This window comes from Geobacillus lituanicus (assembly GCF_050994965.1).
GTDB classification, from domain to species: Bacteria; Bacillota; Bacilli; order Bacillales; family Anoxybacillaceae; genus Geobacillus; species Geobacillus stearothermophilus.
Window position 1 is genome coordinate 834,313 of sequence record NZ_CP194773.1, and the last position, 56,544, is coordinate 890,856.

The window sequence follows — 56,544 nt, forward strand, 5'->3', positions numbered from 1 at the left end:
CTAGGTGGTGTGAGGGGACGGGGGTTAGCCGCCCCCTCCTACTCGATGGATGTCTGCCTTTGATGATGTTGCCTATTCCCCAGTGCACAATCGAATCCTTTCTGTGCGGCATCGCGTCAGCGATTGGAAAGCAATGTTTTCAAACAGAAGCGTTTCATGCAACACCATTTAGGACGATGACGTATTTCAGCGCTATGCCATTGAAATGGTCATACGTTATCATTAAAATTTGGAGCATAAGAATTCAAAGTACAATGAGGTGAATGGTATGCCTTCTCTTCCGGAAGAGTTAAAAGATCTAGAATCCAAACTGCAACATACATTAAGAAAATTAGAGTCAATTCAAAAAGCGTTGGATGAATCGACGATTGTTGTGATTACCGACCAGACGGGAAAAATTACATATGTGAATGAGGCTTTCTGCCGCATCTCACAATATAGCCGTGAGGAACTGATTGGAAACACCCATCGCATTGTCAATTCAGGCTACCATAGCCGAGAATTTTTTAAACATATGTGGAAAACCATCGGGACAGGGAAGATATGGAGGGGAGAGATCAAAAATAAAGCGAAAGACGGGAGTTACTACTGGGTTCAGTCTACCATTGTCCCCTTTTTGGATGAACGAGGAAAGCCGTATCAATACGTGTCGATTCGAACGGATATTACCCGTTTGAAACAGTATGAAGAGCAAATCAAATATATGGCCAACCATGATGATTTGACGGGCCTTCCCAATCGCCGTTTTTTAAGAGAGCAGTTTTCTAAATTGCTGAAAGAGACGAAAGAGGAGGAACGACTGCTGGCCGTTTATTTTATTGATTTAGCGCGGTTTAAAAACATTAATGATTCATTGGGGCATTCGGTGGGAGACGAAGTGTTGAAACAAATGGCTGCTCGTTTTCGAACAGTATTAGATCAAAAGCTGTTTTTGACTCGCGTGGGCGGTGATGAGTTTGTCGCTGTGGCGCCGCGGGTGAATTATCAGTCTATCCTTGCGTATGTGCGGACAATCCAACAAATGTTGGCCCGACCATTGGAGATTGAAGGAAGAGAGTTTATTCTCTCCGCCAATATCGGAATCAGCGTTTTTCCTTTTGATGGAGAAGATTTAAACACGTTGCTCGGCAATGCGGACATGGCCCTGTATCATGCGAAAGAGGAAGGAAAATTTTATCAATTTTATCATCGAACGATCAATCAGCGCTTAATTAGGGAAACGATATTCGAAAGCCATTTGCATCGTGCTATCGAAAGAGATGAATTTATTCTGTATTATCAGCCGCAGTACGATTTGTTCACTGGGGAACTGATTCGCCTAGAAGCGCTGATTCGTTGGTATAATTCAGAGCTTGGATGGATCCGCCCGGATCAGTTTATTCCTTTAGCTGAAAAAATAGGATTGATGCCAAAACTCGATGAGTGGGTGCTGTCTACGGCATGCCGGCACAGGAAAATGTGGAAACAAAGAGGGGGGGGTCGAAGCGGATTTATCCATCAACCTGTCTGCTTCCCATTTCCAAATACCAGGCATGGCTAAACGGCTCCTTTCCATTATTGAAAGCAATGGAGATGATCCATGTCGATGGGAATTTGAAGTGACTGAACATATTATGATGCAAGATAGTGCGGTCGTGTACGAAAACATAAGCCAGTTAAAAGAGGCAGGCGTTAAACTGGCGATTGATGATTTTGGCGTAGGATATAGTTCATTAGGATATATAAAGAAGTTAAAAGTGGACCGTTTAAAAATCGATCGTTCGTTTATCAAAAACTTACCGCAATCCGCTGATGACCAAGCCATTGTGGCTGCTGTGATCACGATGGCTCATCAATTGTCGATCGATGTCGTTGCAGAAGGAATTGAAAATGAGAAGCAAATTCAAATATTAAAGGAAATGGGGTGCAACGGAGGGCAAGGGTATTTTTGGAGGCAACCTGTGTCGGAAACGGAGATTGGATCGTTGTTGCAATGCAATGAGTGAACAGTTCAAAATGGCAATATAGGTTGTCTTGCCATACTCGGGTATGTTGAGGAAACGAATGAAGAGGAAAAGGAGCTGGTTTCATGGAAACGCTCAGACAACGGCTGCGATCCATTGATCAAAAGGGATATAAAGCGTATAAAACGATCGAAGGGACGTATTCGTTTCCACTGTTTACGCTCGCGATTGACCACGTGCAAGGCGATCCGTTCGCTGAGCCGTCCAAGGTCCGCGTGATCATGCCGCGGGCGAAAACGGCGTTGGCAGCGGAGTGGACGAATACGAAACCGCGCCGCGTTCGCTGCGAAGACGTGCTCGCGCGCCGCGTCCATCGTGAATTGCGGCAATGGCCGCTGCGGGCGCGTGGATCGGGAAAAAGCGGACTCGTCTTGATCGATGCCCCGGAGCAGAAGGTGCTCGAGCGGACAGCAGTGCAAGTGACGGACGAGACGGTCACTGTCTGTTTGTCGGTCGGGTTGCCGGCGAACGGGCGTCGCATTTTGGCGAAAGAAGCCGAGGCCATCTTTTTCGAGCAAATTCCATCCGTCATCGAGCGGGCGGTGTACGGCCTTCGGGAGGAGGATATTCGTGCGGCAGTCGAGCTTGCCGATCAGCAGCACGCCATTCGCCGCTATTTGCGTGAACACGGATTGGTGGCGTTTGTCGCGAACGGTGCGGTTTTGCCGCGGGAGAGCGGAGTGAGCGACAAGCCGCTGCAACGTGGAGCGGTGCCGTTTCAAAGTCCGCCAGAGCTGGAGATTGCGATCCCCGTTCCGCATCGCGCTGAACCGATCAAAGGCATGGGCATCCGCAAAGGGATTACGCTGATTGTCGGCGGCGGCTACCACGGCAAATCGACGCTGCTGCAGGCGCTGGAGCACGGCGTGTATGATCATGTCGCCGGCGACGGGCGGGAGTTTGTCATCACGGACAGCGGGGCGGTGAAAATTCGCGCCGAAGACGGCCGGAGCGTCGCCAGTGTTGACATTTCCCCGCTCATTGGCACGCTGCCGTATGGAAAAGAGACGAAACAGTTTTCGACGGAAAACGCGAGCGGCAGCACCTCACAGGCCGCGAGCATGATCGAAATGATTGAAGCGGGGGCATCGGCGTTTTTGATTGATGAAGATACGAGCGCGACGAATTTGCTCGTCCGCGATGCACGCATGCAGGCGCTTGTGGCGAAAGATGCCGAACCAATCACGCCGTATATCGACAAGGCGCGTCAACTATTTCGCGATTACGGCATTTCGACCGTTCTTGTCGTCGGCGGATTGGGGGATTACTTGGATATCGCGGATTGCGTGATCAAAATGGAGCAGTACGTCCCGTTTGATGTGACGGCAGAGGCAAAACAAATCGCCTTGCAGATGCCGTCGGGACGGAAAGCGGAAGGCGGCGAGTCGTTCGGCTGCATTCATGAGCGCATTCCGCTGCCTGGGAGTTTAAACAGCCAAAAAGGAAAAAAAGAAAAAGCGGTCGCGCGCGGACGGCACGTCATTCAATACGGGCAAACCGATCTATTGCTTTATGCGCTTGAGCAGCTGGTCGATGACAGCCAAACGCGGGCGATTGCCGCGGCGCTGCTGTATATGGAACGAAAAGGATGGTTCGACGGAAAGAAAACCGTCCGCCAACTGCTCGATGCGATCGAAGAACAATGGGATCGCCAAGGCTTGGGCTCCGTTTCGTTCCGAAAAGGGCATCCGGGTGAACTTGCCCGCCCGCGCCGATTCGAGCTGGCGGCGGCGCTCAATCGGCTGCGGACGCTCCGTTGCCGCCAACGCTGAACCATTGCGGGCGGAAGCGGATTGAACCCGCTTTCGCTTTTCGTTTCCGTTGATTTTGTCTAGCGTCCCCTTTCGATTATCGTTATAATTATGTTTATCAGTGCAATGAAACGGCTGGCGGCGGGGAGGCCGCGGTTTGGCTGAAGGGGGATCGAGGCATGGGCAAATCAAAAGGTTCGATTGAATCGGAAATCAGCAAAGCATTGACAAAATGGGAAAAAGATTTTCTTGGCCGCGGTTCGGTATCGGTGAAAACCGATATTTTGCGCGATATGATCATCGTTTCGTTGCACGGCATCCTGACGCCCGCCGAGTACGCGCTTTGCGAATCAAAAGAAGGAATGTTATCGGTAAAGCGGTCGCGGACGAGTTTAGTGGAGTCTGGAGTCGATGACTTGAAAGAAATGATTTTTGAAATCACCGGCGAGAAGGTGAAGAGCTTCCATACGGATTTAAGCACCCGAACGGGCGAGCGGATTATCGTCTTCAAGCTGTTCAACGATTTAGAAAAGCAGCTTGCAAAATAAATTCATGGATGAAATGTTGACAAAGTTGTTGTATAATTAAAACAACTTTTGTATAGTGAATATAGAATCAAATGGAAACGATAAGGTCGGGAGTCCTTCAAAAAACCTACATAAACGTCGTTTAGGTTCGTTGAAGGGAAACCGACGGATGCCTGCCTCACTACGATAAGGAACGGGAGATCTTCAAACAATCGGTTGGCGATTGGTTGAAGGTAAACCGGCTATGGCAATCGATAGGCAATGGGACGGCCTTTTTGGTCGCGTTGCCTGATTGACATAGCCGGTTTTTTCTTTTTCTCCCGAACGAAGACAAAGGACGAGGGGAGGAGAATGTGATGGCAGCACACTGGTTCATATGGGGATGGCTCGCCGCAGTGGCCATCGTTTTCATCAGCGCAGCCGCATGGCTGCATCCGCGCATGCCGGAGCGGTATGTGCATGTGCACGTCTGGCTGTTGCTTCTTCCGGGAGCGGCGGCTGCCGCCGGATGGATCGGCGCCGGCAACGCAGAGGCCGGGCCGTGGCGGTTTGATGCGGTCAGTTGGTTGGTGGCCGTCTATATTTCACTTCTCAGTTGGGCGATTCAACGGTTTGCCGTTCGCTATTTGCATGGCGACCGCGCTTACCGGCGCTATTTTTCCTTGTTGACGTGGACGGTGTCGGCCGCTTCTCTGACATGGGCAAGCGGCGACATGCGCCTCGTTGCCGTCTGCTGGGGGCTTCCATTGATGGGCCTTGTGGCGTTAACGGCATTGAAAAAAGAATGGAGGCCGGCGCAGTTTGTCGCCCGGCAAATGGCGGTCGTGTTCAGCCTGAGTTGGCTGGCCGTCGTCATCGCTGCCGTCTGGCTCGGAACGGCGGCCGGCGAATGGCAGCTTGCTTCTGCGCTGTCGGCGGAGCGCCTTGCCCGCCTAGACGCCTGGGAGAAGGCGGTGATGAACGGACTGCTTATTTTGGCCGCCATTATCCCGGCTGGACAATGGCCGTTCCATCGTTGGCTGATGGAATCGGCGGTGACGCCGACGCCGGTGTCGGCGGTGATGCATGCGGGGCTCGTCAATGCCGGCGGGCTGTTGCTTTGGCGCTTTTCCCCGCTCTTTAGCGGGACGGGGGCGCATATCGCATTGTTTGTGATCTCCTTTTGCTCGATTTTGATTGGTATGGGCATTAGTTTGGTGCAGGCGGACTATAAACGCCAGCTGGTCGCGTCCACGATGGCGCAAATGGGTGTCATGCTTGTGCAATGCGCCCTCGGCGCTTACGGGGCGGCGGTCGTGCATTTGGTGCTGCACGGGCTGTTTAAAGCGACGCTTTTTCTGCAGTCCGGTTCGGTTGTTCCGAGGATCGGCCGGCCGGGATTCCAACGAGGAAGCGGGTCATGGCAGGGAGGTCTTCTCCTTGGCGTGCTGCTTGGGGTGTCTTTTTGGTTCGCTTCCCCGAATGAACAGGCCCGCCTGCTGAGCGCGCTTTTGCTTGGGGCCTCGGCGGCGGTCGCTTGGGGACGGCTGGCCGATTTCCGCGAAGGCCGCTGGATGGGCCTGGCGGCGGTGGCTGTGTTGGCGTTTGGTTCGGAAACGGTGCGCCATCAGTTTTTGACGCTGCTCGGCCAGGGGGAAGCGACGGTTTTTGTGCCGCCTGCCGCGTTTGAATGGACAGTAGGCGTCTTGTTTGCGATGGCGGCATTGACCGCTGCCTGGCTGGCAAACCGGCGCACATCGGCGCTTGCCGTTCGGGTGTATATGCATCTCGTTCATCTCGGGGAGCCGCGCCCAGCGGCTATGGAGGCGCATCCCCGTTATTTGGCATCCTATCTGAAGGAGGGAATGGCTCATGAGTAAAAGTGCAATGCCGCTTGAACGGCTAACGGGGGAATCGAAGCCCACCGGCGCAGAAGCCCGCCCGCTTGCTATGCTTGTCAGCGAAGCGGCAAAGGCGGTTGCGCCGCTTTGGCCGATTTCCGCCTTTATCGCCCGCCATCCGTGGATGGGGCTTGAAGAGCAGACGTTTGCCGACGCAGCCGACCGCCTGCAGCAGGCGCATGGAATTGATTTGTATCCGCCGATGGCGGTTTTCCATGCGGCGATGGCAAAAGGGGAGATTGACCTTGTATTCGTCGAGCGGCGGCTGCAGCGTTGGCTTGACAACAAGCCGCTCCCGGTGCGGCGCCAAGAAGCAGAGCGAATGTGCCGCGCCCTCCTTTGGAATGAGACGGTGCCCAACGAGGCGCTTCGTCTGCCGGAACTGGCGGAGCTGGCGCATGCGGCGGCATGGCGTCCGGCGGCTGTTCGGACGGCGGGCGCCGCGTTGCACGGCGTAAGCCAACGCCTTGACCAACAAACCGTCAAATGGTGCAAACTGTTTTATGGTTCGAACACGGCGCCATGGGCGCTTCCACATCGTGAGCTGGGGTTTTACGGAGCATGGCGCCGGCTCATCGCCGCCGACCCGGCGCTCTCGAAAGAGGAACGGAAGCGGCTTGCCGATTGGCCGCACGACGGGGAAGAGGCGCTGCGTCAAGCGTTGATGAAGCTTGGCGTACAGGAGGAAGAGACCGCCGCTTACTTGGAGGCGCATTTGTTGGCGTTGCCCGGCTGGGCTGGCATGGTTGTATGGCAGTCGCGCCGGACGGGCGACGAATTGCGGGGATTGATTGACTATTTGGCGGTCCGTCTGTCGCTTGAATGGACGCTTGTGGCGCCATATTTGCCGCTTGAACGGGAGGATCATGCGGACATCGGCGCTGCTCTTTCACTGTTGGCCGCTTGGCTGCATTGGGGAGGGATGACGCTGGAAGACTGGCGGAACCTGTCCGGCAAAGAGCAGCGCGCCCGGTTGGCGTTTATCGATCGGTTTTGGCGAATTGACCGGTGTCATCTTTGGCTTGAAGCGTGGGAAGATACGTATGAAGCGAAATTGAAAGAAGCGGTATTGGCGCATCAGCCGATGGATGAGACGAAGAAGGCGGCAGCGCAGCTATTGTTTTGCATCGATGTCCGTTCCGAGCCGTTCCGCCGCCATTTGGAAGCGGCCGGACCGTTTGAAACGTATGGCTGCGCCGGCTTTTTCGGCTTGCCGATTCAAACGCGCGCACTTGACAGCGATGACGCTCACCCGTCATGCCCGGCGATCGTCGCGCCGCAGCATGAAATCAACGAAACCGCCGCTTTGGAAGCGGCGCGTCCGTACCGTCGCCGGCGCGATGCATTCCGCTTTGTCGGCCAGACGTTTAAAAAGATCAAACAGCATATGTTGGCCGGCTTATTGCTTCCGGAAATGAGCGGACCATGGCTCGGCCTTCATACCTTCGCCCGCAGCGCCGCGCCGGCTTGGGCTGGCCGGGTCGTCCGCCAGGCGGAAGCGGCAGCCGAACATAAGCCGAAGACGGACTTGTCGCTCCACCGCCATGGAAAGGATGAATCGTCTGGACTGCCGATCGGCTTTACAACCGAGGAACAAGTGCAATACGTGAAGCAGCTGCTCGTCAACATTGGCTTGACGTCTTCGTTCGCTCCGCTTGTGGTTGTTTGCGGCCATGAAAGCGAGACGGCCAACAACCCGTACGCTTCGGCGCTCGATTGCGGGGCGTGCGGCGGTGCGGCCGGGGCGTTCAACGCCCGCGTATTCGCCGCGTTGGCCAACTTGCCGGAAGTGCGCGCTGGACTGGCGGCTGAAGGGATCAACATTCCGGATGAAACGGTGTTTGTCGCTGCGGAACATATTACGACCGTCGATGAAGTCCGCTGGCTTGATGTGCCGCCGTTGCCCGCAGTGGCTGAGGCGGCGTTTCGACAGCTGAAGCAGGCGCTTGGCGAAGCGAGCCGCCGTGCGAACGCTGAGCGGATGGCAAAGCTCCCCCATGTCGGACAGACGCCGCGCGATCCGGTGGCGGAAGCGCAACGGCGCGCCATTGATTGGAGCGAGATCCGTCCAGAATGGGGATTGGCCCGGAACGCTGCGTTCTTGATCGGCCGCCGCAAGTTGACAAAAGGAAAGGACTTAAACGGCCGGGTGTTTTTGCATAGCTACGATTGGCGCGAAGATCCGACCGGTGAGGCGCTCGCCGGCATTATCGCCGGGCCGGCGACCGTCGGACAATGGATTAACTTGCAATATTACGCTTCAACAGTCGCACCGCACTACTACGGGAGCGGCGATAAAACGACCCAGACGGTGACCGGCGGCATCGGCGTCATGCAAGGGAACGGGAGCGACTTGTTAGCCGGCTTGCCATGGCAGTCGGTCGCCGCGTCCGATCGCGAACTGTTTCATGCTCCGCTTCGGTTGCTTGTCATCATCGAAGCGCCGTCCTATTATATCGAGCAGCTGCTCGACAGAAATGAAGAGTTTCGTCGCAAAGTGCAAAACGGTTGGCTCCGTCTCGCCTCGATTGACCCAGACAGCGGGGCGTGGGTGAACTGGGAGGCAGGCCGTCTTGCATCAAGGCAGAAGCGCTAAAAAGCAACGATTTGCCGCTTGCCGAGTTTGCTTGGCGGGCGGCTTTTTTTTGCTGCCTGCCAAACGAGGCAGGGAAAATGGATGTACGCCGCGAAACAAGATAATAGTTGGTATAACAGCAACAAGAAAGACGAGGAAAGAGGGAAAGCGGATGAAAACGCAGTTTATCGCCGGCCATGCGCGGCTGCCGGCCGGAATGGCGGCCAAAAGCCTTTACGATACGCTGACGATTACGGCGGAAATTGATAAAAAGTACGGGGTGATCGTGGAGGCATCATGCACACTGGCTACTGAACACGGGCGCGATTATGTCGCCCGGCTGCTGCGCGGCCATTCACTGCGCGACGGCATTGACGAGCTGTTGGCGGAGCTTGACGAAGGGTATTTAGGGAAAGCCCATTCTGCTCTGTGCGCGGCGCTGAAAGATTTGTACAAACAATATTGCAAAATGGAGGAGAAAGAGCCATAAGCCGCTGCCCCCTCATCGGTTGATGGGGGGCAGCGGCGTTTTGGTGCGGGTCAGCGGTTTGGCCCCCCATGATTTCGTTCGTGATTCAGTTTTCAGCTGGCCGCCATGCCGGCAGCGTTTTGCGCAACGGTTTGTCTTGGCGGTAACCGAGCACATATTCGGCCTGCATGATCGTATGAATTTCCCGTGTTCCTTCGTAAATGACCGGCGCTTTCGAATTGCGCAAGTAGCGCTCGACCGGATATTCGTTCGAGTAGCCGTAGGCGCCGTGGATTTGGACCGCATCGTCAGCCGCTTTGTTGGCGTAATCGCAGGCGATCCATTTGGCGAGCGATGTTTCCCGCGTGCAGCGGCGGCCTTCGTTTTTCAAAAAGCCGACTTTGTACACGAGCAGGCGGCTGATTTGCAGGCCGGCTTCCATACGGGCGATCATTTGCTGGACGAGCTGATGGCGGCCGATTTCTTTGCCGAACGTTTTTCGTTCATGGCAGTATTTGACGCTGGCTTCCAAGCACGCCATAATGAGGCCGACGGCGCCGGCGGCGACGGTGAAACGGCCGTTGTCAAGCGCGGACATGGCGATTTTGAATCCTTCGCCTTCTTCCCCGAGCAAGTTTTCTTTCGGGACGCGGACGTTGTCGAAAAACAGCTCGCCAGTGTTTCCGGAACGAATGCCAAGCTTCCCTTTGATCGGGCGCGACGAAAAGCCGGGCATCGTCCGTTCGACGATAAAGGCGGAAATACCGCGATGTTTTTTCGATTTGTCCGTATAGGCGAACACAAGGAAGTGGTCAGCGATATCAGAGAGGGAAATCCACGTTTTTTGTCCGTTTAAAATATAGTCATCGCCATCGCGGACAGCGGTCGTCTGGATCGAAGCGACGTCCGAGCCGGCGTTTGGTTCAGTGAGGCCGAACGCGCCGATTTTTTCCCCGCGGGCTTGCGGGATAAGGTATTTTTGTTTTTGTTCCTCAGTTCCCCATTGCAAAAGAGTGAGGCTATTAAGCCCGGTGTGGACCGACACGGCGGTGCGAAACGCCGTATCGCCGCGCTCAAGCTCTTCGCAGACGATGGCGAGCGAGTTGTAGTCCATGCCCATGCCGCCGTATTCTTCCGGGATGCACACTCCCATTAAATTGAGCTCGGCGAGCCGTTTGAAAATGTTGCGGTCGAATTCGCCGCGTTCGTCCCATTCTTTGATATACGGCATGATCTCTTTGTCGACGAATTTGCGCACCGTTTGCCGGAGCATTTCTTGTTCCGGTGTAAAGTCGAAGTTCATCATCGTTTCCATCCCCCTATGCATCCGTTGTTGTGTAAAGGCGGTTGCCATTGCATGCCAGTGCACTGGCGGGCGTTCAGCCGGCCGTTTCCAGAAACTTTGTCTTCGCGTTGGTTATGGCGATTCGTTATCGTTGCCTTCGGCTTCTGGATCGTTTTGCCACCTGGTTTCGGCTTCGTTGTTATGTTCGCCGGCGAGCGGCGGCGGCAGCCGGTAGGAGACCGGTGTCCCAGACAGCTTGAGCGGGCTGGCGACAAGTTTCAGCGGACCGACGGTTGGGTGGTGCATGGTGACCGTCATATGACGCGCGTCGGTTTGCGGATGGCGAAACAGTTCGTCCATCGTTTGCACCGGGCCGCACGGGATCCCTTTTTCAGCGAGAAGGCGCTGCCATTCGGCGCGCGTCCGCCGCTTGATTTCTTCATTCAGCCGCCGGTTTAGTTCGTCCCGATGGGCGACGCGGCCTGGGTTTGTCTGAAAACGCGGGTCAGACCCGATCGAGCGGTCGGACAATAGCGAGCAAAGCGCCTGAAATTGCCGGTCATTGCCGACGGCGATGACGATCGGACCGTCGCTTGCCTCGTACGTTGAATACGGAACGATGTTCGGATGCTCATTGCCAAGCGGCTGCGGAATGTCACCTGACATTAAGTAGTTCGCCGCCACATTCACCAATGCACTGACAGCGCAGTCAAAGAGCGATAAATCAATTTTTTGTCCGCGCCCCGTTTTTTCACGAGCCAAAAGCGCCGCTTCGACGGCGATGGCCGCATACAACCCTGTAAACACGTCGGTGACGGCCACTCCCACTTTGAGCGGGCCGGTGTCCGCGGTGCCGTTGATGCTCATCCAGCCGCTCATCGCCTGAATGATGTAGTCGTAGCCGGGAAGCGAAGCGAGCGGACCGGTTTCGCCGAACCCGGTGATCGAGCAGTAGATGAGGCGCGGGTTGAGGCGGGACAGCGCTTCATAGTCAAGCCCCCATTTGTCCATCGTCCCGGTTTTGAAATTGTGGATGACGACATCGGCTGTCTCCGCCAGACGGCGAACGGTTTCCCGCCCTTGTTCTGTTTTTAGATCGACGGTTACACTTCGCTTGTTGCGGTTGACGGCCGTGTAGTAGGCGCTCATCCCATTTTGGAACGGCGGCCCCCAAAACCGGGTGTCGTCCGACCCGCCCGGCGCTTCGATTTTGATGACATCGGCCCCTAAATCGCCTAAAATCATCGTCGCATACGGGCCCGCCAATACGCGCGACAAGTCAAGGACGCGCACGCCATCAAGCGCTCCCGCCATTCGTTTCCCCCCTTTCCTGACATGCAAAAAGCCGGTTCCCAGGCAAGGTAAAGACAGGAACCGGCTTGAACGGACTGAGAAGGCATTCCGGCGCGGAAATGCCGTCAGGCCGCACAGTTCTTTTTCAATAATATGGAAGGCAAACATAGCGATGAATGCTGCCGTGACGGGTAGCGAAGTCAATGAACAGTGATGCCAGCCGTCTGATCTGCCGGGCGGTGAAGCGGGCAGGAGACGACTCGATACATTTATTATAAAATATTGTTTGATAATTGTAAATAATCTAACTTGTATAAAAAACATCCGCCAGCCTTAATCGGCTAGCGGAGGGAAGTAAAGATGCGCTTCGCTGCGTTGACGGCGTAGCGGCTGCCGCCGTCGTTTTCCACCCCTTCGATCAACAGGGCAAGCAACAGATCACGGCGGTCGGCCGGGTAGGCAACGAACAAACCATTTTCCTTTCCTTGTGTTCCTTTTTCCTGCTTCAGCTCGGCGGTCCCGGTTTTGCCGGCAAGCGGAATAGATTTGATGTAAGCATCATGAGCCGTTCCGTTCGGATCAGCGACAACACGGACTAAATCGCCGGCGACGATGGCGGCTGTCTGGCTGGAGATGACGCCTTGTTTCCAGACGGTTTTCGGTTGGCCTTTTTCGAGCACCGGTTGAAGCAAATCACCTCCCGTTACAAACGGGGTGTAGGCAGCGGCAAGGTGAAGAATGCTCATTTGCATTTCCCCTTGTCCATAGGCAGTATCGGCCAGTTGTGGTCCCGTTTTCAAGCTCCCGCTATTGGAAAAACGCGACGCCGGAATTGGGTACGGAAATGGTGGCTTTTCTCCAAACCCGAATGAGCGAAGGCCGGACTCCATCCGTTCCGGGCCGAGCTCGAGGCCGGCCATGGCAAAGTAGATATTATCAGAGTAAACAAGGGCTTTGGTCAGGTCGACGCGCTCCGGTCCATCGTGGACGCGGGTGATGAAATAGTTGCCCCATGAACGATCCGGCTGCCAACGTCGGCCGTGAATCGTTTTTGTTTCTTTTGGCGTGATGGCGCCTTGTTCAAGAGCGATGGCGGCAATAATTGGTTTGATGGCTGATCCCGGTGCATAGGTCGCAGCAAAGCGGTTAACGAGCGGGCGGAGCGGGTCATTTTGCCATTTTGCGTATTCCGATGATGAAAGGCCGAGCACGAACCGGTTTGGATCAAACGACGGGGAACTGACAAGTGCCAAAATTTCTCCCGTTTGCGGATGGATGGCCGCCGCTGTGCCGGCGCGACCTTTCATTTCGCGGTAAATGGCCTGCTGGACTTTGGCGTCAATCGTTACCGCAATCGTTTCGCCGTCTCTCGGCTTTGTTTCTGCGATGGTCACGGTCGATCCGTCCGCTTTTTCGATATAAAGGCGGGCTCCGTCATGGGCGCGCAGTCGCCCTTCCCAAAGCTCCTCAAGACCGCGTTTCCCAATCCGGGAGGTTGGCGAGTAGCCTTCATCTTTCTTTGCCTCCCATTCTTCTTTCGTGATCGTGCCCACATACCCGACTAAATGAGCGGCTGCTGCGCCAAGCGGATATTCCCGTTCGGGCGTTTCTTTAACGGCGACGGCTTGGATGCGGCGAGCTTCCTCAACCCGCTTATCAGTTTTCGACACCTTTTGAATCGGTACGAAATAATCGGGACGCACCCAAGGCGCGTTTAGCTTTTCTGTAATTATTTCGGGCGAAACGCCAAGCAGCGAGGCAAGCTTCTGTTTGATGGTTTCCGCATTGTCGCCCATTTGCCCTGGAATTACTCCGATCTCATATGCCGTACCGTTCATGGCAAGCGGCTGGCCGTTGCGGTCGATAATTTCTCCCCGTTTTCCCGGCGTGATGTTCAGCCGCACTTTGTCATTGGGGCCAAGCTGTGGGAAAATATAAGACGGATCCCACTTTATGCGCCATTGTTCTTTGTCATTGGATTGTTCTTTGACAAGCTTTGCCTCGTGGCGAAACTGCACGGGCCCGGCGACTGTGTCCATTTTTACGGAAAACGGCAAGGAGATTTCCGTTTTGTCACTGTCTTTTTTATCAGTTTGAACAGGGACTGGGGCAACGGATAAGTGAGACACCTGGATGTCGCCGTAAATTTTTTTATAGCGGTCAACAAATTGCTCTTTGCCGACTGTTTTTTTCGTTTCTTCTGAGAGCATGTCGTACATTTTCGCAAATTGCTGTTTCGTCCAGTAGGAGGTGTACGTTTTTAATGCATCGTGCGGCGATGGCGGTTTGCTGCAGGAGAAAAGTGTGATTGCTAAAAACGAAATGAGAGCCAACACCCAACGAACATTCCCCATATGTTTCCAATCCCCCTTTTTCTGTTCTCTTTCCACTATATCATGGACAGGAAATATGATCCAACGAAAAGGATGATAGGAAAACATTGCTGTCCAAAGCCAAAAGGGGGGCAACATTTGCCTGCGTTCAGATATAATTGTAGAGAAAGGGGAAACGATGACGCAAAGGAAGTGATGATGCATGTTCCGCATTTTAGTGACGGCAGACGCCAATTATCTTCCACCGCTGAAAGTGCTTATGCATTCGTTATTTTGCAATAACCGGCGCCCGTTTACATTTTATTTGCTTTATTCGCGCATTGCGGAGGAGGAGATCCGGGCGCTTAGTGATTTCGTTCGCAAGCAAGGGCATGAACTGGTGCCAATTTATGTCGACCCGCAGCTGTTTCATGACGCTCCGGTGTTTCGCCACTATACGGCCGAGATGTACTACCGGCTGGCGGCGCATTTGTTTCTTCCGCCCGATGTCGACCGGGTGCTGTACTTGGATCCGGACATTGTCGCCATCAATCCGATCGATGAGCTGTATGAGATGGACTTTGAGGGGAACTGGTTTATCGCCGCCGAGCATACGCATTCGACCAAAGTGGCCAATTTGTTCAACAAACTTCGCTTGAAAACGCCGAACGCGAAAGGCTATTTCAACACGGGCGTCATGATGATGAACATCGCGGCGATGCGCGAACACGTCCGGCTCGCGGACATTTACCAGTTTATCCGCGACAACCGGTTTAAGCTTGTCCTTCCTGACCAAGATGTGCTCAACGGGCTGTATTGGGACAAAATCAAACCGGTCGATGGCTACCGTTACAACTATGATGCCCGTTATTACGATTTTTTGCAGCTGTTGCCCAACCCAAAACATAATTTGGCGTGGATCGAGGAAAACACCGTCTTTATTCATTATTGCGGCAAAGAAAAACCGTGGAAAGACAATTACAAAGGGGAGCTCGGCCTCTTTTACAGGCGATACAGCCAAGTGCTCGAACCGGAGGGGGAGGCGGCGACATAACGGTGCGGTCTGCACAGGAAAGAGGTGTCCCATTGAAAGGACACCTCTTTCCGTTACCGTTTGCGCTCTTGCCGGCGGATGCCAGCAGCGGCCGCGCGCGCCTGCGCCTCGAGGTCTTCATGGTCGGCAAATTCCGCCGAATATTCGACGTCAATGCCGTCAGATTTCAATTGTTTGGGAACCTGCGGCAAAGTTGCCTTGTTTTTGTCGCGCGTCCGTTGTCCGCGAGATCGGCCCATCGTCCATGCCCCCTATAAAGAAGTGTGAATCGTACGATTCATTCATTAGCATGGCATGGACGGCGCCGCCATATAAATAGCAATCATTTCTAATGGCGCGCTTTTTTGGCAGTGTAACCGCCCGCTTGGTCCGCCATTTTAAAATCGCGGGCATAGCTTACTTCTTGGGCGCTTGTCAACGTATGCTTCACTTTTTCACGTTTTCGTTTTTCCGCCATCGCTCGTTCCCTCGCTTTGCATGATATGCCTTTAGTTCCATTTTGGACGAGGCCAGCCGTTTTTATGCATAAATAAAAGAGGATGTCCGAACGGACAGCCTCTTTTTCGATCGTCATGCGTCCTTCCGCGCTTACGCTTCTTTTCGTTGTTCCTTTTCCAGCGTAAAGGAGGGATGGCGCATCGTATAAAGCGTGTAGTTGTCTTTTGTAATTTCGTACAAATTGTATACATCCGCGCCGATTTGCTCGAGCAGCGCCCGCCGCGTTTCATTGGCCGGCGTGACGTACGGCAGTTTTTCCGCCGCTTTGATCGAGCGCACATTGACTTTGCGGATGCGCAAAAACACCGTTTCGATGGAAAGCTCATAAAACAGTTCGTGGAAAAACGCTTCCTTGGCGCGCTGATTGTAGCCGCGCCCGTGGTACGGTTTGCCAAGCCACGTTCCTAAAAAGCCGGCGCCGTCTTGAATGTCAAAGAGGCTGATCGTGCCGATCGGGTTCCCCCATTCGTCCAAAATCGTGCGCGAAATGAGCTCGCCTCGTTCTTCCGCCTCGATGAGCTGTTTCGTCATGAACAAAAACTCCTCATACGAGCCGGCTTTTTGGCGCACAAAAGGGAAGACATCCGGGTGCACCATCAGCTCGTACAGCGCATGACAGTCTTGCAGCTCGCGTTTTTTCAGCATGGCCAATCCCTCCTTTAGTCCCGAGGGCAGCCTCCTAGCGGGAAACCACCCTCGAAATTTTTTTATAAAAACATCGTTAAAAAAATTTCGGGGTGGGAATCGAACCCACTAGAACCAGCGCGAGCGCTGGTGGCGCACCATTTGCCTTCCCCTTATTCCTGTCCGTATGCGGTTATGAACAACAACTGCCCTGAAGTCTTCTTTATCATACACGATTAGATGAAAAAAGGGAATTGCTTTTTTGTTAATTTTTTTTGGATATTTTTTGTCAGCCTTGCGGCAAAAACAAATCCGTGAGACAATCTTCTAACGTTGGAAACGAAAAGCGGAACCCAGCTTGCAGCAGCTTTTCCGGAATGACGCGTTGCCCTTCGGCAACAAGCATGCTCATTTCGCCGAGGAGAAGGCGAAGTGCCCAGGCGGGAACCGGAAGCCAGTGCGGGCGGCGAAGCAGGCGGGAGACCGTACGACCGAACTCGTCCATTTGCACTGGATGGGGCGCGGTGAAATTGATCGGGCCGGACAATTCCTCGTGTTCGATGATGTACGAGACTGCGCGCACGACGTCTTCAAGATGAATCCACGATAGCCATTGCCGTCCGCTGCCGACCCGGCCGCCGACAAACAGCCGGTACGGCTTGATCATCATCGGCAAGGCGCCGCCATGTCGGGCAAACACGACGCCAAAGCGAGCGTAGACGGTGCGAATGCCAAGCTGCTCAATCGGACGGGCCGATGCTTCCCATGCTTGGACGGTCTGGGCTAGAAAGTCGCCGCCGTAATCGGTCGTTTGCTCGGTAAATGTTGCGGAGTCCGAAGTGCCGTAAATGCCGATGGCGCTGGCGTTGATAAACAACGACGGGGGGCGGGACAGTGAATCGATGTAGCGGCCCATCGCTTCGGTGGATCGAAGGCGGCTGTCAAGGATGATCTCTTTTTGCTTCGCCGTCCAACGTTTTCGGTTGAGCGGCTCTCCAGCCAAATTCACGGCCACGTCGATGGCGGCCGGCTTCCGGTTATCGTCGAAGGAAAGGTAGTGAATCCGGTCTTCTGAAGGTTTCGGAGAGCGGGTGAAAATGTAGATCTCATGTCCTTGCTTGGAAAAATGGCGGGCGAGCGCCTGGCCGATCAGCCCGGTTCCGCCATTGATGGCGATGCGCATCTTGATTCCCCTTCCATTGGTTTATTTTATGACTTCGCTTTTGGTGTCAGAAGTTCCTGCTTATGATACCATAAAAGATAAGGGGGACAAACAATGGGAACGATTGCCGACATTGTCGCAACCGAACAAAATGCTGAACGATTTTGGATTGTCGTGCACCGTGACGGCGCACCGTCGTTGAGATTGACAGTTGATCAAGATGTATTGCTTCAATTCCGCTTGAAAAAAGGGCTGGAGATCAGCGACGACCTGCTTCAACATATTGTGTATGCCGATGAGGTGAAAAAGGCGTATCAACAGGCGCTTTACTTTTTGGCGCACCGGATGCGTTCGGAGCATGAGGTCGCTGCACATTTGCGAAAAAAAGGTGCTCCGGATTCGGTGATTGATGAAGTGCTCAAAAAGCTTCGCGCCGAGCGGTATGTCGATGACGAGGCGTTTGCCGCCGCTTACGTACGCACGCAAAAAAAGACGGCGGCGAAAGGGCCGCTTCTCATCCGCGCTGAACTGGAACGGCTCGGTGTTTTGGGCTGCTTGATCGAGCAGAGTTTGGCGGAGTATACGTTGGATGAACAGATGGCCATCGCCCGCTCGCTTTACGAAAAAGCGAAAAAACAGCGCCGGGCTGAATCGGCTCGCGCGTTTTTGGAACGGGTGCGGCAGCAGCTGATGCGCAAAGGGTTTCCGCATGAGGTGATTGCCGCCGTTTTGGCGGATGGCGGCGCTCATACTGAACAAGAAGAACGGGCGGCGCTCAGTGTTCAGGCGGAGAAAGCGCACCGCCGTTATGCGCACCACCCGCGGTCGCTTTATGAGCAAAAGATGCGCCAAGCCCTTTATCGGAAAGGGTTTTCACTCGACTTGATCGATGAATGGCTGCGCGGGCAAGGCAGCGGTGAAAACCAAAAAGGGGGATCGTGACCATGAGAGAGGACCAAAAACGGTATAGCGAGATGACGAAAGAGGAGTTGCAGCGGGAAATCGCCGTGTTGGCTGAGAAAGCGCGCAAGGCGGAGCAGATGGGCATGGTGAATGAATATGCTGTCTATGAGCGAAAAATGGCCATGGCGAAAGCGTATATGCTTAACCCTGCTGATTTTCCCCCGGGAGAGATTTATGAAATTGAAGGAGCACCTGGGGAATATTTCAAAGTTCGCTATTTAAAAGGAGTATTTGCCTGGGGCTGGCGGCTGAAAGGAAACGGGGAGGAAGAAGCGTTGCCGATTTCGCTGCTCCGCAAGCCGAATTTGCCCTCCTCATGACAGGCGGGCTCAGTTTGCAACCAGACGGAAAGCGAGTCGAAAGAAAAAAACTTAGGGGGAACAACCCCTAAGTTTTTTCGCTACGACTGCTTGCGCGTCTGCCGCTCTAAAATGATGAGGTCGAGCGTTTGCTGTGTTTCACCGTTCACCTGCGAATGAGCGTGTTTCGGATTGGCCCACGGCTGCTGGAACGGATTCGAGTAAAAGTTGTCATAAAATTTTTTGCGCCGATGGTGACCCATGACCGTTCACCTCGCTGCTGAATGTGCCGGGGAGCAGGCGAATGTGTCCATGCTCCCCGGTTTTTCTCTCTTTAGAAGAAGTCGCTGCGCTTGCCTGAAGCGCGCATCCGCTCTTGTGGGTGAGTGTTGGTCGTCCCGTCAGCCCGCTTGGACGCGTATTCCGCTTTGGCGCGCGGCTCGCCTTCGAGCTTGTTGTTGTTTTGGTTCGGGAAGTTGCGCTCCTTATTTCGCACGGCCCATTCCCCCTTTTGAGGCGAGCTCGTGTTGGATGGCCAACACGTATTCTTATTATGAAACGAAGGGGGGCGCTTATGTGTGCAAATTGTTGGGATCAAAACAAGCCGCTCTGTCAGTTTGGCGTCACCTCGAGCTTTTTCCGCAGCCTTCCTTCGCTGAACATCCAGCCCGTGTATGAGCTGACAATGTTGAGGTTGCGGTCTAGCTGAACGACGGCCACGAATGGATAGTATCCTTTGCTCCGGTAGCGCAAATCAGTAAAGCGCACTTCATAATAGTCGTCGTATTCGTTCATTTCCCAACGGTACACCGGGGAAAACGACAAAAAGGCGGCGGCGTTTTCATCGCGCTTGGCGGCGTTGATCACCGGGTGGTCGGGAAGCGGCCGTTTTTGGAAGCGGTCGAGGATGATGAGCTCGCCGTGTTTGACGCGGGCAACGTAAAATTCGTCGCAGGTTGAAATGGCTAAATGCCATTCGCGCGGCCGCCACGTCGGCACAGTAATGATGTCCGTCACTCCTTGTATAGAGGCGTGCACGAGCTGTTTAATGTTGGCTTGCTCGCGGAAGCGGAACACATAATACGCGGCCACGAGCGCATAAACGACGAGAAACGCATAACCGGGGTGGACGTTGAGAAACAGGGCGCCGACGCCGAGTAAATGAAGCGCAAAAATAACTGGGTCAAACGTATGAACGACGCCAAGGGCGATCCATTTTTTTGTGAACGGGCGCAGCGCTTGCGTCCCGTAAGCGTTAAAAATATCGACAAACACGTGAAAGGCAACAGCCACAAACGTCCAAAGCCAAACGCGGAGCCAGTCCGTTTCCGGATAGACGGCGGCCATGATGCCGACGATCAACAGCGGCCAAATGACAACGGCGGGAATCGAATGGGTGATGCCGCGATGGTTGCGAATATATTTGGCGTTATTGCGCAACTTTAAAATTGTATCGATATCGGGTGCCTGTGATCCGGCGAGCGTGCCAATCAATACGGCATGGGATAAAAACGGGTCATGGGCAATGGCGGGGTCGAGCGATGCTAAGCTGCCGAGCGCCACTCCCATCAAAACATGTGTGCCTGTATCCAACGTGAAGGCGCCTCCTTTGTCAGCGTCGTTTGTTAGTATATCCCGCCCGGGGTCGGGCCAATAACCGTTCTCTTGTCCAGTTGGGGCAAACAACGGTATGGCTATTGTATCATACGACGCCGACAGCTGGGAGGGGCGGAATCACTAAAATTCATTGCCGACGCAAGCCGGCAACGGATGGTGTTTTGGTAAACAAAACAGCGCCCTGCTTTTGCACAGGACGCTGTTAGTTTTGGAAGAAGAGGTTTCAGTTGTCAGCTCCAAGCCGCTGGCCAATCGCTTTAAGCGCGGACAGGAAAAAGCGAATGGCGCGGTTGACATCAGGATCGTTCAGCGCCTTCAACAGGTCAAACAGCCCGATCTTTTTCGTCTCAACAGCTGTCTGTTCGTACGCCTCCATGGCGCCTTCGGCGATATGCTCAAGCAATTTGGCCGTTTTTTCTGGATCGAGCGAAGAGGCGAGGCCAGCCAAGGCGAACGCGTGGTTGATCATCGTCGTCACCGGTTTTTGATTGAGTTGGCCGACCACGATTTTGGCCACCTTTTCGCGCGACTTTAACAAAGCGCTGGCTGCTTCAAGCAAGCCGCTTTCGTGGAGCTGTTCGATGACGTCCAATAGTTCGCGGACTGCTTCTTCGCTGTCGCCGACCGCTGCTTTTAGCTTTGCGAGCGCTTCGGACCGCTTTTCTTCTTCGTTCATCTGGCGTTTCTGAATCGTGGCAATCGGTTTAGCCACCGACTTTCACCCCTTTTTCCTCGTCTGTGAGCGGCACGTAGTCGCGGCGCTGCCATTTCCGCTCGACTTCAACGCCGTTTTGCGGATGGCGCTGTTTAAAGCGCGGATTCGTGCGCGGCAACGGCGTGTCTCCCGAGCGTTCGATCACTTCCATGCGCACCCGCGTTTGTTTGTAGGCCGGCGTATTCGTGCGATGGTCGGTTTGCGGTCCGGTCAAAATGTTAATCGCGCTCTCATTGGCCATTGAATGCATCGGCAAAAACAGCTCGTTGCCTCTGACTCGATCGGTGACGAGCACGCGCACTTTGACGCGGCCGTACGGCGAGATGAGCCGGACGAGCGCCCCATCTTCAATGCCGCGTTCTTTGGCGAGTTCAGGGGATACTTCGACAAACACTTCTGGGAATTTATGCTCGATGCCTTTTGATTTGTACGTCAAGTTTCCTTCATGGAAGTGTTCAAGCAGCCGGCCATTGTTGACGAGCAAATCGTACTCTTCCGGATATTGCACCGGTTCGACCCAATCAGCCAGCGCAAAGCGGGCCTTGCCGTCCGGGAAATTGAACCGCTCTTTGTACAACAGCGGCGTATCGGCGCCATCATAGCTGCCCCAGCATAAGCTGTTCCAGCCTTCGAGCCGGTCATAGTGCGCCTGCGAGTACAGCGGGGCGAGGCTGGCGATTTCATCCATAATTTCCTTCGGACCGGCGTAATGCCAATCGGCGCCAAGCCGTTTGGCGATTTCTTGAATGATCCACCAGTCCGGTTTTGAATCGCCGAGCGGTTCGAGCGCTTGATAAAACCGTTGGATGCGGCGCTCGGTATTCGTGAATGTTCCTTCTTTCTCCAAGTTCGGCGCCGCTGGCAAGATGACATCCGCAAATTGCGCTGTTTTGGATAAGAAAATGTCTTGGACGACGACAAAATCAAGTTTCGCCAACGTCTCTTGCACGTGGTTGGCGTTGCAGTCGACGAGCGCCATGTCTTCGCCGACGATGTACATCGCTTTCAGTTCGCCGCGCTCGGCCGCTTCGAGCATTTGGATGTTGTCAAGGCCTGGTTTCGCATCAATGCGGACGCCGTACGCTTTTTCAAATTTTGCTCGCGCCGCATCATCGGTCACATGTTGGTAGCCCGGCAGCCAAGCTGGAAGCGACCCCATGTCGCACGCCCCTTGGACGTTGTTATGACCGCGCAATGGGAACGCGCCCGCCCCTGGACGGCCATAGTTGCCGGTTGCCAAAAGCAAGTTGGAAATCGCCGCCGATGTGTCGCTGCCGCCTGTGTTTTGCGTGACCCCCATGCCCCAGAGGACGCACGTGCCGTCCGCTTCATGGATCATTTCGGCGATGCGGATAAGATCGGCTTTGGCGACGCCAGTGATTTGTTCGGCATAGTCAAGTGTATATTTTTCCAAAAGCTGCTTAAACTCATCAAAGAAATGGACACGTTCGCGAATGAACGCTTCATCGTGCCAGCCTTGGTCGATGATGTATTTCGTCACGGCCATCAGCCATACTTGGTCGGTGCCTTGTTTGGGGCGGATGAACAAATCAGCCCGCTCGGCCATTTCATTGCGGCGCAAATCAGCGACAATAAGTTTTTGGCCGAACAGCTTATGGGCCCGTTTGACGCGGGTGGCGATGACCGGATGCCCTTCCGCCGGGTTGGCGCCGATGATGATGACCAGGCCGGCCGAGGCGATGTCATGAATCGTGCCTGAGTCGCCGCCCATGCCGACCGTGCGGAACAAGCCGTCGGTTGCCGGCGATTGGCAGTAGCGCGAACAGTTGTCGACATTGTTCGTTTCAAATACTTGGCGCGCCAGTTTTTGCATTAAATAGTTTTCTTCGTTGGAAATTTTCGATGACGAAATAAACCCGATGGCGTTGCCGCCGTATTGCCGCTTGATCGCGCCCAGTTTTTCGGCGACGAGATCGAGCGCTTCGTCCCACGTCGACTCGACAAAGACGTCGCCTTTACGGATGAGCGGTTTCGTTAAGCGCTCTTCGCTGTTAACGAAATCCCAGCCGAATTTTCCTTTGACGCATGTCGAAATGGCGTTGACCGGCGCTTCGGAAACCGGTTGGATTTTTAAAATTTTCCTCCCTTTCGTCCACACTTCAAACGAACAGCCGACGCCGCAGAACGTGCAAACCGTTTTCGTCTTTTTGATCCGTTGTTCGCGCATGGCAGCTTCAATTTCGGAAACGGCGAAAATGGCGGTGTAATTCGGCTCCACTTCTTTGACAAACTCGATCATCGGGTTGAGCACGTCTTTGTCCAGCCCCGTCATAAATCCGGCCTCGCCGAGCATCGATTTTTCCATTAAGGCGTTGCACGGACAGACGGTGACGCAATGTCCGCAGCTGACGCACGACGACTCGTTGATCGGCACGCCGCCGTCCCAGACGACGCGCGGCCGCTCGGCGCTCCAGTCAATGGACAGCGTCTCATTCACTTGCAAGTTTTGGCACGCTTCCACGCATTGGCCGCAGGCGATGCATTGGTTCGGGTCGTAGCGGTAAAACGGATGCGACATGTCGACTTCGGACGGGTCGACTTTCGGCCGATACGGATACGTTTGATGTTCAATTTGCATCATTTCCGCGGTGTTGTGGAGCTTGCAGTTGCCGTTGTTGTTGTCGCACACCGTACAGTACAAGAGATGGTTTTCCAACAGGCGGTCCATCGCTTCTTTTTGCGCTGCTTTTGCCCGCGGCGAGCCGAGTTCGACGGTCATGCCGTCCTCAACCGGCGTCGCACAGGCGCGCACGAGCTTCCCGTCCGCCTCAGCGATGCATGTGTCGCACGTTTGAATGGCGCCAAGCTCCGGCGTGTAACAAACTTGCGGATGCGGGATGCCGTGCTCATTGACGACTTCCAAAATGGTCATCCCTTCTTTGGCGCGGTACGGACGACCGTTAATGGTCACTGTCACGAGTTGCGCTTCCATCGATCGCTCCTCCTTTGTCAAAATAAAAAACTCCACCAGCGATGAGAATCGTGCTTCATCGTGGTGGAGTAGTTCTTTAGCATGGCGGTACTAAACAACCAATCCAGCGTCTGCTAGAATCGTAGAAAAATAACAAGGCGGCGTTCGGCCTTATTATTTTTCCACTATGTATACATTTGCTATAGTTTATTATAGTACGGCAAAACGAAGAACACAACGGATGGGCTGGAACTTTTTCTGGTGGCTTTCGGAAAGGGGGAAGAAAAATGTCCAAAAAAGAAGCCGCTTTCAACGATATTGTGCGCAAAGTGCGCAAACAGCTGTTTGGCAAAGGGCCGGAACGGATTAAAACGTATTTCGTCGACAATTTGGCAATTACGATTTTGCACGGCAATTTGACGCCGACGGAAAAATTTATCGCCCGCACCCCGGAAGGCCGAGAGATGGTGCACGCGGCGAGAACGAAAATGATCCAAGATGTGTACGCCCAACATGTGCCGGACGGCATGGAAGAGCTTGTCGGTTCGAAGCTGCTCTATTTGTTCAGCGATATTAAAGTGGAAGAAGATATGGCGGTGTCCGTTTTCGTTTTTGAGAAGCCGATTGAATTGTGACGATTTTGTGAACAAAAACAATTGTTTTTCGTTGCTGTTCGTGATATGCTTATGAATAGTTAGCACGATGAAAATAGTGGAAGCCTCGCCGGCTAAACGGTTTTGCCGCTTGGCAGGCAGGTTTTGGAAACGGATGTGCGTTGGTTTCGCTGCAGAAGTGCTGGGCGCAAACTACCGCTGCTTTTCGCTGACAGGGGGCGAGTGTGTCCTCTTGTCCGGAAGGCGGCGGTTTTATTTTGCATGGAAAGGGGGAATGGCAAGGTGAGCGGGTTTGCGTCGAAACGGCGGCTGATCGTTCGATATGATGGCGGCCAGTTGGCTGAGGAGGAAGATGAGATTGCGCTTGAGTTTCCGTTGACGGTCATGGTCAATGGCGAGGAGTTCGCCACCATCGTTTGCACGCCGGCGCATCTAGATGAATTGGTAATCGGATTTTTAGCCTCGGAAGGAGTCATTCGGACGTGCAGTGACATCAAAGGGATGACCATTGATGGGGAGCGGGGCTTTGCTTATGTCGAACTCGCCGCGGGCGGACTGCCGGCCAAACAGTTTTATGCCAAGCGGTTCATCGGCTCTTGTTGCGGAAAAAGTCGGCAGTTTTATTTTTACAACGATGCGAAAACGGCGAAAACGATCGTCGGCGGCATCACGGTGAAGGCGGATGACTGCATTCGCCTCATGAAAGCGCTGCACGAGCGGTCGACGGACTTTGCGGCGACGGGCGGTCTTCACAACGCCGCGCTCGCCACGCCGGACGGGATCGTTGCCATCCGCTCTGACATCGGGCGGCACAATGCGCTTGACAAACTGTATGGCTACTGCCTGCGCGAACAAGTGGCGATGAAAGACAAACTCATTGTGTTCAGCGGCCGCGTCTCGTCGGAAGTGCTCTTGAAGGCGGCAAAAATGGGCGTAAGCGTCCTGCTCTCGAAATCGGCGCCGACGACGCTTGCACTCGATTTGGCCGATGAACTTGGCATTACTGTCGTCGGCTTTTTGCGCGGTCAGGCGTTTAATGTGTATACGCATGCAAAACGAGTGATAGCATAAGGGGGACTAGCATATGGCGTACCGCAATCCTGGGCAGATTGCCGAGGCTGCTGTAGAGGCCGGGGCAGCCAAAGCGCGCATGCCGCTTATTAGTCAATTCGTGCTCAGTTTTTTAGCCGGCGCGTTTATCGCGATTGGGTTTTTGCTGGATATTCGTGTTATTGCCAACGTACCGGCGCAATGGGGGAGTTTCGCCAGCTTCCTCGGTGCAGCCGTTTTTCCGCTCGGCTTGATTTTAGTAATCATTGCCGGTGGCGAGCTGCTGACGGGCAATATGATGTCGGTCACGTTGGCCGCGTTGGCGCGCAAGATTACTGTTGCTCGGCTTTTGCAAAACTGGGCCGTCATAACGATCGGCAATTTTATGGGTGCTGTTTTTGTCGCTTATATGTTCGGTCATGTTGTCGGTTTGACAGCGGAAGGCCCGTTTTTGGATAAGACCGTCTCGATCGCCGAAGCCAAATTGCAAGACACGTTTGTGCAAGCGTTTTTGTCAGGAGTTGGCTGCAACTGGCTTGTCACGCTGGCGGTTTGGCTGTCCTACGGCGCTGAGGATATTAGCGGGAAAATTTTGGCGATCTGGTTTCCGGTTATGGCGTTTGTAGCGATCGGGTTTCAACACGTTGTAGCGAACATGTTTGTCATTCCGGCAGCCATTTTCGCCGGGCATGCGACATGGGCGGACTGGTTCGGCAACTTTGTGCCCGTCTTTCTTGGCAATGCAGTCGGCGGAAGCGTGTTTGTCGCCTTGCTCTATTGGCTTGTTTACGTACGCAGACAGCAAAAAGGCGTCATTTCCGTTCAGGCGTTAAAACGGGAAGCGAAATAACAGTGGACAACAGCCATTCGGAGCGGACTCTTCGCCCGTCTATCAGCGTATAAAGCGGAAACTTCACCCTCCCTGGCATGCTGCATGCCGGGGGTTTTTTGGTATAATGGGATGGACAATAGGCATCATGGGGGAAGAATAGTGAAAATCACAACGTGGACTAAGCGGTTTCCGGCGCGCGAGTTTCAGCGCGATTTGCTTGACTGGTTCGCCCGGGAGCGCCGCGACTTGCCATGGCGAAAAGACCGAGACCCATACAAAGTATGGGTGTCGGAAGTGATGCTGCAGCAGACGCGCGTCGAGACGGTGATCCCGTATTTTGAAAAGTTTATGGAACAGTTTCCGACGCTGGAGGCGCTCGCCGAGGCTGAAGAAGACGAGGTGCTGAAGGCGTGGGAAGGGCTTGGCTACTACTCGCGCGTCCGCCATTTGCACGCGGCGGTCAAGGAAGTAAAGGAACGGTACGGCGGGCAGGTGCCGGACGATCCGGAGCAGTTTTCGAAGCTAAAAGGAGTCGGTCCGTACACAGTCGGGGCGGTGTTGAGCCTTGCCTACGGCGTGCCGGAACCGGCGGTGGACGGCAATGTCATGCGCGTGTTGTCGCGCTTGTTTTTCGTGACGGATGATATTGCGAAACCATCGACGCGAAAACGGTTTGAACAAATCGTCCGCGAGATTATGGCGTACGAAACCCCGGGAGCGTTTAACGAGGCGCTGATTGAGCTTGGCGCTCTTGTTTGCACGCCGCGCCGCCCATCATGCCTTCTTTGTCCCGTGCAAGCCTACTGTCAAGCGTTCGCCGAAGGGGTGCCGGAAGAGCTGCCGGTGAAAACGAAAAAAACAGCGGTCAAACAAGTGCCGCTTGCGGTGGCGGTGCTGGCCGATGATGAAGGACGCATTCTCATCCGCAAGCGCAGCAACACCGGCTTGTTGGCGAATTTATGGGAATTCCCGGGCTGTGAAACAGGCGGGGAAGAAGGGAAAGAGAAGCTCGGACAAATGTTGCATGAGCGGTACGGTTTGCAAATCGAGCTGGCCGAGCCGTTTGCCTCGTTTGATCACGCGTTTTCCCATCTAGTTTGGCGGCTGACGGTGTATCGCGGGCGTCTAGTTGACGGCGGACCGGTGGAAGAGCCGCTCCGGCTCGTGCCAGGCGACGAGCTTGAGTCTTATGTGTTTCCGGTGTCACACCAGCGTATTTGGCGTGAGTACAAAGAACAGGCAGGCGAAGCGCGCCGCCTGCATTAGTCAGGCACTGCCATCGTGCCGTTTGTATACGTCGCTTCACGGCGCCCAAGGCCGCCGCGCGCTTCGATTTCTTCGATAATTTCGCGGTAGATCGTTTGCCCTTCGGCGTTTAAATACGGAGCGATTTGCTGGAATGAATGGTGAAAATGAGCGAGTTCGTCGTCTGTCCATTCTGTTTTCGGGATCATGGACAATTCTGTCATATCGCGGCCAACGTACATAGGCTGCGCCTCCTTCGCGGTGGAATTCGGCTATATTATACGTAAAGGGGCGGAAAAACATGAGTGGAAAAGTAGCGGTCGTGACAGGAAGCAGCCGCGGCATCGGCAAAGCCATTGCGCTGCGGCTGGCGCAAGAAGGATATGATATCGTGGTCAATTATGCCCGCAGCAAAACCGCTGCTGAAGAAACGGCTCGTGAAATTGAAGCGCTCGGGAGAAAAGCGCTCGTCGTCAAAGCGAACGTCGGCGATGTCGAGAAAATCCGGGCGATGTTTGCCAAAATTGATGAAACGTTCGGACGGGTCGACGTGCTCGTGAACAACGCTGCCTCCGGCGTGCTGCGCCCGGCGCTGGAACTTGAGGAAACGCATTGGAACTGGACGATGAACATCAACAGCAAAGCGCTTCTCTTTTGCGCCCAAGAAGCGGCGAAACGGATGGAGCGGGTTGGCGGCGGGAAAATTGTGAGCATCAGCTCGCTTGGGTCGATCCGCTATTTGGAAAACTATACGGCGGTCGGCGTCTCGAAAGCCGCTCTGGAAGCGCTGACCCGCTACTTAGCTGTCGAGCTGGCGCCGAAAAACATCGCCGTCAACGCCGTTTCCGGCGGAGCAGTTGATACGGAGGCGTTGAAGCATTTTCCGAACCGCGACGAGCTGCTCGCCGATGCAGCGGCCAACACGCCAGCTGGGCGCCCAGTCAAACCGGACGATCTCGTCAACGCCGTTTTGTTTTTATTATCCGATGCCGCCGAGATGATTCGCGGGCAGACGATTATTGTTGATGGTGGAAGATCTTTGCTTTTGTAGTGTCCACGGATAAGTCCGTCACCTCCGAGGCATAGTAAGGCATGTGGAGGTGAGAACAATGGCCAAACAACCGAACAAAACAGCAGCTGGCACGAACATTCAAGAAGTAAGACAACAAAATGCTCAATCGGCTCAAGCTGCTCAAGCCGGCCAATTCGCAACGGAATTTGCGGCTGAGACGAATGTGCAACATGTAAAACAACAAAATGCGCAAGCGGAAGCTCGCAAAGCGCAAAACGTTAACCGATAATGCGGTGATCGCACGCCTGCGATTCGATGACAACACGCTGACTGTTGGGAGGGCGCAGGCGACTGGTCAAATTCAGAAAAGAAAAAGCAGGGGCAGCGCGCCCCTGCTTTTTTTGCGACAAAAACCGCCACTCTTTTGCAAGATTAGCGAAAGGGATTAACGGCTTAAGGAGCGAACTGTTTTGTTAAAGCCAGGAGGCAAAAGGGGAAGGGAGAATGGAGGAAGCATGGTGGGGCATGGGTGGATGAATGCCGGGGACGAAGCGCTGTTTTTGCGGCATGAGATGGAGCGTTGCGACCAGCTTGCCCGCGAGTTGGACGAGCTCGAACGCGAAGCGCCGACCTCCGCGCTTCGCGAGGAAGTGCGGCGAATGAAGCAGCAAGTCGAAGACATCCGCCGCGCATTTCTCGGACAGATGGCGTCCAGAGCCTAGACGGAGCGCGCCGCTTGGCCGTTCCGGCCTGGGCAAAGCGGCCCGCTTTTCTTTTCATTGCCAAAAGAACACGGTATAATACAGAAGAAAAGCTCCCGTCGGAAAGTGGGGAAGAATGATGCCAGCATATCCTCGGGAAGGGAAAATCATTCAAATCCATAGCTACAAACATAATGGGATGATTCACCGCATTTGGAACGAAACGATCGTGTTAAAAGGAACGCCATCCTATGTGATCGGCGGCAACGACAAGACGCTCGTCATGGAAGCAGACGGCCGGACGTGGGTGACGCGCGAGCCGGCGATTTGTTTTTTTCATGCTAAGCACTGGTTTAACATTATCGCCATGATCCGCGAGGACGGGGTGTATTATTACTGCAATTTAAGCTCGCCGTTTGTTTGGGATGAGGAAGCGCTCAAATACATCGATTACGATTTAGACATTAAAGTGTTTCCGGACATGACGTATATGCTGCTCGATGAGGATGAGTACGAACGGCACCGCCGCGAGATGCACTATCCGGATGTGATTGACCGCATTTTAAAAAACAACGTCCATAAGCTTGTCGGCTGGATTCAAGAGCGGAAAGGGCCGTTTGCGCCCGAGTTTATCGACAAATGGTACGCGATGTTTCAAGCTTACCAAAAATAAATAGCGGCGTGAAAAAAGCCTGTTCGGCACCGCTGGCAGGTTTTTTCTGCTTTTTTGTCGAAAGAGGCGCGCATGAGGAACTGATGGAAAAGGGAGGAAGCTATTATCATTTGTTGACGATCCAGCAGTTGCAGTAGTAAGCAAAAATATTAAGAAAATGTTGTCTGATGCCAAAGACTTCTTGACCCAAGCACCGTGGACGATGATTTTCCTTGGATTGGCGATCATGCTGACGGTGCTTGGCTTTAACTTAATGGGCGACGGGCTGCGCGACGCGCTTGACCCGCGGATGAAAAATTGAGACAGGCGGCCTGCTAGGAGCGGCCGCCTGCCGACTTTTCGAGCTGTTTGGCCAATTCGTCATCGTAATGGTAATGGTGAAAACTATCAATTAACTTGTCTAAATGCTCAAGCCGGTCTCCATAATCAATGATGGCGCCGAGTAACGAAAATAGGCGGTAATCGGAAGGTGGCTGCCCGTCGGCGTAAATCATGGAAGCGAGCTGCCCCCGTTCGCGATCGATGCCTTCTGCCCACATGTGATGGGGAAGCGGCTTTGCTTGATGGACAAACTTCAGCAACATTTGCTCGTGATACCCAACCAGGCTGCCAAGGTGCAGGCAGATGGCATGGCGAAACGGGTCGGACAGGCGGCCCAACTCATTCTCAAGGCGGTGGAGCCATTTTAATACGGACAGCGCCCGGTCGGCTGAGGCGATCATTTGCCGGTACAGCACAAGCTTGCGCGACTTTTGGAAGCGTTGGCGTCGAAAATAGGTGCGTTCTTCTTTATACATTAAATACAAGTGCTCCAGTTTCGTCATTTCCTCGTGCAACGTTTCGATCTCGTCCTTTAAGTGATGATGATCGGCCGCCTGCTGTTGACAAAGGCGAATCCATTTCAAAATCGCTTCCGTCTCATCGCGAATTTTTTCGTACAATTTCTTTTCATACTTTGGCGGCAAGAAAATCAAGTTGACAAGAAAGGCGGCGAAAATGCCGAACATAATCGTTAAAAAGCGGATGGCCGCAAATTCGATAAATTGGCGGTCTGTATATTCCATAATGGCAATGACGGTGACAAGCGCTACGGAAATCGTCGATGATTCAAGGCGCATTTTCAGGCAAAGAGCGATCACAACCATGAGCGTCAAGCCGACGACCAGCGGGTCGCGGCCGAGGATAAGAACCGCCGCAATCGCGAACAAGGCGCCGATCACGTTCGCCTGCACTTGTTCGATGAGTGACAAATATGAGCGATAAATGGTTGGCTGCATGGCAAATACAGCGGAAATGCCGGCGAACACCGGTGACGGAAAGTGAAAGAGGGCTGCCAAAAACAAGGCGAGCGCCACCGCGATCCCCGTTTTGAAAATGCGGGCACCGAGCTTCATCTATGGAAACCTCTCCTTTTCCATTTTCGTAGACCATTCAGTACTATACACACTTTTAGATATGAGTGCAAGGAAAAAAATATAACGCCCTGCCGAAATCAGCAGGGCGTGAAGGATCAAAAGGCGATCGGAGCATGTGCATCGCGCCGATTGGAGAGGCGGATTGCCATCTCTTGGAGGAAATGGTCGCCATTCAGCCATTGGGTTCGCCCCGTTGTGGAACGGATGAGCGCCAGCGGCTGGCCGGGAGCGAGCGGTTCAGCATGGCCGCCCTGCGGACGAGAGGCGATGAATACACGGGAGGAATCATCCGTTTTCCAAAGCGCTCCGGCTGTTCCGGCGACCCATACGGTTTCTTGTTCGAAGCTGGCGGCCAAACATGCCGGCAGCTGTCCGATAGACGGCAAGCTGTGTCGTTTGGCCGCGTCGGGCCAAAAGGCAGCTCCGGCTGCCTCGAGCAGGCTGTAACCGTGGTCGTAAATGAGCGTTTCCACAGCGCCAACAGACATTTCCCCGCAATGGACAAGCATGCCGGCTGAACCGAGCCGCTGATGGCAAAAGAAAGACTCCGCCCCATTGACATAGGCGAACGAAGCGGCTGAGGCGAAAAACGGATGGGATACATCCGGTTCGCGCAACAAATCAGCCAGTGTATATGCTTGATAGATCACATGAGTGTGGCCGAGCGAAGCAACGCGGACGTGCGGCTCGCGTTCCATAGCGGCCGTCAGTCGAAACAAGCGGTCTGATAACGAAAATACATCGCCTGGCAGCATGGCGATTTGCCAAAACAAGGCGCTTTCATCTGCGGATGGCCGGATGGTTTCGAACAGAAGAATGAAGCCAAACTGTTTGCACAATTGACGAAGGTGCGCCCGAACCCGCTCAGCGTCAGCGGAAGGCGCAACGTGTATATGACCGACGGTGAAATAGCTGTTTGTTGCAATTTCTGGATTTTGCCCAGCATTCGCGAGTTTTTCCATCCATAGTTTGCGCGGGATGTCCAGCTGAATCGCAGCGTTTCCTTTTGCGCCCCATTGGGCAAGCGCCTGAAGGACAGCTTGGACATGTTCGTTGGTCGGGATGTTCCGCTTTTCCACTGCCGCCAACAACAGGGCGCCGCGCTGGTTCGCTTCGTTTGCCAAACGATATGTACGTTGCTCCATGTATACTTAGGCGCAGTCGGGAGGGCGTTCTCCCCTCGGCGCCGGTCACCTCCTCCACTGCTTGCTGGATGAAAAATCCGAGTCTTAATTTTCAGAATTTGGTGTTTATCATACCATGCAGGCAGGTGGAAATCAATGACCATTTCTCGTTCTCTTGCTTTGTTCACAACTCACATTTCGCACCCTAACAAGGTCAAAACAAAGGATTTTTTATTTAGTTTTTCAGAATAACTTTTTGACCAACACGACGAGCGATGGCAATCCTTTTTTTACCATCGCTGGTCGTTCCGTATGACGTTACACGTAAATGCTCTCATCCAGCCCCAACCCCTGCAGAATCCTTCGTTGTTCAGGGGTGAGGGAGCGATCCAGTGAGCGTTGGATGCGTCCATCCGGCAGCTCCAGGAGGACGACGTTCACATATTGAAACAGCTGGAAAATCGCCTGCCCCGTCGGTCGGGTCAGCTTGCGGCCTCCGGCGCCCTTTAATGGGTGTTCGGGTGTGATGAACTGGCGCACTCGGCGCTGAAAAACGCGGTAAATCGCCAAGGCCAACAGAAACAAATAGCCTAATACTGCGACCCGTTCTGGTTTTTTGACGTAAATCTCATCCGTGAAAAACGGATCTTTCAAAAAAGCGAAGTTCATTTCCACCGAGATCTGCCCTTTATACAGCTTCAAGATCTCTTGGGCATCCATGGGTTGGCCCTTCCATTCCTTCGGAACGGTCGTGACAAGGACAAACCGGGACGCTTTCCGTCTTGCCTGTTCCCACGCGTCTTGGTCGAATTCGACGTCAAGGTGCAAGAAATACAGCGTCTCCACCTCGGGTTCCGCCCCTTTTTTCGGCCGTCCGCGCCGTTTTTTCAGGCGTACGGTCTCTTCGACCGCGGCCTCAACCCGATGAAACCGGGGGCGAAGGGACGCCTTGAGGGACGCCAAGGCTTGTTCGGCATCTTCCCGGCAGGAGAAGGGGTGACGCTCCCAACGGGCTTGTTCCTCGCGAAGAAGCTCCGCTTCTTTGGTTCGTTCTTTTTCAAGCGTCTTTCCTTTTCGCTGGTCGAGCGCACTCGATTCGACGACGATCAGCCGAACGGGGTGGCCTTCATAGGTGGAGGATGTTTCCCATACCCGATACGTGGCGCCGTTTCTCTCCGCCAGGGTAAAGGGTTCGCTCCACGGGATGTGAGGCGAATCGGCCTCCGCTAATGCCCGTTTCACGATCCGAAGCGACGAAGGGCCTCGGGTGATCAAAAAGGCGTTGGCCGCTTTGGTTTGCGCCAGAGTGTCTTTTGTCATCGCGGCGGAATCGGCCACGTAAATCCATTCGTCTTCCATCTTGGCTTGTTTGAGCTGTTCGTGGACACGGGACAGCACCTCCGGATTCCACGTTTTGTCAGGCAGGTTGCCGTCGTGCACATCGCCGTAAAACGGGATGCCGTCCTCGTTGCCGACCAGTCCGAAACCGATCTGTTTTTGCCAACGATGATGGCGGTTATAGCCATGTGTGATCTGCAAAGCCTCTAATGAGGCCGATTCATACGCGCCGTAAACGGTCTTGTCCGTCGTATCGGCGTGGAAGGCTCGGAGGGAAAGGCCTTCTTTGCGATAAATATGAATCAAGCAAGTGCTGATGACGTTGTGAATGCCAGCCTCATACAGGCGATCGAGATGACGGGCCAACGCATCGTCGTTCAACCAGGAAGGATGGAGATCGGGACGGATGAGTTTCTCACAATCGACCTCCTGAGCCCAATGTTCCAAGTGAACAAGGGCTTGCCGGCCGTCAAACAGATTGTAGATGATGGCCTGAACGGCATCGCTGACTCGAGTCTGGCACTGTGGATCAACGGGAACGAGATGGTCAATCAATTGGGGCAGGCCCAGTTTCTTGAATAGGGCACTTATTATATTCAAATAATCATTACGATAGACCTTTTTGACTTGAACGTTCATGAGAGAAAAACTCCTTCACTTTCCTTGTGTGTCAAGGATTCATTCGACATCGGAACGAAAAAATCCTCCCGATTTTCGTCGAGAGGGTGCGAAATGTGAGTCACAAAATTGTCAACAAATGCAGTGAAAACAAAACAGCGCCTGCCTGACGCGGGCGCTGTTTGACGAGGGTGATAGAGGCGCAAGCGCTTATAGCTGCCGAAACGCCTTGCCGACCGCCTCGATCGTATAGGCGATGTCGTCTTCTGTATGGGCGAGGGTGATAAACCATGCTTCATATTTCGATGGCGCGAGATTGACCCCTTGTTTGAGCATGAGCTTGAAAAATTTTGCAAATAACTCGCCGTCGCTTTGCTGGGCTTGCTTGTAGTTTTCCACCTTTTCGTCCGTGAAGAAGACGGTGAGCGCGCCTTTTAAGCGGTTGACGGTCACCGGCAGGCCGCATTGGCGGGCATGGGCGAGGATGCCCTCTTCCAGCATGGCTCCCAATCGGTCGAGATGCTCATAGACGCCCTCTTGTTTCAACACCTCAAGGCAGGCGATGCCCGCAAGCATCGATGCCGGGTTGCCGGCCATCGTCCCGGCCTGGTACGCCGGTCCGAGCGGAGCGACTTGTTCCATAATGTTCTGGCGTCCGCCGTACGCCCCAATCGGCAGACCGCCGCCAATAATTTTCCCCATCGCCGTCAAGTCGGGCTCCACACCAAGCAAGTTTTGCGCTCCGCCGTACATAAAGCGGAAGGCGGTGATCACTTCGTCGTAAATGACGAGCGCCCCTTCCTTGTGAGCAATCTCATTGATCGCTTCTAAAAAGCCCGGTTTTGGTAGGACGATGCCGAAGTTGCCGACGATCGGCTCAACCAATACGGCGGCGACTTGTTCGCCCCAAACATTCATCGCTTCACGGAATGAGTCGACATCGTTGTATGGCACGGTAATGACTTCTTGGGCGATGCTTTGCGGCACGCCGGCTGAGTCCGGCGTCCCCAACGTCGATGGCCCCGAGCCGGCGGCGACGAGCACAAGGTCCGAATGGCCGTGGTAGCAGCCTTCGAATTTGACGATTTTGCTTCGTCCGGTGTAGGCGCGGGCGACGCGGATTGTCGTCATCACCGCTTCCGTCCCCGAGTTGACAAAGCGGACTTTTTCGAGCGACGGAATCGCTTCTTTCAACATTTTTGCAAATGTAATCTCATGCGGCGTCGGCGTGCCGTACAGCACGCCGGTTTCAGCGGCGCGGCGGATGGCCGCAGCGATGTGCGGGTGGGCGTGGCCGGCAATAATCGGCCCGTAGGCGGCCAGGTAGTCAATGTACTTGTTTCCGTCCACATCCCAAAAATACGCTCCTTGCGCCCGCTCCATCACGACGGGGGCGCCGCCGCCGACCGCTTTATACGAGCGGGACGGGCTGTTTACCCCGCCGACGATGTGCTGGAGCGCTTCTTCATACAATTGTTCCGATTTTGTCCATTGCATCGTTTCATCCTCCTGTTCCCGATGACTGCCTCTTTATTTTACCATAGCGCGCACACTTGTCTGGAAAAACAAAAAAGGTGAAAATAGCAACGATTTATGTATAATTGCAACATAGGAGAAGGGCGGATGTCGCTCTTTTTGATGTTGATGTGATGAAGAGGCAGGAGGAGAACGATGAACGCCATCGAAGTAGAACAATTGCGCAAAGAATTTAAAGTGCACAAAAGCCGCTCCGGCCTCGTCGGAGCGTTTCGCGATTTATGGACGCGCCGTTATGCGACCATCCGGGCGGTGGACGGCATTTCGTTTGCGGTCAGGCAAGGAGAGATCGTCGGCTATATTGGCGAAAACGGCGCCGGCAAGTCAACGACGATCAAAATGTTGACCGGCATTTTAACGCCGACATCCGGGCGCATTGTCGTCAACGGGATGAATCCGCATAAAGAGCGGGAGAAATTTGTGCGGACGATCGGCGTCGTCTTCGGCCAGCGCTCGCAATTATGGTGGGACATCGCCGTGCAAGAATCGTTTCGTCTGTTAAAAAAAGTATACCGCGTCCCCGATGAGCAATATCGCCGTCATATGGGCGAAGTCATCGAGATGCTAGACATCGGTCCGCTCCTTGACAAGCCGGTGCGCAAGCTGTCGCTTGGCCAGCGGATGCGCTGCGAGCTCGCCGCCGCCCTCATTCACAACCCGCCGCTGTTGTTTTTGGACGAGCCGACCATCGGTTTGGATGTGCTGGTGAAACTGAACATCCGCCAGTTTTTAAAGCAATTGAATGAACGGTATGGCACGACGATCCTGCTGACGACGCACGATATGTCAGACATTGAAGCGCTTTGCGAGCGGGTGATTATGCTTGATGAAGGGAAAATCATTTATGACGGTTCGCTCGGGCAGTTGAAAGAAAAATGGGGCCAAGGAAAACGGATTTCGTTTACATTTGTTGAAGAAGCCACCCTCGTTGCCTTGCAGGAGCTGACGGCCGGATTGGGAGTTAACTGGAAACAAGGCGAACAGCCGAACGTTTGGGTGGCGCACGTTCCATCAGGAGGCGTGCCGGAAGTCGTCAGCCGCGTCGCCGCCTGCTATCCACTGCAAGACATCCACATTCATGAAGTGCCGACGGAGGAGATCATCCGCAATATTTATCAAGAAGGTGCGGCTAATGGGTAAGTATGTCGAAATGATCCGCATCCGCTTTTTAATGATGCTTGCCTACCGGACAAACTATTATACTGGCATTTTGATTTACGCCATTAACATCTCAGCGTATTACTTCCTTTGGTCGGCTATTTATGGCGGCAAATCATCGATGCAAGGGATGTCGCTTGGGCAAATGACGACGTATGTCGCCATTTCCTGGCTGGCGCGGGCGTTTTATTTTAACAACCTTGACCGCGAAATCGCGATGGAAATCCGCGATGGAAAAATAGCGACGGAACTCATCCGTCCGTACAGCTATTTAGGGATGAAAGCGGTGCAAGGGCTTGGCGAAGGGCTGTTCCGCTTGTTCTTCCTATCGTTGCCGGGGTTGCTGGTTGTCTCGCTCTTTTTGCCGCTCGAGTTTCCGGAACACGCCAAAACATGGCTGTCTTTCGGCTTGTCGCTTCTATTCAGCTTTATCATCTTTTCGGAGCTGAACTTGCTTGCGGGAGTCGTGACATTTTTTACGTTCCGAAATGAAGGGCTGCTGAGGGCGAAACGGTTTATTATTGATCTATTTTCCGGTCTGATTTTGCCGTTGTCGTTTTACCCGGATTGGGCGCAACAGCTCATGGCGTATATGCCGTTTCAAGCCATCAGCTACATTCCAAGCATGATCATCACAGAAAGTTTTCAAGGAGCTGCTGTCCGTGATGGCCTGCTTCTGCAGGCGGCATGGTGCGTGCTGTTATGGTTTCCGATTGTGCTGTTATGGCGGGTGGCGAAAAAACGGCTCGTTGTGCAAGGGGGGTAGACTTTGTTTTACGTATCGGTTTTTTTTCAATATATGGCCCAGTACATGAAGACAAAATGGCAATACCGCGCGGATTTGCTGATTGAATGGTTGTCCGACTTCATGGCGCAGGCGGTCAACTTGGTGTTCTTGCTCGTCGTGTTTGGCCATACGACGCTGCTTCACGGTTGGTCGCGCGATGAGATGTTGTTTATTTACGGCTTTTTCCTTGTGCCGTACGCCGTATTTGGCGCCTTTTTTAATCTATGGGATTTCAACGAGCGCTACATTGTCCAGGGAGAAATGGATCGCGTGTTGACGCGCCCGGTTCACAGCCTGTTCCAGATCATTTTGGAGCGGATGGAGCTCGAATCGTTGCTTGGCGCTGTGCCCGGGCTGATCATTATGTTGTATGCCGGCAGCCGCTTGTCTCTTTCGTTTCATTGGTATGATGTCTTCGTGTTTATTTTGCTTGTGATTGGCGGTGCATTGATTTACGCCGGCATTTTCATTTCACTGGCGACGATCAGTTTTTTTGCCGACGCCCGCACATCCATCATGCCGATGATGTACAACATCAGCAGCTACGGCCGCTATCCGGTCGATATTTATCACCGCGTCATCCGCTATATGTTAACGTGGGTGCTGCCGTTTGCCTTTGTCGGCGTTTATCCAGCTTCGTATTTTCTCCATAAGCAGGAATGGTATGGTTATGCGTTTTTGACCCCGGTTGTCGGCGTGTTGTTTTTCATCATCGCCGTGATGCTCTGGAACGCCGGGGTCAGGAGGTACCGCGGGACGGGGAGCTGAATGCTCCCGCTGTTTGCCGCGGCGGCTGTCATGAAATGGACAAACAATGGTCAAACAATCGCCACAATCGCGCATGCATCGCGGTGCGCCTTTCGCGTAAAATAGTTTGTGAAAGTATTCACATTATATTGAAAGGGATGAATGCAATGAAAAACGACGGTGGAACCCGAGTAGTGGTCATCGGCACCGGGTTTGTCGGCGCCAGTTATGCGTTTGCCTTAATGAATCAAGGGATCGCCGATGAGATCGTGCTGATCGATGCGAATGAAAGCAAGGCCATAGGCGATGCGATGGACTTAAATCACGGGAAAGTATTTGCGCCAAAACCCGCAGTCATTCGGCATGGCGATTACAGCGACTGCCACGATGCCGATTTGGTTGTCATTTGCGCCGGCGCCAACCAAAAACCGGGCGAGACGCGGCTTGATTTGGTGGACAAAAACATTGCCATTTTCCGCTCGATCGTTGAGTCGGTCATGGCATCTGGATTTCAAGGACTGTTTCTCGTCGCCACCAATCCGGTCGACATTTTAACGTACGCGACGTGGAAATTCAGCGGCCTGCCGCATGAGCGGGTGATCGGTTCGGGGACGATTTTAGATACGGCGCGGTTCCGTTTTTTGTTGGGCGAGTATTTCTCTGTCGCTCCGCAAAATGTTCATGCCTATATTATTGGGGAACACGGCGACACTGAACTTCCCGTTTGGAGCCAGGCTGATATCGGTGGTGTGCCGATCCGCAAGCTTGTTGAAGCGAAAGGAGAACAAGCGAAGGAAGAGTTGGAGCGCATCTTCACAGATGTCCGCGACGCCGCCTACCAAATTATTGAGAAAAAAGGAGCGACGTACTACGGGATTGCGATGGGGCTTGCCCGCGTGACGCGCGCCATTTTGCATAACGAAAACGCTATTTTGACCGTATCGGCCTACCTCGATGGCCCATATGGGGAGCGCGACGTCTACATCGGCGTGCCGGCTGTCATTAACCGCAATGGCATCCGCGAGGTGATCGAAATTGAATTGAATGATGACGAAAAAAATCGATTCCATCATAGCGCAGCCACATTAAAAAGCGTGCTAGCCCGTTGTTTTACGCGATGAGGCAACAAACGAAAAGTTGTGCCAACAGTCTTTCTCGTCCAAACAGGGGGATGTATGGCTCTGGGGGCGACACGCTGTTCCGATTGGGAAGGCGGCTTATTCCCGCATAATTGTCCGTTTCACGGTGTATATATGAACTACGGACAATTTGTGGAGGGAAGCGAATGGATTACGCATTCCTCGGAGTGGTGACCGCCGTGCTGCTCGGCAGCATCACCTCGCTTTGGACAGCGCGCGTACAAGCAACGCACCGCCTCTCCCTTGACAGTTTATGGGTGCTCGTTCAATGGTATGTGACGATGCTGCTAGGGTTTGCGATGATTTATATGATTTTGCAAGCCAACGGCCATCATGTATTTACTCCGTCACCAAGCAGTGCAGCAGGAAACCGCCTGTCTATGCTGGAAGACAGTCTATATTTAAGCGGCATGACCCTCCTGTCGGTCGGATACGGAGACGTCACCCCGGTCGGCATCGGGCGGTGGATCGCCATCGCCGAGGCGCTGCTTGGCTACATTATGCCTGCTGTCATCGTCACGCGCACGGTATTTGACTGGGATCGCCGTTGACAGTTGCAATTTTCCTCTGTCTTCGTTACGCTAAAAGAAGACATTAAGGAGACGGAGGGAACGCTATGACGATCGCCATTGGCCAGCCAGCTCCAGATTTCACCTTGCCGGCAAGCAACGGGAAAATGGTTTCGCTCTCAGACTTCCGCGGCCAGTATGTCGTCCTTTATTTTTATCCAAAGGATATGACGCCTGGATGCACGACAGAAGCGTGCGATTTTCGCGACCGTCACGAGCAATTCGCCGGACTGAACGCTGTCATTTTAGGAGTGAGCCCGGATCCGGTTGCACGGCATGAAACGTTTATCGAAAAGTACAAACTGCCGTTTTTGCTTCTTTCCGACGAGCGACATGAAGTGGCAGAAATGTACGGAGTGTGGAAGAAAAAGAAAAACTTCGGCAAAGAGTATATGGGGATCGAACGCTCCACGTTCATTATCGCCCCCGATGGGACGTTGGTTCAAGAATGGCGCGGGGTGAAAGTGAAGGGGCACGTCGATGAGGCGCTCGCGGAAGTCGCCCGATTGGCATCGTCTAGGTGAGTGTCCAATCAATCACAACGCTTTTGCGTACAATGCATAGTAACCTCCTCAAATGAAGGAAATGCGGCGGGTGGAAGTGATTCCCACCCCCTTTTTTTGTTAAAAAGATGGCTGAGCCCATATATTAATGGTATCTATATTGACAAAAGGCATATACTCCTTGTAGACTAATTATAAATATTATAAAATGATAATTTTTTTCATCTTATACAGAGAGTGAGGTGCATGACGGTGTCTGCCAACGAGCAGCTGAAGGAAGCGCTTGACATGTTGAAAAAGACGGGCATACGCATCACGCCGCAGCGTCATGCGATATTAGAGTATTTGATCACCTCGATGTCCCATCCGACAGCGGATGAAATATACAAAGCGCTGGAAGGGAAATTTCCGAATATGAGCGTAGCTACCGTCTACAATAACTTGCGCGTCTTCAAAGAAATCGGGCTTGTCAAAGAGCTGACATATGGCGATTCATCAAGCCGGTTTGATTTTGTCACTTCCAACCATTATCACGTTATATGCGAGGAGTGTGGCAAAATCGTTGACTTCCATTACCCAGCGCTCGATGAGGTGGAGCAGCTCGCCGCCCACGTAACCGGGTTTAAGGTGGACCATCACCGAATGGAAGTATATGGGATATGCCCGGACTGTCAAAAAAGCAGCGTGCGGGCGCATTAAAAAAGCTGATAGTGCAAAAGCAGCTATCAGCTTTTTCTTTTTCTGTTGTACTTCTCGTCAAACTCTTTCCCCTCAAGTTCGCGGTCAAGCGTCAGCGGCTCGCGGCAAAACATGCATAAATCGACGCGCCCGAGCATTTTCGTCACTTTGCCGCACGACGGACAAACGACTTGGACGGCTCGTGTAGACAGGGTGCCGATCCAAAAATATACGATGCCGCTCGCGACGAGAAACAGAAGACCTAACACCATAAATAGCGTCATGACAAGCGGGGACGTGCGGAAAAAGAGCCCGAGATACATGACAATGACACCGACGAAAATCAAGCTCAAAGCGAACGTACGAATTTTGTTGATTTTGCTCGAATATTTGATGCTCATGGTCGTCCCTCCTACATACACCACTATACCATAAAACAAGCACCAATCGGGAAGGAGAAACGGGCAAAATCAGACTTTTGTTTTTTCTTATAGAGAAGAGAAAGGAATTTTTCATTTTTTGTCGAATAATGAACGACAGCAACAAGCTCCTGCCTTTATCAGGCAAGGCAGCGGCGGGGCGGTCACAGAGGAGAGAACGGACGGTGACCGCCAAAACAAAGACTTTCGTGTGCAATGCTCCATTTTCGCATAACAAGGTGGTCGAACCTTGGAAGACGTGGGAAGGGGGGATCCGTTGCGGATAGGAAGCGGCGTGAACAAAAAGGGAAAAGAACTTCCCTGCCCACCTGGCGGTCAAAGGCGAATCGCCGCATTTTTCCTAGCTGCAACGGAAACAGCCTATGGAACAGTTTTTGCGCCCAATATGTCAAGAGTGGACAAACAGAAGTGATACGCACGGCATTTTAATGATTGAAAAAGCGGTTTGTCATACAGCGGTGACTGATACGTTTGATGCCGTGCTGCTAGTCATTGTCGACTCGCAGAGCGAACCGGTATGTCTAAAACATTATTCGTTTGGCGCTGAAAAGGCGGCGCTTTATGTGGTGAATGAACAGAAGCTAAATGAATGGCTTGTTCTCGGAGCTCCCCGAAAGGCCATCGACTGGGTGTTTAATGGAAAAGTCATATTTGACCGCAACGATTATATTTGGCAGCTCCGCCAGCGCCTTGAGCAATTTCCGCCTCGGGAGCGGCAGCGGAAAATGGGGATTGAGTTTGCCAAACTGATCCGACGTTATATCGATGGCAAGGAGCTGTTTATGGCCCGGCATTGGCTTGACTCGTACAACCATATGGTGCAGGCGTTGCACCATTTAGCACGGCTGACGGTGATCGAGTATGGACTTTATCCGGAAGTGACGGTATGGAGCCAGGTGAAGAAGATGAATGGACAAATTTATAAGTTGTATGAGGAATTGGTCGGCAGCGAGGAGCCGTTGCCGAAACGCCTTGAACTTCTGTTGTTGGCGAGCGAATTCCTCATTCATTCTTCCGTTGCAGCAGGCTCGATCCATCTGTGTGAAGTGCTAAAGGAAAAAGAAGGCGCATGGAGCATCGCTGAAATGGCTTGTCATCCACAACTTGCCCCTTATTCAGTCGATCTCGCAATCATGGTTGAGTATTTGGTCGAAAGAAAAGTATTGGCCGCAGTAAAAGGACCGACAAGAGGAAGCGGGATAACAGAGCGCTATTACATCGTGCAAGGAGGAAAAGTGCAGTGACTTCCCTGCCTATTCCTTGTTAAAACCGGGGCTCTGAGGCAGGCATGAAGGTGAAAAGATGTCTAGGGAGGGGCGTTTCCTTGCCAAAACGCGAACAGTGCAGAAGAGGACGGAGGAAAGAGGGGGTCGAGAGTGCTAGGGAACTGCCTCCGCTCAGCACAGTTTGAAGCAGGGAGATCCTCAGGTTCACAGCGAAAGCAGCCATCTTCCCGAGTGCAGCTTCGTTCGTCCCAATGCTGGGCATCCGAAGACTCTTGGGGATTTTACGCATGGAAGGCTTCGTTCGGCTTTGACATTCGATTTCCTCCATGAAACCATATGTCCCGTTCACGAAGAATACAATCCTTGTTTGTCATGTGTTTTGGATGGCGCCGAAATTCATTTCCCACTTTCGCTTCGTTTTGAAGCAGGAGACTTCTTTCGGAGCTTCAGTGAAAAAAGCTATTGACTTGTATGAGGAACGATGATATATTTTAAATCGCTGCCGCAACGAAAAAATGCGGTGCAAAAGGAATAAAAAAATGTTGACAGTAAATAATAAAAATGCTATCATGTAAAAGTCGCTTCAAGAGAGCGACAAAAACAAAAATCGTTCCTTGAAAACTGAACGAAACGAAGCGCGACGAAAAGCGGAGGTCCGCGGGTCGCCGCGATGGGCAAATGTTCTTCGCCTGCAAGGGTGCTTGCACCCGGAAGGCGAAGGTTATTTGACCCCGAGCGGCGGCGGACCGAAGCTGGACAATACGAAAAGCGGAGGTCCGCATGGGCCGAAGCAAAAGCCAATCAACTTTCTTTGGAGAGTTTGATCCTGGCTCAGGACGAACGCTGGCGGCGTGCCTAATACATGCAAGTCGAGCGGACCGAACGAGGGCTTGCTCTTGTTTGGTCAGCGGCGGACGGGTGAGTAACACGTGGGCAACCTGCCCGCAAGACCGGGATAACTCCGGGAAACCGGAGCTAATACCGGATAACACCGAAGACCGCATGGTCTTCGGTTGAAAGGCGGCCTTTGGGCTGTCACTTGCGGATGGGCCCGCGGCGCATTAGCTAGTTGGTGAGGTAACGGCTCACCAAGGCGACGATGCGTAGCCGGCCTGAGAGGGTGACCGGCCACACTGGGACTGAGACACGGCCCAGACTCCTACGGGAGGCAGCAGTAGGGAATCTTCCGCAATGGGCGAAAGCCTGACGGAGCGACGCCGCGTGAGCGAAGAAGGCCTTCGGGTCGTAAAGCTCTGTTGTGAGGGACGAAGGAGCGCCGTTTGAAGAAGGCGGCGCGGTGACGGTACCTCACGAGAAAGCCCCGGCTAACTACGTGCCAGCAGCCGCGGTAATACGTAGGGGGCGAGCGTTGTCCGGAATTATTGGGCGTAAAGCGCGCGCAGGCGGTCTCTTAAGTCTGATGTGAAAGCCCACGGCTCAACCGTGGAGGGTCATTGGAAACTGGGGGACTTGAGGGCAGGAGAGGAGAGCGGAATTCCACGTGTAGCGGTGAAATGCGTAGAGATGTGGAGGAACACCAGTGGCGAAGGCGGCTCTCTGGCCTGCACCTGACGCTGAGGCGCGAAAGCGTGGGGAGCAAACAGGATTAGATACCCTGGTAGTCCACGCCGTAAACGATGAGTGCTAAGTGTTAGAGGGGTCACACCCTTTAGTGCTGCAGCTAACGCGATAAGCACTCCGCCTGGGGAGTACGGCCGCAAGGCTGAAACTCAAAGGAATTGACGGGGGCCCGCACAAGCGGTGGAGCATGTGGTTTAATTCGAAGCAACGCGAAGAACCTTACCAGGTCTTGACATCCCCTGACAACCCAAGAGATTGGGCGTTCCCCCTTCGGGGGGGCAGGGTGACAGGTGGTGCATGGTTGTCGTCAGCTCGTGTCGTGAGATGTTGGGTTAAGTCCCGCAACGAGCGCAACCCTTGCCTCTAGTTGCCAGCATTCAGTTAGGCACTCTAGAGGGACTGCCGGCGACAAGTCGGAGGAAGGTGGGGATGACGTCAAATCATCATGCCCCTTATGACCTGGGCTACACACGTGCTACAATGGGCGGTACAAAGGGCTGCGAACCCGCGAGGGGGAGCGAATCCCAAAAAGCCGCTCTCAGTTCGGATTGCAGGCTGCAACTCGCCTGCATGAAGCCGGAATCGCTAGTAATCGCGGATCAGCATGCCGCGGTGAATACGTTCCCGGGCCTTGTACACACCGCCCGTCACACCACGAGAGCTTGCAACACCCGAAGTCGGTGAGGTAACCCGCAAGGGAGCCAGCCGCCGAAGGTGGGGCAAGTGATTGGGGTGAAGTCGTAACAAGGTAGCCGTACCGGAAGGTGCGGCTGGATCACCTCCTTTCTAAGGATGAAGAAAAGCGGAGGCCGCCTGCCTATTGGTGAAACGCGCTGGAGGGCCTGCGAGGAGGCTGTCGCCGCCGCAGCAGGACCGAAGCGTCGCGAGCCGATGGCGGCCGGAGCTAGACATCAGTCGTGATTCAACGCAAGTTGCGCTTTCGTTTCGTTCGGTTTTGAGGGAATGAAAAATTCCTTCATGTGTTTTGCGCCTGCGTCTTCCAGCAGATTCAAGGAAGATGGATTCCTCGGCGCAAAGCTGCAAGGAAGCAGACTCAAGGCAGTCGCTTCGTTCAGTTTTGAAGGAATGAGAAATTCCTTCAAAAGCGCCTGTGCCTGCGTCTGCTAGCAGGTTCGGGGGAGTAGCTTCGTTTGCGTCTGCGTCTACAAGCGGATTCGGAGAAGCCGAATTCCCCGACGCAAGACTGCAGAGAAGTGAATTCAATGAAGTAGTCTCGTTTGCGTCTGTGTCTACAAGTGAATTCAGAGAAGCTGGATTCCTCGACGCAAACCAGCAAAGAAGTGAATTCAAAGGAGCTACTTCGTTCCTTGAAAACTAGATAACCGGAAACGCAAAGGAAGAAGCCGAGAGCGCTGTAGGTTAAGCTAGAAAGGGCGCACGGTGGATGCCTTGGCACTAGGAGCCGATGAAGGACGGGGCAAACGCCGAAACGCTCCGGGGAGCTGTAAGCAAGCGTCGATCCGGAGATGTCCGAATGGGGGAACCCACTGTCCGTAATGGGGCAGTATCCATGCCTGAATCCATAGGGCATGGAGGGCACACCCGGGGAACTGAAACATCTTAGTACCCGGAGGAGAAGAAAGCAAACGCGATTCCCTGAGTAGCGGCGAGCGAAACGGGAACAGCCCAAACCAAGAGGCGTGCCTCTTGGGGTTGTAGGACCGCTCATTGTGGGAGTGAGAAAGGAACGGGGTAGACGAACCGGTCTGGAACGGCCGGCCAGAGAAGGTGACAGCCCTGTAGTCGAAACTTCGTTCCCTCCCGAGCGGATCCTGAGTACGGCGGGACACGGGAAATCCCGTCGGAAGCAGGGAGGACCATCTCCCAAGGCTAAATACTCCCTAGTGACCGATAGTGCACCAGTACCGTGAGGGAAAGGTGAAAAGCACCCCGGAAGGGGAGTGAAAGAGAACCTGAAACCGTGTGCCTACAAGTAGTCAGAGCGCGTTCATGCGTGATGGCGTGCCTTTTGTAGAATGAACCGGCGAGTGACGATGGCGTGCGAGGTTAAGCCGAAGAGGCGGAGCCGCAGCGAAAGCGAGTCTGAACAGGGCGAAAAGTACGTCGTCGTCGACCCGAAACCAGGTGATCTACCCATGTCCAGGGTGAAGGCCGGGTAACACCGGCTGGAGGCCCGAACCCACGCACGTTGAAAAGTGCGGGGATGAGGTGTGGGTAGGGGTGAAATGCCAATCGAACTTGGAGATAGCTGGTTCTCCCCGAAATAGCTTTAGGGCTAGCCTCGGGATGGAGAGTGTTGGAGGTAGAGCACTGATTGGGCTAGGGGCCCTCATCGGGTTACCGAACCCAGTCAAACTCCGAATGCCAACGACTTATGCCCGGGAGTCAGACTGCGAGTGATAAGATCCGTGGTCGAGAGGGAAACAGCCCAGATCGCCAGCTAAGGCCCCAAAGTGCACGTTCAGTGGAAAAGGATGTGGAGTTGCCGAGACAACCAGGATGTTGGCTTAGAAGCAGCCACCATTTAAAGAGTGCGTAATAGCTCACTGGTCGAGTGACTCTGCGCCGAAAATGTACCGGGGCTAAACGTGCCGCCGAAGCTGCGGGATGACCGTTGGTCATCGGTAGGGGAGCGTTCTAAGGGCGTTGAAGCCAGACCGGAAGGACTGGTGGAGCGCTTAGAAGTGAGAATGCCGGTATGAGTAGCGAAAACAGAGGTGAGAATCCTCTGCGCCGAAAGCCTAAGGGTTCCTGAGGAAGGTTCGTCCGCTCAGGGTTAGTCGGGACCTAAGCCGAGGCCGAAAGGCGTAGGTGATGGACAACAGGTTGAGATTCCTGTACCACCTCCTTCCCGTTTGAGCGATGGGGGGACGCAGGAGGATAGGGCGAGCAGGCGGCTGGAAGAGCCTGTCCAAGCCGCAAGGCTGATCCGTAGGCAAATCCGCGGATTGTAAGGCCAAGCGGTGATGGCGACGGAGTCATCCGGAAGTCCCCGATTTCACACTGCCAAGAAAAGCCTCTAGCGAGGGAAGAGGTGCCCGTACCGCAAACCGACACAGGTAGGCGAGGAGAGAATCCTAAGGCGCGCGGGAGAACTCTCGTTAAGGAACTCGGCAAAATGACCCCGTAACTTCGGGAGAAGGGGTGCTCGTTTGGGTGAAGAGCCCGAACGAGCCGCAGTGAAAAGGCCCAAGCGACTGTTTATCAAAAACACAGGTCTCTGCGAAGCCGAAAGGCGACGTATAGGGGCTGACACCTGCCCGGTGCTGGAAGGTTAAGGGGAGCGCTTAGCGGAAGCGAAGGTGCGAACCGAAGCCCCAGTAAACGGCGGCCGTAACTATAACGGTCCTAAGGTAGCGAAATTCCTTGTCGGGTAAGTTCCGACCCGCACGAAAGGTGTAACGACTTGGGCGCTGTCTCAACGAGAGACCCGGTGAAATTATACTACCTGTGAAGATGCAGGTTACCCGCGACAGGACGGAAAGACCCCGTGGAGCTTTACTGCAGCCTGATATGGAATTTTGGTATCGCTTGTACAGGATAGGTGGGAGCCTGGGAAGCCGGAGCGCCAGCTTCGGTGGAGGCGGCGGTGGGATACCACCCTGGCGGTATTGAAGTTCTAACCCGCACCCCTTAGCGGGGTGGGAGACAGTGTCAGGCGGGCAGTTTGACTGGGGCGGTCGCCTCCCAAAAGGTAACGGAGGCGCCCAAAGGTTCCCTCAGAATGGTTGGAAATCATTCGGAGAGTGCAAAGGCACAAGGGAGCTTGACTGCGAGACGGACAGGTCGAGCAGGGACGAAAGTCGGGCTTAGTGATCCGGTGGTTCCGCATGGAAGGGCCATCGCTCAACGGATAAAAGCTACCCCGGGGATAACAGGCTGATCTCCCCCAAGAGTCCACATCGACGGGGAGGTTTGGCACCTCGATGTCGGCTCATCGCATCCTGGGGCTGTAGTCGGTCCCAAGGGTTGGGCTGTTCGCCCATTAAAGCGGTACGCGAGCTGGGTTCAGAACGTCGTGAGACAGTTCGGTCCCTATCCGTCGCGGGCGCAGGAAATTTGAGAGGAGCTGTCCTTAGTACGAGAGGACCGGGATGGACGCACCGCTGGTGTACCAGTTGTCCCGCCAGGGGCACCGCTGGGTAGCTATGTGCGGACGGGATAAGCGCTGAAAGCATCTAAGCGTGAAGCCCCCCTCAAGATGAGATTTCCCACCGCGTCAGGCGGGTAAGATCCCTCGAAGATGACGAGGTCGATAGGTCCGAGGTGGAAGCGTGGCGACACGTGGAGCTGACGGATACTAATCGATCGAGGGCTTAACCTAACAAGAAAAGTGGAGGCGCCGCGGCTTCTTCCCGAAACGGTTATCTAGTTTTGAAGGAATGAAAAAGTTCTTGACAAGAACCTAACTTTCCTTATAATAAGACTTGTCCATTATTGCCTAGTGGTGATAGCGGAGGGGAAACACCCGTTCCCATCCCGAACACGGAAGTTAAGCCCTCCAGCGCCGATGGTAGTTGGGGCCAGCGCCCCTGCAAGAGTAGGTCGCTGCTAGGCAAAACATGTGGAGGATTAGCTCAGCTGGGAGAGCACTTGCCTTACAAGCAAGGGGTCGGCGGTTCGATCCCGTCATCCTCCACCACTTACACCAATTGTGTATTCTTATCGTCGCGGGGTGGAGCAACAAGCCTTTGCTTCCTCGAAACCGCTTCGAGTTGCCCCGACGCATTTGGCTTCCTCGAATCAGTTAGTAGAGGAAGGGGCAACGAAAAATTTACTCAGAGCATGATCGAAACTGAATCATTTCCTATCGTCGCGGGGTGGAGCAGTCCGGTAGCTCGTCGGGCTCATAACCCGAAGGTCGCAGGTTCAAATCCTGCCCCCGCAACCAAATTGGTCCCGTAGTGTAGTGGTTAACATGCCTGCCTGTCACGCAGGAGATCGCGGGTTCGAGTCCCGTCGGGACCGCCATTGTTTCAAAATTATGAAAAGAGACAACTCAGCAGCTCAGTCGGAGTTGCCTCAACGCATTTGCCTTCCTCGAATCACCTTGCAGAAGAAGAGACACAGTGCAGTACAAGCAAAGCAACGTAAAACTTAATATGGCTCGGTAGCTCAGTCGGTAGAGACGAGCATCCGCTTCATCGAATTCGCTTCGAGTTGCCTCGACGCATCGAGCGTCTTTGAATCAGCTGGTAGAGGAAGAGGCACAGAGCAATTCAACGAGCGAGTTAAAAAATAATATATGGCTCGGTAGCTCAGTCGGTAGAGCAAAGGACTGAAAATCCTTGTGTCGGCGGTTCGATTCCGTCCCGAGCCACCATCAAACTATAAATTATGCCGGCTTAGCTCAATTGGTAGAGACGAGCATCGGCATCATCGAATTGGCTGCGAGTTGCCTCGACGAACCTAGCTTCCTCGAATCAGCTTGTAGAGGAAGAGGCACAACCGAGCAGATCATATGAGCCAGTAACTCATGTTAAACGTGCCGGCTTAGCTCAATTGGTAGAGCAACTGACTTGTAATCAGTAGGTTGCGGGTTCAAGTCCTGCAGCCGGCATCTTCCATTTTGAAAAAATTCAACTAGCGAAACATGAGCTCAGAAACGAGCGATACATCTTCGAATAGGCTTCGAGTTGCCTCGACACACTTGCTTCCTCGAATAAGCTGGGAGAGGAAGAGGCAGGTAGAGTGAAATGAAGCTTAGAGTGTTATCCTAACCATGAGCCATTAGCTCAGTAACGAGCGTTGCATCTTCGAGTTCGCTGCGAGTTGCCCCGACGCACTTGACTTCTTCGAATAAGCTTGTAGAGGAAGGGGCAGGTAGAGTGAAATGAAGCTTAGAGTGTTATCCTAACCATGAGCCATTAGCTCAGTAGGTAGAGCATTCTGACTTTTAATCAGAGGGTCGGAGGTTCGAGTCCTCCATGGCTCATCGTTTTGCGGAAGTAGTTCAGCGGTAGAACACCACCTTGCCAAGGTGGGGGTCGCGGGTTCGAACCCCGTCTTCCGCTCCACTCGCCCGCCGGGGTGGCGGAATTGGCAGACGCACAGGACTTAAAATCCTGGGGTAGGTAACTACCGTGCCGGTTCGAGTCCGGCCCTCGGCACGTGCGCTCGTAGCTCAATTGGATAGAGCATTCTGACTACGGATCAGAAGGTTAGGGGTTCGAATCCTCTCGAGCGCGTTCATCGGGAAGTAGCTCAGCTTGGTAGAGCACACGGTTCGGGTCCGTGAGGTCGCAGGTTCAAATCCTGTCTTCCCGATTTTCCATGGGGCCTTAGCTCAGCTGGGAGAGCGCCTGCTTTGCAAGCAGGAGGTCATCGGTTCGATCCCGATAGGCTCCACCACTAATATTTTGATTTGGCGGTGTAGCTCAGCTGGCTAGAGCGTACGGTTCATACCCGTGAGGTCGGGGGTTCGATCCCCTCCACCGCCACCATTATCGGACCTTTAGCTCAGCTGGTTAGAGCAGACGGCTCATAACCGTCCGGTCGTAGGTTCGAGTCCTACAAGGTCCACCATTGCTAAGTTTCTTTTTGGAGGAGTACCCAAGTGGTTGAAGGGGTCGGTCTTGAAAACCGAGAGGCGCCGCAAGGCGCGCGGGGGTTCGAATCCCTCCTCCTCCGCCATTTAACGGATTTCCGAAAGAAGTCTCCCACCTCAAGGAACGCGAAGGGTGTAACCCAGTGAGTGGGAGATGAATATCGGTTGGCGTTAGCCAACGAATAGGATAGAATATGGCTAGAACGGACACCTTCGGAACGAAGGGAAGCGTAAAGGGTTCTTGTGTGTGGCTTACCGTTCGGCGAACACGCACAAGTCGCTTGAAGCCTCCACCTCTAAGCGAAGCGTAGGTGGCGGGTAGTTCACATTCAAGTTCATGTTAAATGTGCCGGCTTAGCTCAATTGGTAGAGACGAGCGTCGGCATCATTGAATTGGCTTCGAGTTGCCTCGACGCACTCAGCTTCCTCGAATCAGCTTGCAGAGGAAGAGGCACAACCGAGAGCGGATCATATGAGCCAGTAACTCATGTTAAATGTGCCGGCTTAGCTCAATTGGTAGAGACGAGCGTCGGCATCATTGAATTGGCTTCGAGTTGCCTCGACGCACCTAGCTTCCTCGAATCAGCTTGTAGAGGAAGAGGCACAACCAAGCAGATCATATGAGCCAGTAACTCATGTTAAATGTGCCGGCTTAGCTCAATTGGTAGAGCAACTGACTTGTAATCAGTAGGTTGCGGGTTCAAGTCCTGCAGCCGGCACCAGAAATATGGCGGCTATGGCGAAGTGGTTAACGCACCAGATTGTGGCTCTGGCATGCGTGGGTTCGATTCCCACTAGTCGCCCTTTTTCTTCTTTAAAATTTTATATGCAGGTGTAGTTTAGTGGTAAAACCGCAGCCACGAGCATCTGCATCATCGAATTGGCTTCGAGTTGCCCCGACGCATCTGGCTTCTGTGAACCAGCTGGTAGAGGAAGGGGCATGGAAGCAGCGTGGCGGATGTTCAACTAAATGATATGCGGGTGTAGTTTAGTGGTAAAACCTCAGCCACGAGCATCTGCATCATCGAATCTGCTTCGAGTTGCCCCGACGCATCTGGCTTCTGTGAATCAGCTGGTAGAGGAAGGGGCATGGAAGCAGCGTGGCGGATGTTAAGCCAAATATTATGCGGGTGTAGTTTAGTGGTAAAACCTCAGCCTTCCAAGCTGATGTCGTGGGTTCGATTCCCATCACCCGCTTTTGAGGGGCCTATAGCTCAGCTGGTCAGAGCGCACGCCTGATAAGCGTGAGGTCGGTGGTTCAAGTCCACTTAGGCCCACCATTTTCCATTGCATATTGTCAGATGATTCGTTATAATACTTAATGAACGTTCTTGTGCGTGCATGGTTCCGCTTGCCTCGATGCATTTTGCTTCCTTGCATTCGCTAGTAGAGGAAGGGACAGGACAAGTATTGGGCTAGGTTTCTTACTCATCATTCCGCAATAGCTCAGCGACGAGCAGGTGCATCGTCGAATATGCTTCGAGTTGTCCCGACGCATCTAGCTTCCTTGAATTTGCTGGCAGAGGAAGGGACAGGGCAAGTATTGGGCTAGGTTTCTTACTCATCATTCCGCAATAGCTCAGCGACGAGCAGGTGCATCGTCGAATATGCTTCGAGTTGTCCCGACGCATCTAGCTTCCTTGAATTTGCTGGCAGAGGAAGGGACAGGGCAAGTATTGGGCTAGGTTTCTTGCTCATCATTCCGCAATAGCTCAGCGACGAGCAGGTGCATCGTCGAATATGCTTCGAGTTGTCCCGACGCATCTAGCTTCCTTGAATTTGCTGGCAGAGGAAGGGACAGGGCAAGTATTGGGCTAGGCTTCTTGCTCATCATTCCGCAATAGCTCAGCGACGAGCAGGTGCATCGTCGAATATGCTTCGAGTTGTCCCGACGCATTTGGCTTCCTTGAATTTGCTGGCAGAGGAAGGGACAGGATAAGTTTTGTGCTAGGCTTCTTGCTCATCATTCCGCAATAGCTCAGCGGTAGAGCAACCGGCTGTTAACCGGTAGGTCGTAGGTTCGAATCCTACTTGCGGAGCCATTTCTTTGGAGAAGTACCCAAGTGGCTGAAGGGGACGGTTTGCTAAACCGTTAGGTCGCAGTTTTGCGGCGCGCGGGTTCAAATCCCGCCTTCTCCGCCATAAGCGGCCCGTTGGTCAAGTGGTTAAGACACCGCCCTTTCACGGCGGTAACACGGGTTCGAATCCCGTACGGGTCACTGGTTAGTGGCACCAGACAACCTGGTGCCTTTTTCTGCAATCTTTTTTTGTCGATTTTTGCGTTTTTTTCTTGCTGTCTAGGCTCTTTTTTGTTATAATAGCCAATGTATATTAAGGGTTGGGGACAACGCAGTGTTTCGTTTCGTCAGCGAACGGGGCATTGCGTTTTTTGTTTTGTTTTTCAAGCTGCCAGCCATCGACCGCACCGCTTGGATAAAGGAAGCTTCCCGGCGGGAAGCTGATGGCAGACAGCATTTCCGTAGTTTATGACAGCAATTGCGCGTCGGCCTCGCCGCCATGAATTTGAACAAACATTGTTTGAATGGCTTGAAGTTGGTGGCGGGCGGCGTCTTCGCTCATCGACGGAAGGAAATAAACGATTTGCAGGGCGTTTTTTGTCTCTCTCGTTACCGCCGTGCGCTCAGAGTCGACGATCGGGCTGCCAAACGGGCCGCGTTCGTCTTTGCTGACAAGTTTGTCAGCGAAGTTGACGGAACGGCCGTTTAAGGCGATGTATTCGTCTTGCTCTGTGCCTATTGTGATGGTCACTGTCCCTTCGATGCGGTCAAGATCATAGATGCCGAGCGGAATTTTGTAATAAAGAGAAAAGAAATTGTTCACGTCGACCGCGGAGTGGATCGAAGGGAGAAAGTTTTTTTTCTGGATGCGCCGGTATAAGCTCTCGCTAGACGGACGGTAGCGGCTTGGATCGGTGCCGATTTGTTTGAAGGTCCGGCGCCATTCGGCGAGCTCGGGAATGTCGGCAATCGACTTTTCCTGCAGCTCGATGTAAAGAGATTCTTGAAACAGCTCAAGCCTCCCCCTTAACATTTGCGGTGAATCGCTGACCTCGATATGATGATAGCGGATGACGCCGAATTTACCAGAAGGAAGGCGTTGCTTTAGTTGTTCTGATATCACGCATTTCATCTTGATCACCTCGGATTTCATTTTACCATATATGACGAAAGGAGGGAAAACGATGGATGTTATGGCATTAAAGCAGGAAGTCATTGAGTACAGTCGGTCAATCGGCATTGATAAAATCGGATTTGCGAGCGCTGATCCGTTTGTTGAATTAAAGGAACGGCTGCGCCGCCAGCAGGAGCTCGGGTATCAGTCGGGATTTGAAGAGCCGGATATTGAGAAGCGGACGAATCCTTCATTGCTTCTTCCGGAAGCAAAATCGATCATTGCCATTGCCCTCGCTTATCCGTCGAAAATGAAGGATGCACCGCGCGGGACGAAAACGGAGCGGCGCGGCCTGTTTTGCCGTGCATCGTGGGGAAAGGATTACCATGTTGTGCTGCGGGAACGTTTGCAGAAGCTGGAGGAATTTTTGCTGGCAAAGGTGCCATCCGCCCGCGTGCGATCGATGGTGGATACGGGAGAACTTGCTGACCGCGCGGTGGCAGAACGGGCTGGGATCGGCTGGAGCGGGAAAAATTGTTCGATCATTACCCCAGAGTTTGGCTCCTACGTGTATCTTGGGGAAATGATCACCAACATTCCGTTTCCTCCAGATGAGCCAGTTGAAAACCGGTGCGGGACGTGCACGAAATGCATTGACGCCTGTCCGACGGGGGCGCTTGTGCAAGGGGGACAGCTGAATGCACAACGATGCATTTCATTCTTAACGCAAACGAAAGGGTTTTTGGCTGATGAATTCCGCGAGAAAATTGGCAACCGATTGTATGGTTGCGACACATGCCAATTAGTCTGTCCAGAAAATAAGGGGAAAGATTTCCATTTGCATCCGGAATTTGAGCCGGATCCGGAGGCGGCCAAACCGAAGCTGGTTCCGCTTCTTGACATGACGAACCGTGAGTTTCAAGAGAAGTTTGGTGCGATGGCCGGTTCATGGCGCGGGAAAAAACCGATTCAGCGCAATGCGATTATTGCCCTCGCTCACTACAAAGACCGGACGGCAGTGCCGCATTTACTCCGGTTGTTAAAAGAAGACAGCCGCCCGGTCATCCGCGGGACAGCGGCATGGGCGCTTGGGAAAATCGGGGATGCAACCGCCAAGCCTCACTTGGAAGAGGCACGACAAACCGAGACGGACATGGATGTAATCGCCGAGATTGACAAAGGGCTGAAACTGTTGTCTGAGACAAAGGAATAGGGAAAGAACCTCCGCCTCCCTACATAAGGTAGTAACAAAAAGAAAGTGGGGAGCGGCATGAAAAAGCAGTTGCAACAGTGGCTCGATGAGCGGGCTCGTTCGTTTGTATCAGAACCACGCGTACAAGATGAAGAAATCATACGCAAGAAGCAACTGTGCGACAAACGAGGAGCGGAAATCGTCCGGTGCACGATCCGCGGACGAATTGTCGGCAGGCAGGCCGTCGAGCGGGAGACAACGATTGCTTATATGGCCCACTATCAATTTCTCATTAAGCATAGGGCTGATCTGTATATAGAGGAGCAGGTGGAGGAACGGCGCGCCCGCTTTTTGGGTGGTGAGTTGGTTGATGACCAGCAGATCAGCCGGATGGGGGATCGCGTTGAAGCACCGCGCGTTGAGCGTGAACGGTGGACGGGCGAGCGGCTGTTTTACCAATATGATCGCGCGCAGGCGGTGCGGTATGCAGAAATGTGGTGGAACCGCCATAACCCGGCGTTTCCTTCCTTTGACGTTGATTGCACGAATTTTGTTTCCCAATGTTTGTATGCGGGCGGGGCGCCGATGACCGGCTATCCGAACCGGGCGCGAGGATGGTGGTGTCAAAACAACAGTTGGAGTTACAGTTGGGCGGTCGCCCATTCGCTGCGCTGGTATTTAAGCGGAGCGCGCATCGGCCTGCAGGCGGTCGAAGTAGCCGAGCCGGAACAATTGATGGCAGGGGA

47 protein-coding genes, 21 tRNA genes, 3 rRNA genes and 1 pseudogene (1 of these 72 only partly in view) are annotated in these 56,544 nt (G+C 53.6%); 53 read left to right on the forward strand and 19 right to left on the reverse strand.

What is annotated here, in order from left to right:
- The first annotated feature begins 268 nt into the window (after window positions 1-268).
- The 7 genes from ACR1UW_RS04130 to ACR1UW_RS04160 all read left to right on the forward strand — a co-directional run bounded on the left by ACR1UW_RS04130 (window position 269) and on the right by ACR1UW_RS04160 (window position 9,226).
- Complete coding sequence (locus ACR1UW_RS04130) at window positions 269-1,540, forward strand: putative bifunctional diguanylate cyclase/phosphodiesterase (RefSeq protein WP_498934665.1); 1,272 nt, start codon at window positions 269-271, stop codon at window positions 1,538-1,540.
- Window positions 1,533-1,985, forward strand: a complete 453-nt coding sequence (locus ACR1UW_RS04135) for an EAL domain-containing protein (RefSeq protein ID WP_250637082.1) — start codon at window positions 1,533-1,535, stop codon at window positions 1,983-1,985. Before ACR1UW_RS04130 ends, ACR1UW_RS04135 begins: the two co-directional genes overlap by 8 nt.
- 83 nt (window positions 1,986-2,068) lie before the next feature.
- Complete coding sequence (locus ACR1UW_RS04140) at window positions 2,069-3,775, forward strand: ABC-ATPase domain-containing protein (RefSeq protein WP_193443350.1); 1,707 nt, start codon at window positions 2,069-2,071, stop codon at window positions 3,773-3,775.
- A 158-nt stretch (window positions 3,776-3,933) separates the two neighbouring features.
- The gene (locus ACR1UW_RS04145; RefSeq protein ID WP_020754892.1) at window positions 3,934-4,302 is read left to right on the forward strand and encodes a Na-translocating system protein MpsC family protein; all 369 of its coding nucleotides are present in this window, start codon (window positions 3,934-3,936) and stop codon (window positions 4,300-4,302) included.
- Between the two features lie 335 nt (window positions 4,303-4,637).
- A complete protein-coding gene (locus ACR1UW_RS04150; protein ID WP_498934669.1) occupies window positions 4,638-6,140 on the forward strand; it encodes an NADH dehydrogenase subunit 5 in 1,503 nt (500 codons plus the stop codon).
- Window positions 6,133-8,757, forward strand: coding sequence for a DUF2309 domain-containing protein (locus ACR1UW_RS04155; RefSeq protein WP_498934671.1), 2,625 nt, complete (start codon window positions 6,133-6,135; stop codon window positions 8,755-8,757). Before ACR1UW_RS04150 ends, ACR1UW_RS04155 begins: the two co-directional genes overlap by 8 nt.
- A 151-nt stretch (window positions 8,758-8,908) precedes the next feature.
- Window positions 8,909-9,226, forward strand: a complete 318-nt coding sequence (locus ACR1UW_RS04160) for a DUF3870 domain-containing protein (RefSeq protein ID WP_033005473.1) — start codon at window positions 8,909-8,911, stop codon at window positions 9,224-9,226.
- Between the two features lie 85 nt (window positions 9,227-9,311).
- Here the strand turns inward: ACR1UW_RS04160 and ACR1UW_RS04165 are convergent, their stop codons facing one another.
- The 3 genes from ACR1UW_RS04165 to ACR1UW_RS04175 form a co-directional block, all read right to left on the reverse strand.
- Window positions 9,312-10,511 (reverse strand): acyl-CoA dehydrogenase family protein, encoded by a 1,200-nt coding sequence (locus tag ACR1UW_RS04165; RefSeq protein WP_033009908.1) that lies wholly within the window; start codon window positions 10,509-10,511, stop codon window positions 9,312-9,314.
- 111 nt (window positions 10,512-10,622) lie between these two features.
- Window positions 10,623-11,804, reverse strand: coding sequence for a CaiB/BaiF CoA transferase family protein (locus ACR1UW_RS04170; RefSeq protein ID WP_015373961.1), 1,182 nt, complete (start codon window positions 11,802-11,804; stop codon window positions 10,623-10,625).
- A 320-nt stretch (window positions 11,805-12,124) separates the two neighbouring features.
- On the reverse strand, window positions 12,125-14,137 hold the full coding sequence (locus ACR1UW_RS04175; protein WP_047817789.1) for a penicillin-binding transpeptidase domain-containing protein: 2,013 nt from the start codon (window positions 14,135-14,137) through the stop codon (window positions 12,125-12,127).
- Between the two features lie 181 nt (window positions 14,138-14,318).
- On the opposite strand from ACR1UW_RS04175, the gene ACR1UW_RS04180 reads away from it, so the two are divergent.
- A complete protein-coding gene (locus ACR1UW_RS04180; protein ID WP_033009875.1) occupies window positions 14,319-15,149 on the forward strand; it encodes a glycosyltransferase family 8 protein in 831 nt (276 codons plus the stop codon).
- A 53-nt stretch (window positions 15,150-15,202) separates the two neighbouring features.
- Here ACR1UW_RS04180 and ACR1UW_RS04185 read toward each other — a convergent pair whose 3' ends face one another.
- From ACR1UW_RS04185 to ACR1UW_RS04200, 4 genes are all read right to left on the reverse strand, one after another.
- Window positions 15,203-15,388: a YfhD family protein gene (locus tag ACR1UW_RS04185; RefSeq protein ID WP_033009876.1), complete on the reverse strand. Its 186-nt coding sequence runs from the start codon at window positions 15,386-15,388 to the stop codon at window positions 15,203-15,205.
- Between the two features lie 89 nt (window positions 15,389-15,477).
- Window positions 15,478-15,606 carry a YfhE family protein gene (locus ACR1UW_RS04190; protein WP_078172606.1) on the reverse strand — a complete coding sequence of 43 codons (129 nt, stop codon included), beginning with the start codon at window positions 15,604-15,606 and terminating at the stop codon, window positions 15,478-15,480.
- 131 nt (window positions 15,607-15,737) lie between these two features.
- Window positions 15,738-16,292, reverse strand: coding sequence for a GNAT family N-acetyltransferase (locus tag ACR1UW_RS04195; protein ID WP_063330009.1), 555 nt, complete (start codon window positions 16,290-16,292; stop codon window positions 15,738-15,740).
- A gap of 268 nt (window positions 16,293-16,560) precedes the next feature.
- Window positions 16,561-17,454 carry an epimerase gene (locus tag ACR1UW_RS04200; RefSeq protein WP_498934675.1) on the reverse strand — a complete coding sequence of 298 codons (894 nt, stop codon included), beginning with the start codon at window positions 17,452-17,454 and terminating at the stop codon, window positions 16,561-16,563.
- 93 nt (window positions 17,455-17,547) lie between these two features.
- Here ACR1UW_RS04200 and recX point away from each other — a divergent pair, with 93 nt between their 5' ends.
- Together recX and ACR1UW_RS04210 are read left to right on the forward strand one after the other, a co-directional pair.
- Window positions 17,548-18,375, forward strand: a complete 828-nt coding sequence (gene recX, locus ACR1UW_RS04205; protein ID WP_100659745.1) for a recombination regulator RecX — start codon at window positions 17,548-17,550, stop codon at window positions 18,373-18,375.
- Between the two features lie 2 nt (window positions 18,376-18,377).
- Entirely contained in the window at window positions 18,378-18,716 is a 339-nt protein-coding gene (locus tag ACR1UW_RS04210; RefSeq protein ID WP_033009882.1) for a YfhH family protein, read from the forward strand.
- A gap of 80 nt (window positions 18,717-18,796) precedes the next feature.
- Here the strand turns inward: ACR1UW_RS04210 and ACR1UW_RS04215 are convergent, their stop codons facing one another.
- From ACR1UW_RS04215 to fdhF, 5 genes are all read right to left on the reverse strand, one after another.
- On the reverse strand, window positions 18,797-18,958 hold the full coding sequence (locus ACR1UW_RS04215; RefSeq protein ID WP_071880153.1) for a YpzG family protein: 162 nt from the start codon (window positions 18,956-18,958) through the stop codon (window positions 18,797-18,799).
- 71 nt (window positions 18,959-19,029) lie between these two features.
- Entirely contained in the window at window positions 19,030-19,191 is a 162-nt protein-coding gene (locus ACR1UW_RS04220) for a small, acid-soluble spore protein K (protein ID WP_033009883.1), read from the reverse strand.
- A gap of 116 nt (window positions 19,192-19,307) precedes the next feature.
- On the reverse strand, window positions 19,308-20,288 hold the full coding sequence (locus ACR1UW_RS04225; RefSeq protein WP_063330010.1) for a metal-dependent hydrolase: 981 nt from the start codon (window positions 20,286-20,288) through the stop codon (window positions 19,308-19,310).
- Between the two features lie 247 nt (window positions 20,289-20,535).
- A complete protein-coding gene (locus ACR1UW_RS04230) occupies window positions 20,536-21,024 on the reverse strand; it encodes a helical membrane plugin domain-containing protein (RefSeq protein ID WP_033009885.1) in 489 nt (162 codons plus the stop codon).
- Window positions 21,017-23,980: a formate dehydrogenase subunit alpha gene (fdhF, locus tag ACR1UW_RS04235; RefSeq protein ID WP_498934679.1), complete on the reverse strand. Its 2,964-nt coding sequence runs from the start codon at window positions 23,978-23,980 to the stop codon at window positions 21,017-21,019. Before fdhF ends, ACR1UW_RS04230 begins: the two co-directional genes overlap by 8 nt.
- Window positions 23,981-24,246: 266 nt before the next feature.
- On the opposite strand from fdhF, the gene ACR1UW_RS04240 reads away from it, so the two are divergent.
- The 4 genes from ACR1UW_RS04240 (at window position 24,247) to mutY (ending at window position 27,721) form a co-directional block, all read left to right on the forward strand.
- Window positions 24,247-24,594, forward strand: coding sequence for a Na-translocating system protein MpsC family protein (locus tag ACR1UW_RS04240; RefSeq protein WP_025949114.1), 348 nt, complete (start codon window positions 24,247-24,249; stop codon window positions 24,592-24,594).
- A gap of 261 nt (window positions 24,595-24,855) precedes the next feature.
- The gene (fdhD, locus tag ACR1UW_RS04245) at window positions 24,856-25,644 is read left to right on the forward strand and encodes a formate dehydrogenase accessory sulfurtransferase FdhD (protein WP_289644068.1); all 789 of its coding nucleotides are present in this window, start codon (window positions 24,856-24,858) and stop codon (window positions 25,642-25,644) included.
- 13 nt (window positions 25,645-25,657) lie between these two features.
- Window positions 25,658-26,473, forward strand: coding sequence for a formate/nitrite transporter family protein (locus ACR1UW_RS04250; protein ID WP_095858874.1), 816 nt, complete (start codon window positions 25,658-25,660; stop codon window positions 26,471-26,473).
- Window positions 26,474-26,620: 147 nt separating this feature from the next.
- Window positions 26,621-27,721: an A/G-specific adenine glycosylase gene (gene mutY / locus ACR1UW_RS04255; protein WP_498935251.1), complete on the forward strand. Its 1,101-nt coding sequence runs from the start codon at window positions 26,621-26,623 to the stop codon at window positions 27,719-27,721.
- Here mutY and yfhS read toward each other — a convergent pair.
- Entirely contained in the window at window positions 27,718-27,942 is a 225-nt protein-coding gene (gene yfhS, locus ACR1UW_RS04260) for a mother cell protein YfhS (RefSeq protein ID WP_033009890.1), read from the reverse strand. The genes mutY and yfhS overlap by 4 nt on opposite strands.
- Window positions 27,943-28,001: 59 nt before the next feature.
- Between yfhS and fabL the strand changes: the two genes are divergently transcribed.
- From fabL to ACR1UW_RS04285, 5 genes and pseudogenes are all read left to right on the forward strand, one after another.
- The gene (fabL, locus tag ACR1UW_RS04265; protein WP_050368231.1) at window positions 28,002-28,751 is read left to right on the forward strand and encodes an enoyl-[acyl-carrier-protein] reductase FabL; all 750 of its coding nucleotides are present in this window, start codon (window positions 28,002-28,004) and stop codon (window positions 28,749-28,751) included.
- A 58-nt stretch (window positions 28,752-28,809) separates the two neighbouring features.
- Entirely contained in the window at window positions 28,810-29,001 is a 192-nt protein-coding gene (locus ACR1UW_RS04270; RefSeq protein WP_033009893.1) for a gamma-type small acid-soluble spore protein, read from the forward strand.
- Between the two features lie 226 nt (window positions 29,002-29,227).
- Window positions 29,228-29,434: a YgaB family protein gene (locus ACR1UW_RS04275; RefSeq protein WP_429879160.1), complete on the forward strand. Its 207-nt coding sequence runs from the start codon at window positions 29,228-29,230 to the stop codon at window positions 29,432-29,434.
- A 118-nt stretch (window positions 29,435-29,552) separates the two neighbouring features.
- Window positions 29,553-30,086, forward strand: a complete 534-nt coding sequence (ntdP, locus tag ACR1UW_RS04280) for a nucleoside tri-diphosphate phosphatase (protein WP_044743088.1) — start codon at window positions 29,553-29,555, stop codon at window positions 30,084-30,086.
- Window positions 30,087-30,240: 154 nt separating this feature from the next.
- A pseudogene (locus ACR1UW_RS04285) lies at window positions 30,241-30,387 on the forward strand (ABC transporter permease); the annotation flags it as partial.
- A 13-nt stretch (window positions 30,388-30,400) separates the two neighbouring features.
- On the opposite strand, the gene ACR1UW_RS04290 reads toward ACR1UW_RS04285, so the two are convergent.
- The 4 genes from ACR1UW_RS04290 to ACR1UW_RS04305 form a co-directional block, all read right to left on the reverse strand.
- Complete coding sequence (locus ACR1UW_RS04290) at window positions 30,401-31,480, reverse strand: FUSC family protein (RefSeq protein WP_047817806.1); 1,080 nt, start codon at window positions 31,478-31,480, stop codon at window positions 30,401-30,403.
- Between the two features lie 116 nt (window positions 31,481-31,596).
- A complete protein-coding gene (locus ACR1UW_RS04295; protein ID WP_498934683.1) occupies window positions 31,597-32,646 on the reverse strand; it encodes a glutamate synthase in 1,050 nt (349 codons plus the stop codon).
- Window positions 32,647-32,943: 297 nt separating this feature from the next.
- The gene (locus tag ACR1UW_RS04300) at window positions 32,944-34,602 is read right to left on the reverse strand and encodes an IS1634 family transposase (RefSeq protein WP_429903820.1); all 1,659 of its coding nucleotides are present in this window, start codon (window positions 34,600-34,602) and stop codon (window positions 32,944-32,946) included.
- A gap of 189 nt (window positions 34,603-34,791) precedes the next feature.
- A complete protein-coding gene (locus tag ACR1UW_RS04305; protein WP_498934685.1) occupies window positions 34,792-36,078 on the reverse strand; it encodes an aspartate aminotransferase family protein in 1,287 nt (428 codons plus the stop codon).
- A gap of 174 nt (window positions 36,079-36,252) precedes the next feature.
- Between ACR1UW_RS04305 and ACR1UW_RS04310 the strand changes: the two genes are divergently transcribed.
- The 7 genes from ACR1UW_RS04310 to perR all read left to right on the forward strand — a co-directional run bounded on the left by ACR1UW_RS04310 (window position 36,253) and on the right by perR (window position 41,719).
- Window positions 36,253-37,257 carry an ABC transporter ATP-binding protein gene (locus tag ACR1UW_RS04310; protein WP_289643640.1) on the forward strand — a complete coding sequence of 335 codons (1,005 nt, stop codon included), beginning with the start codon at window positions 36,253-36,255 and terminating at the stop codon, window positions 37,255-37,257.
- Window positions 37,250-38,041, forward strand: coding sequence for an ABC transporter permease (locus tag ACR1UW_RS04315; RefSeq protein WP_033016712.1), 792 nt, complete (start codon window positions 37,250-37,252; stop codon window positions 38,039-38,041). The genes ACR1UW_RS04310 and ACR1UW_RS04315 overlap by 8 nt, the downstream gene beginning before the upstream one ends.
- Window positions 38,042-38,044: 3 nt before the next feature.
- Complete coding sequence (locus ACR1UW_RS04320) at window positions 38,045-38,830, forward strand: ABC transporter permease (RefSeq protein WP_050368237.1); 786 nt, start codon at window positions 38,045-38,047, stop codon at window positions 38,828-38,830.
- 146 nt (window positions 38,831-38,976) lie between these two features.
- The gene (locus ACR1UW_RS04325; RefSeq protein ID WP_289643641.1) at window positions 38,977-39,930 is read left to right on the forward strand and encodes an L-lactate dehydrogenase; all 954 of its coding nucleotides are present in this window, start codon (window positions 38,977-38,979) and stop codon (window positions 39,928-39,930) included.
- A 164-nt stretch (window positions 39,931-40,094) separates the two neighbouring features.
- Window positions 40,095-40,499, forward strand: coding sequence for a potassium channel family protein (locus tag ACR1UW_RS04330; protein WP_033009905.1), 405 nt, complete (start codon window positions 40,095-40,097; stop codon window positions 40,497-40,499).
- A 65-nt stretch (window positions 40,500-40,564) separates the two neighbouring features.
- Entirely contained in the window at window positions 40,565-41,041 is a 477-nt protein-coding gene (gene bcp / locus ACR1UW_RS04335) for a thioredoxin-dependent thiol peroxidase (protein WP_033009906.1), read from the forward strand.
- A gap of 225 nt (window positions 41,042-41,266) precedes the next feature.
- On the forward strand, window positions 41,267-41,719 hold the full coding sequence (perR, locus tag ACR1UW_RS04340; protein ID WP_033009152.1) for a peroxide-responsive transcriptional repressor PerR: 453 nt from the start codon (window positions 41,267-41,269) through the stop codon (window positions 41,717-41,719).
- Between the two features lie 26 nt (window positions 41,720-41,745).
- Here perR and ACR1UW_RS04345 read toward each other — a convergent pair whose 3' ends face one another.
- Window positions 41,746-42,099, reverse strand: a complete 354-nt coding sequence (locus ACR1UW_RS04345; RefSeq protein WP_033009153.1) for a YgzB family protein — start codon at window positions 42,097-42,099, stop codon at window positions 41,746-41,748.
- A 401-nt stretch (window positions 42,100-42,500) separates the two neighbouring features.
- Here ACR1UW_RS04345 and ACR1UW_RS04350 point away from each other — a divergent pair, with 401 nt between their 5' ends.
- The 25 genes from ACR1UW_RS04350 to ACR1UW_RS04470 all read left to right on the forward strand — a co-directional run bounded on the left by ACR1UW_RS04350 (window position 42,501) and on the right by ACR1UW_RS04470 (window position 53,693).
- Window positions 42,501-43,382, forward strand: coding sequence for a nucleotidyltransferase-like protein (locus ACR1UW_RS04350; RefSeq protein ID WP_033009156.1), 882 nt, complete (start codon window positions 42,501-42,503; stop codon window positions 43,380-43,382).
- Window positions 43,383-44,172: 790 nt separating this feature from the next.
- Window positions 44,173-45,731: ribosomal RNA gene (locus ACR1UW_RS04355) — 16S ribosomal RNA — on the forward strand.
- Window positions 45,732-46,323: 592 nt separating this feature from the next.
- A 23S ribosomal RNA gene (locus ACR1UW_RS04360) occupies window positions 46,324-49,251 on the forward strand.
- A gap of 116 nt (window positions 49,252-49,367) precedes the next feature.
- Window positions 49,368-49,484, forward strand: a 5S ribosomal RNA gene (gene rrf / locus ACR1UW_RS04365).
- Together the 16S, 23S and 5S rRNA genes with 14 tRNA genes alongside form the textbook arrangement of a ribosomal RNA operon.
- Window positions 49,485-49,493: 9 nt before the next feature.
- Window positions 49,494-49,569, forward strand: a tRNA-Val gene (locus ACR1UW_RS04370).
- A gap of 172 nt (window positions 49,570-49,741) precedes the next feature.
- Window positions 49,742-49,818 (forward strand) — tRNA-Met (locus ACR1UW_RS04375).
- 4 nt (window positions 49,819-49,822) lie between these two features.
- A tRNA-Asp gene (locus ACR1UW_RS04380) sits at window positions 49,823-49,898 on the forward strand.
- A 276-nt stretch (window positions 49,899-50,174) separates the two neighbouring features.
- Window positions 50,175-50,250, forward strand: a tRNA-Phe gene (locus ACR1UW_RS04385).
- A gap of 164 nt (window positions 50,251-50,414) precedes the next feature.
- Window positions 50,415-50,487 (forward strand) — tRNA-Thr (locus tag ACR1UW_RS04390).
- Between the two features lie 301 nt (window positions 50,488-50,788).
- Window positions 50,789-50,862, forward strand: a tRNA-Lys gene (locus ACR1UW_RS04395).
- 7 nt (window positions 50,863-50,869) lie between these two features.
- Window positions 50,870-50,944, forward strand: a tRNA-Gly gene (locus ACR1UW_RS04400).
- A 7-nt stretch (window positions 50,945-50,951) separates the two neighbouring features.
- Window positions 50,952-51,037: transfer RNA gene (locus ACR1UW_RS04405), tRNA-Leu, on the forward strand.
- A gap of 3 nt (window positions 51,038-51,040) precedes the next feature.
- A tRNA-Arg gene (locus tag ACR1UW_RS04410) sits at window positions 51,041-51,115 on the forward strand.
- A gap of 5 nt (window positions 51,116-51,120) precedes the next feature.
- Window positions 51,121-51,194, forward strand: a tRNA-Pro gene (locus tag ACR1UW_RS04415).
- A gap of 8 nt (window positions 51,195-51,202) precedes the next feature.
- Window positions 51,203-51,278: transfer RNA gene (locus tag ACR1UW_RS04420), tRNA-Ala, on the forward strand.
- Window positions 51,279-51,293: 15 nt separating this feature from the next.
- Window positions 51,294-51,370, forward strand: a tRNA-Met gene (locus tag ACR1UW_RS04425).
- Window positions 51,371-51,375: 5 nt separating this feature from the next.
- Window positions 51,376-51,452 (forward strand) — tRNA-Ile (locus ACR1UW_RS04430).
- A 17-nt stretch (window positions 51,453-51,469) separates the two neighbouring features.
- Window positions 51,470-51,560, forward strand: a tRNA-Ser gene (locus tag ACR1UW_RS04435).
- A 560-nt stretch (window positions 51,561-52,120) separates the two neighbouring features.
- Window positions 52,121-52,196: transfer RNA gene (locus tag ACR1UW_RS04440), tRNA-Thr, on the forward strand.
- Window positions 52,197-52,204: 8 nt separating this feature from the next.
- Window positions 52,205-52,277, forward strand: a tRNA-His gene (locus tag ACR1UW_RS04445).
- Between the two features lie 323 nt (window positions 52,278-52,600).
- Window positions 52,601-52,671: transfer RNA gene (locus ACR1UW_RS04450), tRNA-Gly, on the forward strand.
- A gap of 6 nt (window positions 52,672-52,677) precedes the next feature.
- Window positions 52,678-52,754, forward strand: a tRNA-Ile gene (locus ACR1UW_RS04455).
- A gap of 687 nt (window positions 52,755-53,441) precedes the next feature.
- Window positions 53,442-53,516, forward strand: a tRNA-Asn gene (locus ACR1UW_RS04460).
- Window positions 53,517-53,523: 7 nt separating this feature from the next.
- Window positions 53,524-53,616: transfer RNA gene (locus tag ACR1UW_RS04465), tRNA-Ser, on the forward strand.
- Between the two features lie 5 nt (window positions 53,617-53,621).
- Window positions 53,622-53,693: transfer RNA gene (locus tag ACR1UW_RS04470), tRNA-Glu, on the forward strand.
- Window positions 53,694-53,958: 265 nt separating this feature from the next.
- On the opposite strand, the gene ACR1UW_RS04475 is transcribed toward ACR1UW_RS04470, so the two are convergent.
- The gene (locus ACR1UW_RS04475) at window positions 53,959-54,624 is read right to left on the reverse strand and encodes a B3/B4 domain-containing protein (protein WP_289644070.1); all 666 of its coding nucleotides are present in this window, start codon (window positions 54,622-54,624) and stop codon (window positions 53,959-53,961) included.
- Between the two features lie 52 nt (window positions 54,625-54,676).
- On the opposite strand from ACR1UW_RS04475, the gene queG reads away from it, so the two are divergent.
- The gene (gene queG, locus ACR1UW_RS04480; RefSeq protein ID WP_498934691.1) at window positions 54,677-55,819 is read left to right on the forward strand and encodes a tRNA epoxyqueuosine(34) reductase QueG; all 1,143 of its coding nucleotides are present in this window, start codon (window positions 54,677-54,679) and stop codon (window positions 55,817-55,819) included.
- Window positions 55,820-55,876: 57 nt separating this feature from the next.
- Window positions 55,877-56,544, forward strand: the 5' portion of a protein-coding gene (locus tag ACR1UW_RS04485) for an amidase domain-containing protein (RefSeq protein ID WP_047817818.1). It continues 196 nt past the right edge of the window; the window shows 668 of its 864 coding nt (coding positions 1-668); its start codon is at window positions 55,877-55,879; its stop codon lies off the right edge, out of view.

Coding starts and splice junctions, on each gene's coding strand:
- ACR1UW_RS04130 (WP_498934665.1), top strand. CDS start 269: ATGCCTTCTCTTCCGGAAGAGTTAAAAGATCTAGAATCCAAACTGCAA.
- ACR1UW_RS04135 (WP_250637082.1), top strand. CDS start 1,533: ATGGCTAAACGGCTCCTTTCCATTATTGAAAGCAATGGAGATGATCCA.
- ACR1UW_RS04140 (WP_193443350.1), top strand. CDS start 2,069: ATGGAAACGCTCAGACAACGGCTGCGATCCATTGATCAAAAGGGATAT.
- ACR1UW_RS04145 (WP_020754892.1), top strand. CDS start 3,934: ATGGGCAAATCAAAAGGTTCGATTGAATCGGAAATCAGCAAAGCATTG.
- ACR1UW_RS04150 (WP_498934669.1), top strand. CDS start 4,638: ATGGCAGCACACTGGTTCATATGGGGATGGCTCGCCGCAGTGGCCATC.
- ACR1UW_RS04155 (WP_498934671.1), top strand. CDS start 6,133: ATGAGTAAAAGTGCAATGCCGCTTGAACGGCTAACGGGGGAATCGAAG.
- ACR1UW_RS04160 (WP_033005473.1), top strand. CDS start 8,909: ATGAAAACGCAGTTTATCGCCGGCCATGCGCGGCTGCCGGCCGGAATG.
- ACR1UW_RS04165 (WP_033009908.1), bottom strand. CDS start 10,511: ATGATGAACTTCGACTTTACACCGGAACAAGAAATGCTCCGGCAAACG.
- ACR1UW_RS04170 (WP_015373961.1), bottom strand. CDS start 11,804: ATGGCGGGAGCGCTTGATGGCGTGCGCGTCCTTGACTTGTCGCGCGTA.
- ACR1UW_RS04175 (WP_047817789.1), bottom strand. CDS start 14,137: ATGGGGAATGTTCGTTGGGTGTTGGCTCTCATTTCGTTTTTAGCAATC.
- ACR1UW_RS04180 (WP_033009875.1), top strand. CDS start 14,319: ATGTTCCGCATTTTAGTGACGGCAGACGCCAATTATCTTCCACCGCTG.
- ACR1UW_RS04185 (WP_033009876.1), bottom strand. CDS start 15,388: ATGGGCCGATCTCGCGGACAACGGACGCGCGACAAAAACAAGGCAACT.
- ACR1UW_RS04190 (WP_078172606.1), bottom strand. CDS start 15,606: ATGGCGGAAAAACGAAAACGTGAAAAAGTGAAGCATACGTTGACAAGC.
- ACR1UW_RS04195 (WP_063330009.1), bottom strand. CDS start 16,292: ATGCTGAAAAAACGCGAGCTGCAAGACTGTCATGCGCTGTACGAGCTG.
- ACR1UW_RS04200 (WP_498934675.1), bottom strand. CDS start 17,454: ATGCGCATCGCCATCAATGGCGGAACCGGGCTGATCGGCCAGGCGCTC.
- recX (WP_100659745.1), top strand. CDS start 17,548: ATGGGAACGATTGCCGACATTGTCGCAACCGAACAAAATGCTGAACGA.
- ACR1UW_RS04210 (WP_033009882.1), top strand. CDS start 18,378: ATGAGAGAGGACCAAAAACGGTATAGCGAGATGACGAAAGAGGAGTTG.
- ACR1UW_RS04215 (WP_071880153.1), bottom strand. CDS start 18,958: ATGGGTCACCATCGGCGCAAAAAATTTTATGACAACTTTTACTCGAAT.
- fdhF (WP_498934679.1), bottom strand. CDS start 23,980: ATGGAAGCGCAACTCGTGACAGTGACCATTAACGGTCGTCCGTACCGC.
- ACR1UW_RS04240 (WP_025949114.1), top strand. CDS start 24,247: ATGTCCAAAAAAGAAGCCGCTTTCAACGATATTGTGCGCAAAGTGCGC.
- ACR1UW_RS04250 (WP_095858874.1), top strand. CDS start 25,658: ATGGCGTACCGCAATCCTGGGCAGATTGCCGAGGCTGCTGTAGAGGCC.
- yfhS (WP_033009890.1), bottom strand. CDS start 27,942: ATGTACGTTGGCCGCGATATGACAGAATTGTCCATGATCCCGAAAACA.
- fabL (WP_050368231.1), top strand. CDS start 28,002: ATGAGTGGAAAAGTAGCGGTCGTGACAGGAAGCAGCCGCGGCATCGGC.
- ACR1UW_RS04270 (WP_033009893.1), top strand. CDS start 28,810: ATGGCCAAACAACCGAACAAAACAGCAGCTGGCACGAACATTCAAGAA.
- ACR1UW_RS04275 (WP_429879160.1), top strand. CDS start 29,228: ATGGTGGGGCATGGGTGGATGAATGCCGGGGACGAAGCGCTGTTTTTG.
- ntdP (WP_044743088.1), top strand. CDS start 29,553: ATGCCAGCATATCCTCGGGAAGGGAAAATCATTCAAATCCATAGCTAC.
- ACR1UW_RS04290 (WP_047817806.1), bottom strand. CDS start 31,480: ATGAAGCTCGGTGCCCGCATTTTCAAAACGGGGATCGCGGTGGCGCTC.
- ACR1UW_RS04295 (WP_498934683.1), bottom strand. CDS start 32,646: ATGGAGCAACGTACATATCGTTTGGCAAACGAAGCGAACCAGCGCGGC.
- ACR1UW_RS04300 (WP_429903820.1), bottom strand. CDS start 34,602: ATGAACGTTCAAGTCAAAAAGGTCTATCGTAATGATTATTTGAATATA.
- ACR1UW_RS04305 (WP_498934685.1), bottom strand. CDS start 36,078: ATGCAATGGACAAAATCGGAACAATTGTATGAAGAAGCGCTCCAGCAC.
- ACR1UW_RS04310 (WP_289643640.1), top strand. CDS start 36,253: ATGAACGCCATCGAAGTAGAACAATTGCGCAAAGAATTTAAAGTGCAC.
- ACR1UW_RS04315 (WP_033016712.1), top strand. CDS start 37,250: ATGGGTAAGTATGTCGAAATGATCCGCATCCGCTTTTTAATGATGCTT.
- ACR1UW_RS04325 (WP_289643641.1), top strand. CDS start 38,977: ATGAAAAACGACGGTGGAACCCGAGTAGTGGTCATCGGCACCGGGTTT.
- ACR1UW_RS04330 (WP_033009905.1), top strand. CDS start 40,095: ATGGATTACGCATTCCTCGGAGTGGTGACCGCCGTGCTGCTCGGCAGC.
- bcp (WP_033009906.1), top strand. CDS start 40,565: ATGACGATCGCCATTGGCCAGCCAGCTCCAGATTTCACCTTGCCGGCA.
- perR (WP_033009152.1), top strand. CDS start 41,267: ATGACGGTGTCTGCCAACGAGCAGCTGAAGGAAGCGCTTGACATGTTG.
- ACR1UW_RS04345 (WP_033009153.1), bottom strand. CDS start 42,099: ATGAGCATCAAATATTCGAGCAAAATCAACAAAATTCGTACGTTCGCT.
- ACR1UW_RS04350 (WP_033009156.1), top strand. CDS start 42,501: ATGGAACAGTTTTTGCGCCCAATATGTCAAGAGTGGACAAACAGAAGT.
- ACR1UW_RS04475 (WP_289644070.1), bottom strand. CDS start 54,624: ATGAAATGCGTGATATCAGAACAACTAAAGCAACGCCTTCCTTCTGGT.
- queG (WP_498934691.1), top strand. CDS start 54,677: ATGGATGTTATGGCATTAAAGCAGGAAGTCATTGAGTACAGTCGGTCA.